The sequence below is a fragment of the Acetobacter tropicalis genome (assembly GCF_001580915.1).
Classification (GTDB): Bacteria; Pseudomonadota; Alphaproteobacteria; order Acetobacterales; family Acetobacteraceae; genus Acetobacter; species Acetobacter tropicalis.
In genome coordinates, this window is record NZ_LHZQ01000220.1 from 1 (window position 1) to 57,048 (window position 57,048).

The window sequence follows — 57,048 nt, forward strand, 5'->3', positions numbered from 1 at the left end:
GCCCGTAACAAGGTAGTCTTGCCCGCACCTGATGGTCCCACCAATGCCACGAATGAGCCGGTTGGCACGTCCAAAGAGACATCATTCAGGAGGCGCTTCCGTGTGCCCGGGGCATTCCGCACCAGATTCTGGATTACAACGCTCATGCCTGTTTCTCCCGCCAACGGGTGATCCATTCGGGCACGGAACGCAGCAGAACCGCGCTCATAGCCATGACCGCCAAGAGCGTTGCCATGGTGAAAGCCGCAACAGTCTGGTACCCATTATAAAGACTTTCAATGTGCAAAGGCATGGTTTCGGTCAGCCCCGGAATATGCCCGGAAACCACAGAAACAGCGCCAAACTCCCCCATGGCACGCGCGGTTGTCAGCAAAACACCTGAAAACAGAGCCACTCGCGCGCCGGGTAATGTGACACGCCACAGAATTTGCCAGAACCCTGCACCTGCAAGCATTGCGGCCTCTTCCGCATCGCGTCCCTGCTGCTCCATCAGCGGCACCAGAGTGCGCACCACATACGGCAGCGTTACAAACAACGTAGCCAGCATGATGCCAGGCACAGCAAACGCAACATGAATCCCTGCCTGCTCCAGAGCCTGCCCCCACCAGCCTTGAGCCCCGAACAGTAACAACCAGACCAAACCGGACACGACGGGTGAAATGCTGAGAGGAAGTTCTACCAACACAAGTAATACTGAACGCCCTGGAAAACGGTATTTCGTCAACAACCACGCTGCCAGAACCCCAAACAGCGTATTGAGAGCAACAGACACGACACTCACTTCTAGCGTCAGCCAGATCGCCGCAATGCCATCCGGATCTTTCAGCGTTTCGAGGGCAGGGCCAATCCCGTTTTTCAGGGCCTCGGTCACCACCACAGCAGGCGGCATGAGCAAAACAATGGCGATAACAGCCCACGAGACTACCCAGAGCAGGTAGGTTTTCATGCGGCATCTCCCCACGCCGAGAACTTCCGCCGCACCAGACCGACAAGAGCAAGAGCGGCCAGAGATGTCAGCAACAATACAAGGGCAATGGCAGTTGCGCCGGGATAGTCAAACTCCTGCAACCTTACCACTACCAGCAGGGGGGCTATTTCACTGCGAAAGGGCTGGTTTCCTGCAATAAAAATAACAGAACCGTATTCTCCCACTCCACGCGCAAACGCCAACCCAAACCCTGTAATCAAGGCGGGGACCAATGGTGCCAGCACCACCCTGATAACAACCTGCCAAGGTCTCGCTCCCAACAGCACGGCGGCTTCTTCAAGATCACGAGGAAGGTTTTTCAGCACGGGCTCCACTGTACGGACGACAAAAGGAAGCCCAACAAACATGAGAGCCAGAACTATACCGGGGCGACTATACGCCACCACGATGCCCAACTTGGCCAAGGGAGCCCCCAACCAGCCTTGAGGCCCGTAAAGCGTAGCCAATGTTATGCCAGATACAGCGGTAGGGAGCGCTAAAGGCAGATCGATCAATGCATCCGCAAATCTGCGGCCCGGCAGCTCTCCTCGCACCAACGCCCAAGCCAGAATCAGCCCCAGCGGAATATTGAAGAGCGCCGCCATAGCTGCACAGGAAAAACTGGTCCAGAGAGCGGCAAACATGCGCGTATCATGCAGCGCGCCGACCACCGCCCCCATGCCATCCTGCCATGGCCTTATGGCAAGCGCACATAACGGCAGGATAATAAAAAAGCCGGTCCACACAAGCGTTGCCGCAAGTGACAGCCGGTAGCCGGGCAGAGCGGACTCACCGCCTCGCAGGAAGGTTAAAAACGTCTGCTTCATTACAGCATAGACATTTCAAGAAAGAGACTTTTGGTGATGCCAGCATCCTCACAATACCGCACATGACCTGCGCCAGACGGTAACGGCATGTGAGGCCAAACATCAGCCATGTCACTTTCCTCACTGCACGCCACACCCGGTTTCTTAACAAATCAGAAACCGGGCCTTAAACGAACATTCTCTTACAAATCAGGAACGAACCTGCGTCACGCTAGATAATGTCGTGGCGTCTTTCACAAACGCAGCAAGCGTTTTGACAACACTTTCTGCTGTGCCCGAGGACGTTTTCAGGTGAAGAGCAGGGGATTGAGGCGCTTCATACGGCGCATCAATCCCGGTGAACCCAGTGATCTTTCCAGACCGTGCGGCTGCATACAGCCCTTTGGGGTCCCGCTGTTCACAGGTGGTCAGATCCGCATCCACAAAAATTTCCGCGAATCCGTCCCCAATAACCTGGCGCGCCAGAGCACGGTCAGACTGCAACGGAGAAATCAGGGCAACCAGCACAATCTCGCCAGCATCCCGCAGAATACGAGCCACTTCTGCCGCACGCCTTACATTTTCTGTCCGATCCGCTTCAGAGAAGCCAAGATCCTTGCACAAGCCTGAACGTAAAGTATCGCCGTCCAGCACCGTTACATCCAGGCCGGAAGCAAACAATGCAGCTTCTGCGCCACGAGCGAGAGTACTTTTTCCTGCACCAGAGAGCCCAGTCAGCCAGAACACGCCCCCACGATGCCCCTTGGCGCGCTCCCGATCCTGAAGGGTAACGGTGCTGGCGCTGGGGTGAATCACTTTTTCACCGGCAGCAATGGTTGCTGCCTCAATAAGCGGGGCACCACCTACAATACGCTGCTGACGGTCCACCAGCACACCACGACCGTCCGCCGTACCGGGCACAAACGGGTCAAACTGCACATTTTCTGCGGCCGAAAGAGTGATTTCAGCAAAACCTTCAGCAGGCACTTCTTCACCAGGCTGTTCGGTCAGGTCTTCCAGATTCAGGACGGAATCAATGGAGGTGACCGTTACTGCATGTTCTGCCGTAGCCAGACGGAGCTTGAAGCTTTCCCCAACCCGCAAGGGTTCCTGACGCAGCCAGAACAGACGTGTGCGAATACGGGAAGCCTCAACAGGAGGGGCTTCCGGCAAATGGAGAAGGTCTCCACGGTCAGGAATAACATCTGGCTCAAGTGTAACTGCAATAGATTGCCCGGCCACAGCAGAAACCTGTGGAGCCGTGTGCCAGCTTTCAATGGAGGCGATGCGAGCAGGGGTTTTCTGTGTGCCGATAATAACCGTGTCACCAACGCGGACACGCCCACGTTCGATACGCCCGGCCACGTACCGCTTATCATTAAAGCGGTAAACATCCTGCACAGGCAGGCGCAGAGGCAGGTTGGCGCGTGAAGCAGGTGAGGGCACCTGCGCCAGAGCTTCCGTCAGCGTCGGGCCTTTATACCACGGCATACGATCGGAACGGGCGGCAATATTGTCTCCGTCACGGGCAGATGCCGGCACGAAGAGGGCTGCTTCAAGGTCGAGCTTGCCGAGAAGTTCAGAGACAGACTGTTCAACCGCTTCAATCTTCTTCTGGTCAAAATCAAGCAGATCCACCTTGTTCAGCAGCACGATGACATGCCGGATTCCAATAAGATGCAGCAACATGGCGTGGCGACGGGTTTGCTCACGCGCACCTTCAGCAGCATCGACCACCAGCACGGCAGCTTCAGCGTCCGCAGCGCCTGTAATCATATTGCGCAGAAACTGGCGATGTCCCGGCGCATCCACAATCACAAATTCCCGTCCGCCGAGCAGGAAAGGAATACGCGTGGAATCAACAGTTACACCCTGATCACGCTCAATCTGCAGAGAGTCGAGCAGGAAGCTCCACTCGATCTTCAGGCCGCGCTTTTTGGATGACTCAATAATCTGGGCAACCTTACCTTCCTGAAGATTGTCCGTATCGTGAAGCAACCGCCCAATAAGGGTGGACTTTCCGTGGTCAACATGCCCGACAATAACGATAGGCGTTGCGGCGTCCTGAGACGAAATAAGACTTTGGCTCATGATGAAATTCCAGTCCGCACTAAAGATCAGAGATAACCGGCAACACGCAGCCGTTCAAACGCATCTTCGGACTCATGGTCCATGGCGCGGCCTGCGCGCTCAGATGTGCGGGTGGTTTCAAGCTCGGCAATCACTTCTGCAACCGTCGCCGCGTTACTCTCTACTGGGTTGGTGATGTCCTGATCACCCAGAGAACGATAACGCTTGCCGTCCTTGGCAAAATACAGATCAACCAGCGGAATGCCTTCACGCTCAATATAACGCCAGATATCGATCTCACGCCATGAAAGCAGCGGATGCACACGGATATGCATCCCTTCTTCATGCGGTGTCGCATACTGGTCCCAGAACTCAGGAGGCTGGTTCCGGATATCCCATTTGTGGCTGGCACCACGTGGGCTGAACACACGTTCTTTGGCGCGCGTACCCTGTTCATCACGCCGGATACCAGCAATAACACCCTGCAGCTGATGCTTTTCAATCATGGCGGCAAGTCCAGCCGTTTTACGAGCGGCGGAACGCGCAGCAGGCGGAAGTGAAGGGTCCATTTCCTCTACGGGTGGGCATGTTCCAAGCAGCAGCTCCAGATCCCACTTCTTGGCGTATTCATCACGGAACGCATACATTTCCGGAAACTTTTTGCCCGTATCCACATGCATAACCGGAAACGGCACACGGCCAAGAAAGGCTTTTTTGGCAAGCCAGACCATAACATTGGAATCCTTGCCCAGCGACCACAACATGGCCAGAGGGCGAAGCTTGCGATAGGCTTCCCGAAGAATAAAGACGCTTTGCGCCTCAAGCTGATCAAGATGGTCCATGTTACGATCAAAACCCGTTTCTAGAAAAATAGATGTGAACCCGTAGAGGCCAGAAAATATCCATCACCCAGCCGTATGGATACCACACTCTGTTTTGGAATGACCTGCCCAACGCCCGGCACGGGCATCTTCACCATCACCAACAGGGTGGGTACAGGGCCCACAACCAATGGAAAGATACCCTTCAGCCACCAGAGGATGTGGGGGCAGGCCTCGCCGCGCCATTTCCTCGGTAATGTCTTTGCCTGTCCATGCAGCCAGTGGATTGAGCCGAACCTGACCATCAGCTTTTTCTTCCACCACCGGGAGTGCCGCCCGGGTTACTGCCTGACCACGCTTGCGGCCCGTCACCAAAACTGCAAAGGGCAGGGAGGCTGCATCAAGCGGCTCAACCTTACGCAATTGGCAGCACGCATCAGGATCAAACGCCCACAACTCTCCTGAAGGATCGCGTTCTTTGAGAGCCGCAGGCGAAGGCTTTACATCCTGCACATTAGTGAGCCCCAGGAAACGGGCCAGTTCTGCCCGATACGCCAATGTTTCTGGAAAATGTTTACCTGTTTCTAGAAACAACACCGGCATATCCGGAGCGGCTTCCGCCACAAACGCCAAAAGCAAGGCAGACTCAGCCCCAAAGGAAGAGAGAACCGCAATTCTATCTTTCAGAAGCAGAGACGCTAACCGCAAAAGTTTTACAGGATCATCTTCTTCTGCACGCAGAGCGGAGAGAACCTGTGGTTCAACAGACATAAAAGCACTTTCCAGAAAAAGCCAATGATTGCCGTGTTTGGCCTCAATTACACACGAAAACAGGCATCTTCAAGGACAATTCACCCCACTGGAACGCGAAATTTGCATTCAAGCTATTCACAACCCTCAAGGCATCTTTCGTCAAGCGCCATGAACCACGCTGAATTTCCGTGATACATACCGCATCCTTGGGATGTATCCCCCAATCACAACCAGCAATAATTTTGCGGCCTTGAGGCGACTTATGTCCAGTTCTGACATCCCACTACACAACCCGTTCAAGTCTGGCGTTGATGGAAGAGACATGGACAGCGCGCCAGACGGTTTCAAGCCACAAGAAGGATGTTAAGCTTACAGAAGGAAGAAACCTGCGCCACATCATTTAGTTGGCATAATATATCTTATGCGATTTTTATGCCGCCGCTATTATGGGCTTGGAACTGCAATATCGGATTGCTCAGGATGATTTCGACCGCACACTTTCTCTCACCATGTCAGTGTGCGGTCACCTCTGCTTTTCTAACGCGACAATCTGAAAGAATCTGACCCCGAGTTACTGTGCTGGTGGTTTAGGATTGTCACGACGGAACAAAGCCCACTCCTCCATTACTGTTCCGTCCGGCAGATGGCAAAAGTTCACTTGCCCTTTCTTGTCGTCATGCTGGGCAGTCAGAGTGCCGCCTTTCTTGGTACAATAGAGTGTTGCCGGGTTCGGCATCCGCAATGGACGCACCCGTTGCGTGGAGCGGTCCTCGTGATGTGTCTGACAACCAGCCAGAGCGCCCAGCGTGCATGCCATCAGAGTTACCCGAGCGGCGTGTTGAAAAATCTGCTTCATGACCTAATTATCCTGTCTAATTCCTGCAGAATGGCTCGGCCAAAAGCAGGTTTCTTCCCCCGCTCCTATTCCGACCTGTATGGCTTGTTGTAGGCATAAGTTTCGGAAATTGTCATGCCTGTTCTCAACGCCATGCATAGACACCCTCCTTCACAACCCACACAGCAAAAACCTGAATGCAGCGGGAGAACTATTTGTGTGGGAACAAACCAAAGCGTTAGACTAAGTTCCCCCCAATAATCGGCTAAAACACCAATTAGATGTGCTCATTAGCGCTATATCTAAGCACCTGAAACGGGAACTTGGAGCCCCAACCATCAGCACAGAGACAGAGATAAAAACTTATCTTAAATCTGGCGCAAAAAATCCTCAGCTTACCGTGACTGATTTTTAGAGGCGCCACCGCGCTCAACGGAAATACCTTTTACAGCCCTCATCTGCCGTGCTGGCATTCATGCTGCAAAGCAGATATGCTACGATCTCCAAATCATAAAAAAATCTGGTTTCTCACATGCCTGATGGTTCTTCCCCTGTTTCCCGTCCCTCCTCCGCCACGGCTGCGCCTGACGCAACCGGCGTTGATATCCGTCATGACTGGACGGTAGCTGACATTCAGGCCCTGCTAGATCTCCCTTTTCCGGAACTGATGTTTCGTGCTCAGACTATTCACCGCGCTTTTTTTGACCCAACCGATATCCAGATCTCTACTCTGCTTTCCATTAAAACAGGCGGTTGCCCTGAAGATTGCGCTTATTGTCCCCAAAGCGCCCGGCATGAAAAAAGTGTAAAAGCGGACCGTCTGATGGCCGTGGAAAATGTGCTGGTAGAAGCCCGCAAGGCACGGGATGCCGGAGCCAGCCGCTTTTGTATGGGGGCGGCCTGGCGCTCACCCAAGGAGCATGATCTGGAAACCGTGTGCGCCATGGTGGAAGGTGTAAAAGAACTTGGGTTGGAAACGTGCGTGACACTAGGCATGCTGGATTCTGGACAAGCCGGAAAACTCAAGGATGCCGGCCTCGATTACTATAACCATAACCTTGATACCTCACCGGAATTCTACGGGGAAATTATCAGCACCCGCACTTACCAAGACCGGCTGGACACGCTTTCTCATGTGCGGGACGCTGGCATCAATGTCTGTTGTGGCGGCATTGTTGGCATGGGTGAAAACGAAACAGACCGTGCTGGCCTGATTGCAGCCCTCGCTACTCTCCCCACGCACCCTGAAAGCGTACCCATCAATTTGCTGGTACGCGTAAAAGGTACACCCCTAGGGGAAGCTGAAGAAATTGATCCGCTGGATTTTGTGCGGATGATTGCTGCTGCGCGTATTAGCATGCCAAAAAGCAGGGTGCGCCTTGCCGCAGGTCGTGAAAATATGAGCGATGAAACCCAGACGTTGTGCTTTCTGGCCGGGGCGAATTCCATTTTTTATGGAGAACGCCTGCTGACCACTCCTAACCCCCAGGCGCAGCGCGACCGTCTTCTGCTTGATCGTCTGGGTATGCACACTACGGGTATTGGTCTGGACTCTGCTCAGGCCTGAGCAGAATCTGAAACCGGAAAATAATGACGTATTCTGTAAAGGAAATGTTCCTCACCCTGCAGGGTGAAGGAGGACAGGCTGGTCGCGCCGCCGTATTTTGTCGTTTTACTGGCTGCAATTTATGGACCGGACGAGAAGAAGACCGCTCCAAAGCAATATGCCAATTCTGTGACACAGACTTTATTGGCACAGATGGCGAAGGTGGCGGAAAGTTCGAGCATGCAGATGCATTAGCGGATGCCATTTCAAGCCTGTGGCCTGATAAGCCTGCCTCCGCTGCCATACCTGGGCTTGTTGTCTTTACAGGAGGAGAGCCCCTCCTCCAGCTTGATTCTGCTTTGATTAATGCCATGCATCAGCGAGGCTTTAACATTGCAGTCGAAAGCAACGGCACTGTGGAGGCGCCGGCAGGGATCGACTGGCTGTGCATCAGTCCGAAAGCTGGAGCCCAGCTTGAGCAGAAGCGAGGAACAGAACTCAAGCTTGTTTTCCCGCAACCGGGCCTTGATCCAGCCCTGTTGGAAAGCCTTGATTTCAAATATTTCTGGCTACAACCCATGGATGGCCCTGACCAAAACGCCAATATACAGGCTGCCATCCGCTATTGTATGGCTCACCCCAAATGGGGCCTTTCTCTCCAGACACACAAATTGACCGGTATTCCCTGATCCATGCCCTTCCCTGCCAACGCTCAAAAAGAATCAGCACTCGTTCTGTTTTCTGGAGGACAGGATTCCGCCACCTGCCTGGCGTGGGCGCTCGCCCACTTTGGTCGCGTGGAAACCATGGGGTTCGATTATGGTCAGCGCCACGCGGTGGAACTGGACTGTCGGGAAGCCCTGCGTGAAGGAATGCGCCATCAAAACCCTCTCTGGGCGGAACGGCTGGGCATGGACCATACATTAGCTCTCGGTGCTCTTGGCGATATCTCGGAAACAGCCCTCACACGGGATGCTGAAATTGCCATGGCGGAAGGCGGCCTTCCCAACACGTTTGTGCCGGGGCGGAACATCATCTTTCTCACCTTTGCTGCTGCCCTCGCGGCGCGGCGCGGCATAAGGCATATTGTTACCGGTGTTTGTGAAACCGATTATTCCGGTTATCCAGACTGCCGTGATGACACCATAAAAGCCGTTCAGGTGGCCCTCAATCTGGGCATGGACGCGCGCTGTGTGTTGCACACCCCACTGATGTGGATCAATAAAGCCGAAACATGGAATCTGGCAGAAGAACTGGGCGGCCATGATCTGGTGACACTGATCAACCGTGAAAGCCATACCTGTTATCTGGGTGAACGGACTGCTCTGCATTCATGGGGCCACGGTTGCGGAAAATGCCCTGCCTGTGATCTCCGCCGTGCGGGATGGGAAGACTATGAAGCGGAGAAGGCTCATGCCTGATCTGGTTTTTACCCGCCGCTTTTCCATGGGCCACCGGCTTATTCATGGTGCCAGCGAGTCCTGTGCTCTGCCTCATGGGCATAATGAATTTGTCACTGTAAAATTGTCTCCCACCCAGCAGGTCCGGCTGGATGGTAAAGGCAATATGCCCGTTTCATTCCAAAAAGCCAAAAGCACCTGGCACCGTTTTGTGGACGAAAAGCTGGATCATGCCCTGCAACTGGCGGAAGATGATCCTCTTCTGGCTTGGTTTCAGACCCATGAACCGGAACGCGCACGCCGGATTGTCGTCACCCCCGGCGACCCCACCACGGAACTGATGGTTTGCCTCATGATGGCAAAGATCTCGGCCTTCCTGCGTGCGGAGGGAGATATGCTGCGTTGCACCGAGCTTTCCTTGCAGGAAACCCCGACCAACACGGTTACCTTTAGCGGCAACCCGGATGAGCTCATTCCCACTGGGCGGGCTGGGGCTGAGTGTTGGTGGCACCGGGCTGATATGAGTATTTCGGACGTGTCCTGAAAGATGACTTCAATACTCTGCCATTGGTATCATTTGTACTGCGTGCTGACCGTACCAGCGGAAAAACAGCGAAAATCACCAGCGCATGCACAGGCGTGAGCATGGTATTCAGCACCATGCTCCCATAGACTTCACGCTCAAGCTTTTCCCATTCCCCTAAACGCCAAAAATTGTCTGGGCCCCGAAAAGCAACCCAGACAATTTTGGCTTTTCTATTCCTTCAGTTTCAGAACGTCCGTCGTTTTGTCACGCAGTTGCGTGCAAAGTGCGGGATTATCGGCCAGTGTCTGTCCGAAAGAAGGAATGATCTCTTTGAGCTTGGAATCCCACTCAGGAAGCTTCTCTGCGAAACATTTTTTCAGCACCGTCAACATGATTGGGGCAGCAGTGGAGGCTCCGGGAGATGCCCCCAGCAATGCAGCCACAGAACCATCCTGACTGGCGATGACTTCTGTACCAAACTGAAGCACGCCGCCTTTCTTGGCATCTTTCTTGATGATCTGCACACGCTGGCCTGCAGTCACCAATTCCCAGTCTTCCGAGCGAGCCTCCGGCACAAAGTCCCTCAAGGCGCTTATCCGCTCGCTGTTTGACTGCAAAACTTGTTGGATCAGATATTTGGTCAGCGGCCAATTGTCCTTTGCCACCGCCAGTATGGCACCTATATTGTTGGATTTTATGGATTTGGGAAGGTCAAGCAGAGAGCCGTTTTTCAAAAAACGGGTAGAGAACCCTGCATACGGCCCGAACAAAAGCGCCCGCTGACCATTAATCATCCGGGTATCCAGATGCGGGACAGACATGGGAGGAGCCCCCACGGAGGCCTTGCCGTAAACCTTTGCATGATGCTGGGCGATGATATCCGGGTTCTTACAGCGCAGGAACTGGCCGCTGACCGGGAAACCACCCACGCCACGGGATTCAGGAATACCCGTTTTCTGGAGTAGAGGGAGCGCCCCACCACCACCCCCGATAAACACAAATTTTGCACTGACCGTACGCTGGGTATTCAGGCGTAAATCCTGCACCTGAACATGCCAGCGTCCATCATTCCCACGCTTGATATCCTGCACTTCATGTCTGGTATGCAACGTACAGGCCGGGGTGCTGGACAGATACCCAAACAGCAGCCGTGTCAAAGCCCCAAAATTCACATCCGTGCCGTTCAGGCTCCGGGTTACAGCCATTTTCTGGCCAGCAGGCCGATTTTTCATGGTCAATGGCATCCACTGTGCCATCTGCACAGGGTCTTCCGAATATTCCATGCCTGCAAACAGGGGATGAGCGCTCAGGGCTTCATACCGCTTCTTCAGAAAGCTGACATTCGCATCGCCCCATACAAAGCTCATATGCGGCACAGGCGTAATGAAATCACGTGGGGTAGCAATAATCCCCTGCTCTACCAGATACGCCCAGAACTGACGGGAAATCTGAAAGGATTCGTTAACGGCAACAGCCTTGCTGATATCCACGCTGCCGTCAGCCTGCTGCGGGGTGTAATTGAGTTCGCACAGCGCGGAATGGCCGGTGCCCGCATTGTTCCAGGCATCCGAGCTTTCTTCCGCCACGTTATCCAGGCGTTCAAAAATACTAATGCTCCAGTCTGGCTGAAGCTGTCTAAGAAAAGCCCCGAGCGTGGCGCTCATTACGCCTCCACCAATCAGGACGACATCAACGGAAGAAGAGGTATCGGTCGTGGTGGAACTCATCATGGTCTCCGAATTGGTCAGCCCTGTCCTGTTTTGTCCGCACAAAAAGAACAGTGCCGGAAAGCATTTCCGAATGCAGCGCTTCCTGCCATGACGCAAGAGCAGAGGCAGACGGAGCCGCACCTATGGGAGAGTCATATGCCACACCTTCGCTGCAAACATCTTCTCATCTCTGCGAGAGCGGAGCAGCATTGCACTGAACCCCCGCGTATTGCGCACGTTCACACCGCGACCCGTCAACGCGTATTGCAAAGGAAGATGATATGGCGATCAAGAAATTCGGCACTGCCCATTGGGAAGGTCCCATCAAGGAAGGCAAAGGCACAGTTTCTACAGAAAGTCAGGCTTTGAACCAGCAGCCTTATGGCTTTAATACACGCTTTGAAGGCAAACCCGGCACCAATCCGGAAGAATTACTGGGCGCGGCCCACGCTGCCTGCTTCTCCATGGCGCTTTCCCTTATTCTGGGTGACGCGGGGCTTACGGCAAAATCCATCGACACAAAGGCCGAGGTCAGCCTGAACAAAGCGGCTGACGGTTTTGAAATTGACGCCGTTGCCCTGACACTCAAGGCTGACGTTCCCGGCGCGTCCAAGGGACAGTTTGAAGAACTGGCTAACAAAGCCAAGACAGGCTGCCCTGTCTCCAAACTGTTCAAGGCAACAATTACGCTGGATGCGACACTGGTCGCCTGATCAGCCGATCTGGCCTCGGTGCCGCAAAAGATGGTCTGCCAACACGCAGGCCATCATCGCTTCTCCCACCGGCACAGCACGAATACCCACACAGGGATCATGCCGCCCTTTGGTGATGACGTCTTTTTCCTGTCCATCACGCGTGATGGAAGGAACAGGGGTCAGCATGGAACTGGTGGGCTTGACTGCAAACCGCGCCACTATCGGCTGCCCGCTGGAAATGCCTCCCAGAATGCCGCCTGCATGATTAGCCCCAAACGCCACTTTCCCGTTTTCCATGAAAAGCGGATCGGCATTTTCCACGCCGGTCAGGGCAGCGGCGGCAAAGCCGTCACCAATTTCCACTCCCTTAACGGCGTTAATACTCATCAGTGCCGCAGCAAGGTCTGAATCCAGTTTCCCGTAAACAGGAGCTCCCAGACCTGCTGGCACGTTTTCAGCGACGACTTCAATCACCGCCCCAATGGAAAGACCAGCTTTACGGATACCGGAAAGATATTCTTCCCATTCCGGAACAACCGCAGCATCGGGGCAGAAAAAGGGGTTACGCTCCACTTCCTCCCAGTCCCACCGGCTCTGGTCAATTTTGTGCGGGCCAAGTTGAACCAGCGCGCCACGCACACGAATATCGTCCCCCAAAAGACGCCGGGCGATTGCTCCGGCGGCCACACGGCAGGCTGTTTCACGCGCGGAGGACCGCCCCCCTCCGCGGTAGTCGCGAATACCGTATTTCAGATCATAGGTCAGATCTGCATGGCCGGGGCGGTAGGTCTGGGCAATATCACCATAATCCCGTGACCGCTGGTCCGTATTTTCAATCAGCAGGGAAATAGGTGTACCTGTGGTCTGCCCTTCAAACACGCCAGACAGAATACGCACCGCGTCCGGCTCACGCCGCTGGGTGGTAAAGGCGGATTGCCCCGGCCGCCGACGGTCCAGAAAAGGCTGGATATCAGCTTCTGTCAGCGCCAGACGCGGCGGGCAGCCATCCACGACACAGCCAATGGCCGGTCCATGGCTTTCCCCCCATGTGGTAACACGAAACATCTGGCCAAAGGTGTTGTAGGACACGGTTTTACTTAGTCCCCAGCAACAGAAATATCAGGTGCGGTCGGATTTTTCATGCCCACCATGTGGTAGCCGCTATCCACATGATGAACTTCACCCGTCACGCCGGAAGAAAGGTCTGAAAGCATGTAGAGCCCGGCCCCCCCCACTTCTTCAAGAGCCACATTGCGTTCCAGCGGTGCGTTATACTGGTTCCATTTGAGGATATAACGGAAATCACCAATGCCACTGGCAGCAAGAGTCTTGATCGGGCCAGCAGAAATGGCGTTTACCCGAATGGCATCCTTACCCAGATCAGCCGCCATATAACGCACGGAGGCCTCAAGAGCCGCCTTTGCGACGCCCATCACGTTGTAATGCGGCATCACGCGCTCGGCCCCCAGATAGCTCAGGGTAAGCAGAGAGCCGCCATTTTTCATCAGACGCGCTGCACGCTGTGCAACGGCCGTGAAGGAATAGCAGGAGATATCCAGCGCCGTCAGAAACGCATCCCGCGGGGTGTCCACATACCGGCCACGCAGATATTTTTTATCAGCCCAGCCAATGGCGTGCACCACAAAATCCAGCTCACCCCATTCCTGTTCAAGCTTTGTGAACACGGCATCAATAGCTGCATCATCAGTCACATCGCATGGCAGCACCAGGGATGCGCCAATGCTTTCGGCCAGAGGTGTCACGCGCTTGCCCAGAGCTTCACCCTGATAGGTAAAGGCCATTTCCCCGCCCTGAGCCGCCACTGCGCTGGCAATTCCCCATGCGATGGAACGATCATTGGCCACCCCCATGACCAACCCTTTTTTACCCTGCATCAGCGTACCCTTTGCGGGCAATGTGGTGTCATGAGACGACATGCTGCAAACCTCGACCTATCTGTTTACGAATGTGCAAGAACTTTAAGTCGGGTGGTCGCATACCCGCACGGACTAAACAAGACCTTGCGTTCGTCCTTGGGCTGAAAACCTGCCCGTCTGCCACATACCTGCTGATTACACCGGGAAAATGAAAACTGTCAGGCACTCTACTCAACCGCATTTCCCTGGTTTCTCAAGAAAAGCAGACCACTGGCAGTAATCGCCTCTCCTCACCCTCCGCCATTAGCAGTATGAAAACAGAGACGGGCTCGCACCCTTTGACCATCCGATGCGAGACAAAGAGGACAGCATGACTGAACAGACACTTATTGATCTGAACGCAGACCCATTTGAGCTCTTTTCCGCATGGATGAAAGAAGCCGAAAAAACCGAGCCCTCTGACCCCAACGCCATGGTGCTGGCCACCAGCACGCCCGATGGCCATCCCTCCGCACGTATCGTTCTCCTGAAGGGCATGGATCGGCGTGGTTTTGTTTTTTACACCAACCAGCACAGCCGCAAGGGCGAGGAACTGGCCGCAGACCCTAATGTTGCCTTGTTGTTCCATTGGAAGAGTCTGCGGCGACAGATCCGGATTGAAGGAACGGTCACACCGGTAACACCCGAGGAAGCCGATGCTTATTTTGCGAGTCGGAGCAGGATATCACGGCTGGGGGCCATTGCCTCTGACCAGTCCCGCCCCTTGGCTGACCGTTCCATTTTTGAAGCACGCCTGAAAGCGGCTGAAGAACAGTATGGAGAGGGCGATATTCCGCGTCCGGCCAACTGGTCCGGGTACCGAGTGGCTCCTGCTGCGTTTGAGTTCTGGCAGGAGCGGCCTTACCGGCTGCATGATCGGGCCAGATGGACACCCGATGGAAATGAATGGAATGTAACCCGGCTGTATCCTTAACAGCCATTTTATGACAGCGTTGAATGAGAGATGGGGACATAAAAAGAATGAAAGACGTTAGAAAAATACTGCTTCCCTTGCCCAGCATCTCAAATGGTGAAGCGGCTCTGATACGCGGTTATAATTTTGCCCGCCGGTTTGGGGCGCACCTTGCCGTGCTGCATGTCCGTCCAGATGGACGAGACATTGCGCCTATGGCAGGCGAAGGACTTTCGGGTGCCATGGTGGAAGACCTGATGCGCTCCGCAGAGCATGAAAGCGCCCGCCACGCGCACGAAGTGCACCAGCTTTTTGAGCAGTTTGCCGCCACCCATCCGGATATTCAGGTTGTGCCCCCACGCTCTCCCTTCCCATGGGATGAGCCAAGCATGAGCTTCAATATTCTCTCCGGCGCGGAAAGCGAGATCGTACCTGCTCACGCACGGCTTTCTGACTTTACGCTGGTCCCTCACCCGGATTCAGGAGAAGAAGTTTCTTCCTCCGAAACCCTGCATGCCGTCCTGTTTGACAGCGGGCGTCCCGTTGTCATCGCACCGCGCACTCCACCGCAGGGCCTTATCAAACGGGTCTGTATCGGCTGGAATGGTACAGCGGAATCCTCCTCGGCACTGCGCGGAGCATTGGCCTGGGCTCTGACCGCGGACGCTGTACGTGTGCTGCATTGTGAGGATTATCAGCGCCGCGGTCCCAAAGCGCGGGATGTGCTGGATTACCTGTCTTTCCATGGCATCAAGGCAGATGCGGTTGCCTTCAACCCGGTAGATCGGGATGTTGGCAAAGGGCTTCTGGCGGCCTGTAAGGATTTCGATGCGGACATGCTGGCCATGGGCGCGTATTCCCATTCCCGCCTGCGCCAGCTTATTCTGGGCGGCGTAACCCGTCATGTTCTGGAACATGCGGACCTCACCGTTCTGATGAGCCGCTAACCCGGCAAGCATAATACTGCGTCTCGTTCCCTCCCTTTTACGGGATGGGCGAGAGGCAGGAAAAAGAGAGAAAAGCGGTCATAGTTCAGGAGCAGGAAACAGACGCTCGCGCAGAAATGGGAGCAGGCTCATCCACGCTCAGGGTCATACCATCCCATGCTGGCTCCATGGTGTCTGGCAGATTATTTTTCATCCAACGCCAGTCCATATCCGTTCCCATATGGGTCAGAATGGTTCGCCGCGGTTGAAGGATATCCTGCCATTCCACAACCCGTTCCAGCCATGCATGAGCGCTGTGGGGTTTTTGCTGAAAGCAATCGACAATCCACGTCTCAACCCCGGTCAAGGCATCCAGGGATTCAGGGCCTAGCTCAACCACATCCGTGCTGTAGGCAAAATTTCCACACCGCAATCCGCTGGAATGGATACGGCCATGAACCTGCTGAAATACGGTAAAAAGATAGCCTGCCATTTCAAACTGTCCCTGCTCTGGCACAGGACAGGCCTCAACAACCGCACGAAAAAATTCAGGTGATGTCCATGGTTTGAAGACGTAATCAAACCGCGTCTGGATTTCATCAAGCACTGAAGCCGCGCCATAAGCCTTAATTGGCTGCCGGATAATACGATTGATCCCACGTACTTCGTCCAGCCCCGCGATATGGTCTGCGTGAGCGTGGGTATAAAAAATGGAACGAAACGCCTTGATTCCGTTTGTCAGAAGCTGAGCCCGGATATCCGGGCTGGTGTCCACCAGAATATTTTCGCCATTCCCCATCTCCAGGAAAATAGAGGCACGGGAGCGACGGTTTTTCGGCTCCGCTGGGTCACAGCGCCCCCAGATGCCGTGCCCATCTTCTCCTCCCAGCATCGGCACACCAGCCGAGCCGCCACACCCCAGAATGGTGACCTTCATTTCTCCCGGCCTCTCCCCACTCATGCCGCCTTCCGGAACAGCCGATAAAAATTTTCAGTGGTCATGCGCGTGAAGTCGGCCATCTCCTGACCCCGAACCTCTGCAATACAGGCTGCGGTATAGGCCACATACGCGGGCTCATTCCTTTTACCCCGCCGCGGCACAGGAGCCAGATAAGGAGAATCTGTTTCCACCAGAATCCTGTCAGCCGGCAGGGTACGGGCTACCTCACGGAACTCACCGCATTTCGGAAACGTCGAAATACCGGAGAAACTGACATACCCTCCCAGATCGACAACACACTGGGCCAGTGCGGCGCTGGAAGCAAAACAATGCAGCAGAATAGGGAATGCCCCAACCTCTGTTTCTTCCCGGAGGATCTGCGCAATATCCTCATCCGCCTGTCGCGCGTGGATGATGATCGGCACGTTCAACTCGCGGGCCGCCCCGATATGCTGCCGAAAGCTCTCCTGCTGAAGGGGGCGCACGCTTTCTTCCCCATGGAAATAATCCAGACCACTCTCGCCGATCCCAATTACTTCCGGGGCATCTGCACATGCCGCAATCGCCTGCACGGAGGGCACGGGCTCTTCCTCAACATGGTCTGGATGCGTGCCCACACTGCACCACACGCGCACGTCAGGCGTGCTGAACTGTGTCAGTGCTTTTTGCTGGTCAGCACGTGCCAGACGCGTACCGATGGTGACCATACCACTCACGTTCGCTTCTTTGGCTGCTGCCAGAAGCACGGGAATTTCTTCCGCCGTGAAGTGATCCAGATGGCAATGAGAATCGATCAGTCCTGCCATGGTAGAACTCATGAAGGCTCTGCCGTGGGTTCTACATAACGCGGGAAGATACCCTGTGGCGCTGGCAGCTTGCGCCCAGCCGGAAGCAGGTTTTCCAGTGCAGCGAATGTCCGCTCACCATCTTCAACCCCAAGCTGGGTCAACATGCGATCCATGCTCTGCGGCATGAACGGCTGAAGCACTGTAGCAATACCGCGCAATGCATCCAGCAGAACCCGCAGAACGTCTTTCATCCTTTCGACATCGGTCTTACGCAGCGCCCACGGAGCCTGATGATCAATGTAGGCATTGCCTGCCCGGATTACTTTCCAGACGTCTTCCAGTGCATCCGTCAATGCACAGCGTTCCAGTTGGGCGGCCATCAACTCCGGCAGAACACTCACCTGCCCCAGGAGATGGGTATCAGCTTCCGTCAGCGCCCGACGCTCTGGAATGATACCGTCGCAGTTTCGGGCAACCAAAGAGAGTGTGCGCTGACAGAGATTGCCAAGATCGTTCGCAAGTTCCACGTTGTTGCGCGTGATCAGGGACTTGCGGGAAAGATCACTGTCTCCGCCAAACGGTACTTCCCTCAGCAGGAAGAACCTGACGGCATCCACACCAAATTCTTTTGCCAGATCACGCGGGTCGACCACATTGCCCAAAGATTTGCTCATCTTCTGGCCTTCAATGGTCCACCAGCCATTGGCAAAAATCTTCTTTGGCACCTCAATACCGGCAGCCATCAGGAAGGCTGGCCAGTAAATGGCATGGAAACGAGCAATATCCTTGCCCACCAGATGCAGATTTGCAGGCCAGAACGCAGCACGGGGCGCGTCAGGATTAGGGTAGTCCAGCGCACTCAGGTAATTGGCCAGAGCATCAAACCAGACATACATCACATGGGCTTCATCCCCCGGCACGGGAATGCCCCATTTAAAGCTGGTGCGGCTGATGGAAAGATCGCGCAGCCCCTGCTTCACGAAGCTGACAATCTCGCGCTTGGTGCTGTTGGGGCCTAGAAAGTCAGGATGACTTTCATACAGTTCCAGCAATTTGTCCTGAAATGCTGACAGCTTGAAAAAATAGGAGGGCTCCTTCACCCAATCGACAGGTGCGCCGGTAGGAGCAACTTTCTTGCCCTCCGGCCCGTCAAGCAGTTCATCTTCACCGTAGAAACACTCATCCCGAAGAGCGTACCATCCCTCATACGCCCCCAGATAGATGGCACCACTTTCCGCCACTTTCTGCCAAAGAGCCTGCGCACCGGTAATATGACGCGGTTCCGTCGTGCGAATGAAGTCATCATAGGAGATGGCCATGGCATCCGCCATGTTCCGGAAATCCGCAGAAACGCGGTCCACAAAAACTTTGGGGTCAATACCTGCTGCCTGTGCAGCCTGTTCCACCTTCTGGCCGTGCTCGTCCGTTCCGGTCAGAAAAAAGACCTCGTCCCCCGCCAGCCGGTGAAAACGCGCCATGACGTCCGCAGCAACGGAGGTATAGGCGTGCCCGATGTGGGGAGCGCCATTCACGTAATAGATTGGGGTCGTGACATAAAAACGGCCGGTCATGCTTTACTCGCAATGGTCATGGCTTGGAGAAGAGATTCCTGTTTATCCAGATTGAAGCGTTCCGTCTCGCCCTGAAGACGCATAATGGCCTCCCAAGCCTGAGCAAGAGCATTGGACTGATTAAGCCCCTGCCGTGCGGACTGACGCGCCCTATTCTGAAGAAAATCAGATAACAGACTGAAAAATAAATTAAAACCGTCGTCTTTGCGCAAAACAGCTTCCGCAATCTGATAGGATCGGCTGACAGAAACACCCGCCACAGCTTCCTGCGCCAGATCAGCCATCTTACCGCCTTGATCCGCCAGAAGGGCAAGCGCTCTTCCGGGTGCTCCCTGCGCGCTTTCAAGCATACGCGTCATGTCAGCCGGAGAAACGTCCGGCACCTGCCGAACAATCACACTTTGCAGGCTATGCGTATCAAGGGGAGCCAGATCAAGCTTACGGCACCGGCTGCGAATGGTGGGTAACAACCGGCCCGGAGCAGAACTAGTCAATAAAAGCACAGCCTGCGGAGGCGGTTCCTCCAAAATCTTCAAAAGGGCATTGGCGGCACTTCTGTTGAGCCACTCCGCACCATCCACAATCACAACGCGCCAACCTCCCTCCGCCGCTGTGCGGCGCAGGAACGCGTTAATAGGCCGGACCTCATCCGCAACAATTTCACCACGAAACCGCTGCCGTTTCTCATCAAAACTTCGGCTAACGACCAGCAGATCCGCATGTGTTGCTGCGGAGATGCGCCGCCCTGCCGGACTATCTGCATCTTCTCCGCCCAATATAAGGCGCGCCACGCGAAATGCGAACGTCGCTTTGCCTATGCCCGGTGGCCCGGTAATAAGCCACGCATGAGGCATTCGTCCGGAAGCAAGAGCCGTGCGAAAGGCCTGCAAAGCGGCCTCATGCCCTTGCAGATACAGCGATGCAAGGCGCGGGTCCTCCTGCATGATAGTCCTTTACTGAAGACGTGCGCGAATATCTTTGACAATCATGGCATTGACCGCCTCTGGTGAGAGGCCATCCGTACTGATACGGCGGACGCGGCCGGTATCCTGCCGGGCGATCTCCTGAAAACCCGCCAGAACCCGGGCGTGAAACCCTTCATCTGACAGTTCATAACGATCAACTGGAGCCCCCCGCGCTGCCAGCCGTAGCCGAGCGACATCCCGCGGAGCTTCCAGCAGAAACGTCATATCCGGATCACGCCCCAACTGCTCCTGCAGACGAGAAATCAGACGCAAGACATCCGGGTTTCCCTCTGCGCGACCATAACCCTGATAAGCCAGCGTGGAATCCGTAAAACGATCACACACCACCACTTTCCCGGCTTCCAGCGCAGGCGTGATCACCTGATCAACATGATCATATCGTGCCGCAAAATGCGTTAGTATCTCTGCCCGGAGAGAGAGCGGATGTTTACCAAACAGAAGAACCTGCCGTAATTCTTCGGCTCCCGGAGAACCACCAGGTTCCCGCGTGGTCACAACATCCACACCAGCGGAGAGAAGTGCTGCCTGCAGCAGTTTAAGCTGCGTGGACTTCCCTACGCCTTCTCCACCCTCCAGCGTAATAAACAGACCTTTACTCATGTCTTAAAGATGCAATCTGCGGGCCGCACGCCCCAGAACACCCAGCGCTGGCACATCCTGCCCGACCACAACGGGTACCAGCGCCTGTCGACCACCCGGCAACAATACCGTCAGTTGCCCAGCAGGCTGCCCCTGCTTGAGGGGAGCAGCCAACGGTCCCTGATAATCCAAAGACACATGCGTTGAGTTGCGCCAGCCATGGGGCAACAGCATGGTGAAGTCCTGGGCCACAACCAAGGGGACTGTCTGAACCTGCCCCATCCATACGGGAGCCTGTTCTACCACATCCCCTTTGCTGAGAATTTTTGCGGATTCAAAGTTGGCGAACGCCCACCCCATCAACCGCTCGCTCTCACGGGCACGAACATTGGACGTTGGCATGCCATTCAGAGCCAGAATGACGCGACGCCCTTCCCGTTCAGACGATGCACATAGACCAAAACCACCTGCATCCGTGTGGCCAGTCTTCAGGCCGTCTGCCAGTCCCTTGACCACCAGAGCATTCCGGTTTTCCTGCCGGATCTTGTTGAAGAAAAACTCTTTTTCCGAGAAATAATGATAATATTCTGGAAAATCATGGATGAGGCGCAAGGCAAGATACGCAACATCGCGTGCGGACATATAGTGGCCATCAGCAGGCCAGCCCGTTGCGTTCAAGAAATGTGAGTTAGTGAGCCCCAACTTCCCTGCCATCTCATTCATCAGGGCGACGAATTGCTCTTCCGACCCGGAGATACCTTCAGCCAACACCACGCAGGCATCATTACCAGACTGGATCACCATACCCTGGATAAGGTCTTCAACAGAAACGCTCTGCCCCAATGGCACGAACATCCGTGATCCCTGCATGCGCCACGCTTTTTCGCTCACAGGCAGGGTCTGGTCCAGCTTCAGGCGGCCAGATTTCAGCATGGTGAAGGTAACGTACGCCGTCATCATCTTGGTGAGAGATGAAGGCGGCATCCGTTCATCCGCTGCCTTTTCAAGCAACGTTGCGCCGCTGTTGTAATCCAGAATGCAGGCCCAGCGCGCTACGGTATCCACCGGCCCTACCGGCGTAATGGCGGGCGTTTCCGGTACGGGAGCAGGCTGCGTGGCCGCTGCTGCGGCAGGTACATGCGCATGGGCCGCGCCACCCCTTACCTTACGGGCAAACGCATTGAATGAATAACCAGTGGAGGCAAGGGCCGCACCCCCTGCGAGAAGAAACCGGCGAGTATGCACGTTCTTTCCTATTCGACGACAATATGAGATCCGGTTAAACCATCAGCAAGGGCATGCCTCAGGGCCACATCCGCCTCGCTTATAGTCGCAAACGGTCCGTGACGGACAGCCCACATTTTTCCCTGCTGGGTAAATGAAGGGACAACAGACGCTCCCTGACGGGCCGCCTCTCGGGCGGCAGCGTAACGGGATGTAAAATCGGCCGTCTCGACCCAGAACTGACCAGCAACAGGCATCCCCTGCCGCCATGTCGCGGGGAGATCAGACAGAACGATGGGACCACCTGCCACTGTAGCTTCCTGCGGCGCAGACTGCTGAACAGCCGGAACGGCGCGCCCGACTCTGGCCCCTGCCTTCGCTTCTTTCAACTGGGTCTGGGTTACCGTTTCCAGTGGAGCCGCATTGATCTGCAACATGGGGCCACCGGGCAGGATTTCAGCAAGATGACGGCTGGCTGCTTCATCTTCCACAATTCTTACACGCGCTGGCGCGGTTCCCATTCCCAGCAGATCCGCTGCCTTACGTGACAAGCCAAGCAGGCGACCAATTTCCTTCGGGCCCCGATCATTCAACCGGACCGTTACTTCCCGCCCATTATCCAGGTTCATCACCGTAACCACCGCAGGTAACTGCAAGGTGGGATGGCTTCCTGTCATGGTCGCGTCATCACGCACTTCACCATCCGTAGTTAGCGCTGATGCGGTCTTTTCCTGTTTCTGACGAACAGCCAAGCCTGTTGCCTGATAGGAAAAATCCTCTCTGGGATAGAACCAAGCATTTTCCACCTGCCAGCCCGACCCCACCACATAATGTACGGAAGGCTGAACCTTGGGCACCGGCCTGGAACAGGCCACAACCCCTACACAGCACAGCAGAACGGCTTTTTTCACACTATGGCACTACCTAGAAGACCGACTCCCAGAGCATAGAAGTCTGAAGGATTGTAACGGCGGATCACGTTGAAATTGTGGTAAACCATATAGGCTTCCCCACCTGCACCATCCGGGCGGATAACCGCCCCTTCCAGACCCGGCCGAGAAAAGCCTCCGCCTAACAGAGGCCTTACGCCCAAGCCCGCCCAGTAGGAAACGGGATGCACGGCAGCACGACCAATCTGGGACTGATCCAGCGTATCAGGCACTTGCACCTGTTCGCCCCAAGGTTCTCCTGCCTGCCAATGACATTTGGCAAGATAGTTTGCGATAGAGGCAAAAACGTCTGCTTCATTATTCCAGATATCGCGCCGCCCCCCTGCCGGGAAACTGGCTGCGTAACGTTCATAAGCGCTGGGCATGAACTGTGGTTGTCCCATAGCACCCGCATAGCTTCCCAACATGCCGGAGGGCGTGATGTCACCGTTGTTCAGAATGTGAAGTGCCTTGAAGAGTTCGGCACGGAAAAAGCTGGATCGTCTGCCATCAAAAGCCAGAGTCGCAAGGGAATCGACCACATGGTAGGTTCCCATTCTGGTGCCGTAAGCAGATTCCAGCCCCCAGATTCCCGCAATGGCACCACGGTCCACGCCATAGGCCTGACTGATCTGGCTAAGCAGGGCCGTGCGTTGCGCAACAGCATTTTGACCATCTGAAATTTTCTTGTCCGTGATCACCCGGTCTTTATACTGAGCCCACGTAAGGGTGAATTCCGGCTGATGCCGGTCAGCTTTCAAAACCTTGGCATTTGGTTGCGTTGTCAAAGCCAGGGCTTCATCCAGCATTGAAGCGGAAAGCCCTTGCTGGATGGCTTCCCGTCGAACACCTGCCAGAAAGGCAGCATAGCTCCCCGTTGCAGCCGGGCTGCTCGCCTTCTTGACATGCTTTGCCGAAGCAGCGCTGCGGGCGAATGCAGGTAAGAGCAGCGAGGACATAGTCCCACAAACGAGGGTTCTTCTTCTCAGCATCATTCACCAGTCACGCTATGATCTATCGTTAACTGGAGCGGATATAAGCGTATTTATCCGCCTGCGCGCCATCTCTTTTTTCTGCAGGCTCTATCGCTTTTCCGTCTCGGCAACCTTGCCCTCCTCCCCGTTGCCTGTCAGAGCAGGTGCCTCTCTTACGTGGAATATTTTGACTGAATGCCAGACTCTCTGGAGCATTTTCTCGCAGCAACCACTGCCTATCCGGCGGTACAGGTGCTTATTGTCATCCTGGCCACCTTCATTCTGGAGGACGCGGCAACAGTACTCACCGCCATTCAGGTTAAACTGCATGCGCTCGGGCCGTTTGAAGCACTGATCGCACTTTATGTTGGCATTGTGCTGGGTGATGTCGGGCTTTACGGAATGGGGTATCTGGCCGCCCGCTGGGCTCCTGCCCGCCGCTGGATCAACACTCCCGAGCGCGATATGCAGCGCCAATGGCTGACAGAAAAACTGTTTAAGGTGGTTTTCATCAGCCGCTTTATTCCAGGCACCCGTCTGCCGCTTTATACAGCCTGCGGGTTCTTCAACGCTGGATTGCGCACCTTCACATTGGCTACACTCGCCGCCACGTTAATCTGGACATCTGCGCTATTTGCGCTATCGCTCCGCATTGGTGGCTTTCTTCTGGCTCACCTTGGGGCTTGGCGCTGGGCTGGCATTCTCGGCTTTGTGCTGGTTATCATTATTATGGGTCGCATTGCCGCCCGCATGCAGAAACAGGGAAAATGACCAAGCTGCCCTCTTCAGTCCGAGATTATTCTGCTGTGCCATCTGAAAATGGCTCTCCACTTTCCAGTTTTGAATTCTGGCCGGGCTGGATTTTTTATACGCCCATCGTGATCTACTGGATCCTGCTGGGGCTCCGTTACCGGGACTTCAGCACACCAACCGCAGCGAACCCCCGTATTGAAACGGGCGGTCTGTGCGGAGAAAGCAAAAGCGGCATCCTGGATATGGCTGGAACCACAGCCTCCCGCTGGATTGCCCCTTACACCACCCTGTTCACCAGCTCTGACGATATGCGCCGTGCACAGGAAGCCATGACCCAGAAAGGCCTAAGCCTGCCCATCGTTGTAAAGCCTGATATCGGCTGCAATGGTACTGGTGTAAAACTGGCACGGACAAATCAAGAACTGGATGCGGCTTTGGCAGCTTTCCCGCGGGGCATAAAACTGGTCATACAGCGCCTTATTCCTTATCGGCATGAAGCTGGCCTGTTCTATATCCGCCACCCTGATAGCGCTCATGGCACGCTCTCATCCCTGACGTATAAGGATATTCCTGCGCTGGCAGGAAACGGGCATGATACCGTGCGGGAACTGTTAAAGCAGGACCCGCGCACCCGCCTTCTGCTTCATATCTACACCCCACGCCTGCAAAACCGTCTGAACGATGTTCTGGAGGAAGGGGAAACTATTGATCTCGTTTTCACGGGTAATCACTGCAAAGGGGCCATTTTCCGTAACGGAGCCGAGGATATTACTCCTGCCCTTACAGCACGCCTGGATGAAATCATGCAGGACGTCCCTGATTTTCATTTCGGTCGAGTGGATGTGAAATTCGAGTCTGTCGAGGCTCTTCGAGCCGGTGAAAAATTTGAGATCATTGAAATCAATGGCGTAGGGTCTGAGGCTATCCATATATGGGACTCACGCACCACCCTGCGCGAAGCCTATGCAGCCCAGTTCCACCATTATGGGGAAACATTCCGGATAGGGGCCAAAAAGAAAAAGGCAGGCTGGAAATCCAGCGGCCTTTGGCACGGCGTACGCCTGTGGCGCAGACAAAAGCGCCTGTTAGCCTCTTACCCCATGAATGACTAAAACCTTCAGGGCGGGGATAGCCAGGACCTTCTCGCCCACAACGCTTACCACAAGTAATAAGAAACAGCTCAAAAACTCAGTAAGGCCGCCACGCGGTATTTTTACACCAGTGCGAGTGGCTTTTTTAATTATTCTCTTCAAAAGCCAACAGATCAAATTCTGATTGTACGCTCTTCACACTCGGATGCATCATCTTTTTACGCGAATGACACTTTTAGCTGTTGGAAATGTCTTCTTGTATCATCGCAGTGAACCGCTCTCTCAGCGCTAAAATGCTTGGCAGATCCCATCCTTCAGACTACCGACATTTTTTCTGCTTTTGTTGCTTTACGGTTCTATTCCGAAACAGAGACATCCTTGCCCAACCGTGAGTGGCTTCGACCATAAAAATGGTAGCTGGCCCACCCGCACAGAATATAAACCACCAGCAGGACAGCCGGCACTGGGTCGCCGGAAAACACGGCCATAATGATATCAATGAAGAGCGGGGCGGCCATAATCAGGCAGAACAGAATACCCAACAAGGGCACATAGCCAAGCCAGATTCCCTTTATTCGAAAACCACCACCGGGCACGCTGAAAGACCGTGGAAAATCTGGGGCAGTATTCCGTATCCAGATCACGGTAAAGCACACAATGCCGAATGCCGTAGCCGTGCCAAGACTGACAAGATCACCAATAATATCAATCGGCAATGTCGCCGTGGCCACAGCCACCAAAAGACCAAGCACGATGGTGCCGATCCAAGGTGTTTTATAACGTGGATGCAATGTGCTGAAGACAGGCATCAGCAGGCCATCTTCCGCCATGGCGAAAAAGATACGGCTTTGGGCATAAAGTAGCCCGAACAGAACCGAGCACAGGCCAACCACCGCCCCTATTTTCACAAAAACGGCCAGCCAGGGCTGATGCATGGCATTCACCGCTATTGCCAATGGATCAGCTACATCCAGCGTCTTCCATGGCACCACCCCAATCAGGACGGCCGCCACAACAATATAAACCGCCGTGCAGATCAACAGGGACAGGATAATCCCTACCGGGATATCCCTGCGCGGATTACGGGCCTCCGATGAGGCCGTAGAAACAGCTTCAAAACCAACATACGCAAAGAAAATAATGGATGCCGCCCGGAAAATTCCCGGCAATCCGTAGCGGAAGCCCCCTTCATGCGGCGGGATAAAGGGCGTCCAGTAAGAGGGATGGATCTGCCATACGCCAAGCCCCACAAAAACGGCCAGAACGCCGACTTTCAGGAAAACAATGGCCGTGTTGATCCGCAGAGATTCCTTTACTCCCAGAATCAGCAAGCCTGTCACAACCAGAATGGAGGCAGCGCCGACCGCATCCAGTCGACCTGCCACGGAAACATGACGTTGTGTTCCATCCAGCGCGACCTGCATGGTTGTGGTGCTTAAGGCCGAGGGAACATGAATCCCGAAATCCTGTAGGAAACTTACCGCGTAGCCGGAAAATCCGGCAGCCACGCCCGCGCAGGAAATGCCGTATTCCAGCAGAAGTAACCATCCCACACCCCATGCCCACGCTTCCCCCATGGAAACATAGGCATAAGTGTAGGCAGAACCAGAAACCGGCATAGCTGAGGCCAGTTCGCCATATGCCAGCGCCGTAAACAGGCAGGCCAATCCGGCGACAACAAAAGAAAGAAGAATAGAGGGGCCAGCGTAATTGGCAGCGGCGGTGCCGGTCATGACATAAATGCCAGCACCAATAGTGGAGCCTACACCCAACATGGTGAGTTGAAGCGGGCCTAATGTGCGGGTTAACCGCTGAGCGCCATTTTCCTGCTCGATTCTCTCAAGTGATTTACGGCGAGACCGCCCCGTATCCGGGCAGGATGAAAACCCCATGAGAGCCTGTATAACCTCCACCACGCGCCGGCACATTTCGTTACGAATCCGGCTCTAATACATCAATAGAAGGCGGCGTGCCTCCTCGGCAAGCCACTCTTTGTTTCAGGCACTGAAATGGAAAATCAGCGTCGCAATAAGTCCTGCTCCCATACAGTAATAAGCGAAGGGAGAGAGCGCCCATCTATCATGGTCACGGAAATAACGCATCAGGAAAGCCGTGCTGGCCAAAGCAGTTACTCCGGAAATCACGGCAGCTATCAGTGCTACGTGCATCTGCCCAGGCTCCAGAACCATATGCCGCATTTTAAAGGCTTCTCGCGCCGTAGCCGCAATAATCACGGGCTCAGCCATCAGAAAAGAAAAGCGAGCCGCCGTGTCATGCCGCAACCCCCGGATCAAACCGCCACAAATGGTCGCGCCAGACCGGGAAAAACCCGGCAAAAAGGCTATGCACTGAAACACACCTATCACCAGAGCATCACGCATGGTCATGTCCGCTACAGTGCGCACACCGTATCGACCACCCAAGCCCCGCAGCTTTTCTGCTAAAAGCAACATAACGCCATTCAGAAACAGAAAAATGGCGGCTGAAGGAGCAGAGCCGAATAAACTCCGCAGCAAATGCTCGAACAATCCACCGATGATAACCGCAGGGATAGTCGCCACAACCAGCAGGAAGAGGATATGCATGCTCTCCATCTGGATCCTGCTTCCCAGCAGACCTGCGGACCCTTTGAACAAAGCGGACCAGTCTTTCCAGAAAAAAATCAGCAACGCCACAGACGTGCCGAGATGCAGCATCACCAGAAAAGGTAAAAATGCTTCGTCATGCAGATTGTAAGACCAGTGCAGGAGCGCGGGCAAAATGACCGCATGCCCCAGACTGCTGACCGGAAAAAGTTCCGTCGCCCCTTGCAGGACGGCTATGATAATAGCCTGAATGAAAGACATTGATACACAACCCAGTTCTGGCCACACAAGCTTGTCCTTGCACCAAGTCCCCGCCTGCTGCAAGCATTCATAACCAATGGGCTCTGGCCTTGCCTCATGATGGAGAAAACAGATCAATGATTGGGAGAGGCCGTACCGGCGCCACACTTTTCAGCAGCGCCGTTCTGGCTGGCACGCTGGCATTTGCTCTGTATGCTCGTGCCACCCAGACCGCTCCCGGACAGGAGCGGTATGACCTCTCAGCCCGTTTTGTGTCCGCCAATGGCCTTGCACGCGGCGCGGACGTAGCGTTGGCGGGAGTACCCGTTGGCCGGGTTTCCTCCGTTACACTCGACCCTACCTCCCAAATGGCCATTGTGAAATTCAGGATGAACACCGAACTCAAGATCCCTGACGACAGCACGCTGACAATTGGCAGCAGCACGCTTTCTTCCGATAATGCCCTGATCATTGAGCCAGGCCATTCCCGCGCCATGGCAGCCCCCGGCACGTTGCTGACCCATACACTTGAGCCTTCCAGCCTTGAGCAACAGGTGAGCAATTACATTTTTGGCGGTGGCAATCTGGATCAATGAAGGCCGTTGCCTACGCGCACATTGGCGGCTGAGATTTTTTGTAACAAAAACAGCAAGAACGCCTTGACGACCCCACCCCACCAAGGGTAGATCACCTCCACCGAACGATGGCGGCGTAGCTCAGTGGTAGAGCAGGGGAATCATAATCCCTTGGTCGGCGGTTCAAATCCGTCCGCCGCTACCATCTTTCCTAAAAAGCCATAACTATTAAATAGCTAATAGCTGTTTTTAGTTTTTGGGAAATCAGGCTTCCTTTAAAAATTCCAGCTGATTTAACAGCTTGCTGTGTCTTATCCGCAGAGACGCTCAAGCCTCATACGGCTTCATCCATCATCACATAAAGAAACGCCGTACGCGTGCACCCTTCACATAGGCACACGCCACACAGCGCTTACTTAAAATATTGAATCAGCCTTCAGATAATTCGGGCTGAGGCTGAATGTCCGGCTGAGGTTCTTCCCCCCGCACCGGAGCATCGCCTTCTTCTCCACGAGAAACATCCCCACCATCTTCGGAACCGCTTGAGGTATTACGCTGGCGAGACGCCTGACGCTCTGCTCGCTCCTGCTGGCTCTGCTGGGCAGCCTGAGCCATGGCGTTCATAATGCGGAAATAATGTTCGGCGTGCTGAAAATACGCTTCAGCCGCAACACGATCGCCCGCACCTGTCGCATCCCGACCATGCTGAAGATATTTTTCAAAAAGCTGCTGTGCCGTCCCACGTACACGAACATCTGGGCCATGACTATCGAACACGTGGTTCCGGTTCATCGGAATCTGACCATTCAGATGCCGGGAAGAACCACCACTCCCGCTACCACTAGAGCGATGATTTCTGGTTCGCATCCGTTTTACATTCATGAGCTATCGCAGCACTTTCACGTTCATGGCATTCTGCATGAAGAAACAGTCGAACTTTTCAAGACGTGCTTCCTGACTGAAGGCCGAATTGTGTGTCGGAACGGGCTTCTTTTCAGCAGAGGAAAACCATTGCTGAGATAAAGGCCCTCATTGCTTTATTCATATGGCGGAAAAAATAAATGATAATCGCCACATTTCTGAATAAGCAGTTATGATCTTAGCAATCCACCAAGCTAAAGCCAACCTATTTTTTATGTGATTGCATCAGTCCTGACCCGTAAAACTGCGGCCCTTGGCACCCCACCCAGATCCGGCCTGATTTCAACAATCTCCAGCCCGTGTTCCGCAGCAACATGCCGTAGATCCCGCGACTGATGAATCCCGATCTCGAAAATGGCCACCCCTTGTGGGGAGAGGAGATCAGGTAGCCGCCCACAAAGGAAACGATACGCCTCCATACCATCTTCCCCTCCGTCCAGCGCGGTGAGCGGTTCATGCAGTCGGACTTCGGGCATCAGCTCAGCAAGATCAGATGTTGGAATGTAGGGCGGATTGCTCAGTAGCACATCAAAACGCTGGCCTTTCAACGCATCATCCCATCTACCAGCAAGAAAAAAGGCGCGCTGTGCCATCCCGCATCGTTTGGCGTTGTGTGCAGCCAGAATCGCGGCCTCGGGGTTGATATCCACGCCAATGCCCCACGCCTTCTGATATTCCGCCAAAGCCGCAAGTAAAAGGCAACCTGTTCCCGTTCCCATATCCAGCACAGACAAGGCTGCCTGCACGTCAGGACAGTAATCAAGGAGACAGGCGAGAACGGTCTCACTATCACCACGCGGGATCAATGTTGCCGGAGAAACAGCGAGATCAAGCGTCCAAAACCCTTTGCTGCGGGTTATGAACGCCATGGGTTCATGCGCAGCCCTACGGGCCAGATAAGACAGAAAGGGTTCTGCAGGCACATCATCTCTGGGGGATGCAGCCAACATTTGCTCCGGGCTTTTGCCCAGCGCATACGCCAGAAGAAGCCGGGCCTCCCGCCGAGGATTTTCAATGGCAGACGCTGCCAGCACCTGCGCACCATGAGCAAGCAACTGACCCAGCGGCTGGCTGGCTGCATGTTTTTCTGCTCTACTCATAAGGAACCCTTTATCAGAGCGGTACTGTTTGAAATGACATTTTCATCCTGCACCGGACGCGTCCTGCGGGTGCTCTTACCCTTCTGCGCTGCCATTGTCTCCCTTACGGCCGGTGCATCAATGGCACATGCAGGCGAATTTACGGTGACTGACGAGAAAGCGGATGCAGAAATCTCCGAGATTTCCCGTCTTTATCTTGATGGAAAGCTGGCTGCCATTTTCAAACTGGATGACAAAAATCGCGGGAAGACCGTGCGCATCCCGACCCCGATTGGCCGGATTGACCACACTTATACCCTCTGCGGCGAAATCACCATTCGCACACCAGAAGGACGGGTGGAAACGCACGAAGTCAGCAATGATGGCACGCTTCACAATCCGGATGGCCATCACCTTTATGCGCTGGGCTCCAACAACTTTACCGAATTCTTCCTGATGGACCCCGATGATGACTCCATTGCGGAGCATCACCCTACCCATTCCAATGTTTGCTCCATGCCGGTCAGTTAGCCGTTCGGGTCAACATCTCGGCAGAACTTGGAACACTCGGCCAAGGCCGAACTCAGAACCCTTCTGCTGCCAGAAGTTCGGCCTGCTCTTCCTGTGTCAGGGCATCCACAAAATCATCAATTTCGCCGAGCATGATGCGATCAATCTTGTAGAGCGTCAGATTGACCCGATGATCTGTCACGCGGCCCTGCGGAAAATTATACGTCCGGATACGCTCTGAACGGTCGCCCGTCCCCACCTGAGATTTCCGGTTCGCTGCGCGGGATGCGTGGGCTTCTGCCCGTTCCCGCTCATACAGCCGCGCCCGCAAAATCTTCATGGCTTTTGCGCGGTTCTTATGCTGGCTTTTTTCTTCCTGCATGGCCACCACTATGCCGGTGGGCAGATGGGTAATGCGCACAGCACTTTCGGTCTTGTTCACATGCTGGCCACCAGCGCCAGACGCCCGATAGACGTCAATCCGCAAATCACCTTCATCAACCGTAACATCAACCTCTTCTGCCTCAGGCAGCACCGCCACGGTTACGGTGGAGGTATGAATCCGGCCCTGACTTTCCGTTGCAGGCACACGCTGCACACGATGAACACCAGATTCATATTTCAATCGTGCGAAAACGCCCTTCCCGCTGATTTCCGCAATCCCTTCGCGCAGACCACCAAGCTCGCTCTCATCATAATCCATGATGGAAAAACGCCAGCCCCGCAGATCCGCGTATCGACGATACAGATCAAACAGTTCTGCTGCAAAAAGAGCTGCTTCGTCTCCACCGGCGGCAGGCCGCACTTCCAGGATGGCACTTCTCTCGTCAGCAGCATCTCGCGGAAGCATGGCCAGACGCACATCCTGCCGTAGTTGCGGCAATGTTTCCTGAAGTTCGGCCAGTTCCAGCTCGGCCAGTTCTTTCATTTCCGGGTCTGCCAGCAACGCTTCCGCCTGCTGGGCAGCCTGCTCAGCCGAGCGCAGCGCGGTGATGCGCGCTACCAGTGGCTCAATTTCTCCATATTCACGGGATGCCTGCGTGAAAGCCTCGCCGCTTATGCCACTGGCCAGCTGGGCTTCCAGTTCAAGCGCCCGGCTGACAATCCTGTCCAGCCGTTCATCCAAAGTCATTGCGCCGTTGATCCACCCACGCCTGCAAACACTGCCTTTGCGTCAGAAAGAAGTCGATCACGAGAGACCTCTTCCTCCTGCCCGGTCTCCATGGCTTTGACCCTGAAGGCCCCTTTGGCCAACTCATCCTCGCCCAGGAAAATCACGTGGCTGGCATTCTGCTTACCTGCCCGCTCCATACGTTTACGCAAGGAGCCACGATACCCGATTTCCACCCGCACTCCCTGCCGACGCAGCCCCTGCAATATCTGGAAGAGTGCTTTTTCATCGGGCGAACCAACCGGCACGATCACAACCGAGCGCGGCGCAGCCGGAGACGCATCCAGCAACATGGAAAGACGCTCCACACCAGCAGCCCAACCAATGGAAGGCACTTCCGGCCCACCCATCTGCTGAACCAGGCCGTCATAACGGCCGCCTGCCATCACCGTGCCCTGAGAGCCCAGCTTGCTGGTCACAAACTCGAAGGTGGTGTGATTATAATAATCCAGCCCACGCACAATGCTTGTGTTGACCTTGTACTCAATTCCGAAGCCATCAAGCGTGCGGCGCAGATCATCCCAGAATGTGCGGGCTTCCGGCGTCAGAAACTCTTCCATCATGGGGGCATCTGCCACCAGAGACCGATCACCCGCGTCCTTGCTGTCCAGAATCCGCAGCGGATTTTTCTCCAGCCTGATGCGGCTTTCTTCCGAAAGGCGATCCTTATAGCCGGCGAAGTAAGACACCAGCGCAGCACGCCACGCATCCCGGCTGGCCGTATCGCCCAGCGTATTCAGCTCCAAGGTCACGTGTTCCGCCACACCCAGCGCCGTAAGCACCTGATACCCCAACGCTATTGCCTCAGCATCAGCAAGAGGTTCTGCCGCACCCATCAGTTCCGCACCAATCTGATGGAACTGACGATAACGCCCTTTCTGTGGCCGCTCATGCCGGAACATGGGGCCTGCATAGAAAACCTTCTGCGGCAGGGATTGCGTAAGCCCATTTGTCACCAAAGCGCGGCAGATGGCAGCCGTGCCTTCCGGGCGCAGGGTCAGGCTTTCGCCATCACGGTCACTAAAAGAATACATTTCCTTGGAGACAACATCTGACGTATCACCCAGCGAGCGCGAAAATACTTTCGTGTCCTCGAAAATCGGGGTGGACCATTCATCAAACCCGTATAGCCCCGCAATATGGCGCGCTGTTGAGACAACATGCGTGTAACGCCGCTGCTCCTCGCCAATAAGGTCGTGCGTTCCTCTTACGGGTTGAATGGTGCTCACAGATCTTTTCCCGATCACAGCGCCCGCCACCGGCTATTACGCAGCGGGCTGTCTCTTCAAATTTTACGATAAAAAACCAAGGCGCATGGTCTGATTGCCCGGAATCAGACCATGCTGGGCCTCAGCTTTTATTTAGCGGAAGACATTTCCGGCAGTTCTTCCGTCTTGCCTTCAGCCTTTTCCTTGGCTTCTTCGGCCTGAATGGCTGCCACACGGGCTTCCACCAGTTCCACCACATGCTCAATCATGTCGCCAGCCGGAATGGTATGGTCCTGCTTGCCAGCAGAATAAACCATATGACGGCCTGAACCACCGCCCGTTACACCCAGATCCGTCATCAGGGCTTCACCCGGTCCGTTCACGACGCACCCGATAATGGAAAGCGTCAGCGGAGTTTTGATATGGGCCAGACGGTCTTCGAGCGTCTGAACCGTTTCCACCACATTGAATCCCTGACGGGCACAGGACGGGCAGGAAATAATCTTTACGCCACGGTGACGCAGGCCAAGGGATTTAAGAATATCCCACCCGACCAACACTTCTTCTTCCGGCGCGGCAGAGAGCGAAACGCGCATGGTATCACCCACACCGGCCCACAGCAGATTGCCCAGACCAATGGAAGATTTGACAGTGCCGGCACGTTTGCTGCCAGCTTCCGTGATACCGATATGCAGCGGGTAGTCACATGCATCAGCCAACTGCTGGTAGGCAGCCACCGCCATGAAGACATCAGATGCCTTCACGCTGATCTTGAATTCACGGAAATCGTGATCTTCCAGAATCTTGGCATGTTCCAGAGCGCTTTCTACCAGTGCTTCCGGGTTAGGCTCGCCGTATTTTTCCAGCAGATGCTTTTCCAGAGACCCGGCATTCACACCAATACGGATGGAACAGCCGTAATCCTTGGCGGCATTGACAACTTCTTTCACACGTTCGGCGTTGCCAATATTACCGGGGTTGATACGCAGGCAGGCTGCGCCAGCCTTGGCGGCTTCAATGGCGCGCTTGTAGTGAAAGTGAATGTCCGCCACGATGGGCACGTTCACTTCCCGCACAATTTCTTCAAGCGCCTTGGTGCTTTCTTCGTCCGGGCAGGACACGCGGACAATATCCACACCAGCCAGTTCTGCACGGCGGATCTGTTCGATCGTGGCCTGTGCATCACTGGTCAGGGTGTTGGTCATGGTCTGGACAGAAATCGGCGCATCCCCACCGACGGCTACCTTGCCGACATGGATCTTCCGTGATTTCCGACGCTCGATATACTGGTAAGGCCGGTAGCCACTCATCTTACATCCTTTTGTCGAGACGACAGTTGATCAGGCAAACCGTGTTGTGGTGCACGATCACCCATTACGTTTGATGCCTTCCTGCCAAAATCAATGCGCGTTGGCTACATGAAAGCGCGTAAAAGAGGCATTCAATGTCCGCCCAATCCCTGTAACTGACGGGCATTCAGGTCATCCGCGCTGGTTTCAGGAGGGGGGCTGCTCTTACGCCGCGGCATGGAATGCACTGGCATGGCTGGCGCATTCTCCTGCACGACACCGTCCTGATCCGGCTGGGCGGATGAAGAAGCGGCCTTTCCGCCTACCTGCAATGTGGAGGATGGCACATCTTCCGACTGCGAGCCATTATTCTGTTGTTGCGGCTTTGAAGAACTCTGCGGTGAAGCAAGCCCGACAGCAGGAAGCGACGGAGCGGCTGGTACGGATGATGATGCCGAGGGGGATGTAACCACACTCGATACCGGCGCCCCCGCAAGGCTCCCGTCCCGCACAGCGTCAACCGTCAACGGCAGCTTCCGCCGCACCGCGCCATTACGACCAAGATGAGGCGTTGTCACACTTCCGGCAGCAACCATAACGCCGCCAGCATTACCAACTGTCAGACTATAGGGGCCGTTTTCTGGTGGTACATCCCACTGGTCACCTGGCTGCATGATGTGGTCATACACCACTTTTCCGGCACCATCCTTCACTTGCACCCAACTCGCGGCATCCGCCTTCAAGACAAGTTGGTTTGCGTCTGCTCCAGTAGACTCGCTCCCTTCGGCACTGTCCGAAGACGGTGCCGGTGTATTCGCCGCAGGAGAAGAAACACCTTCTGTCCCGCCAGCCAAACCGGAAGCCTGTTCTGTCGCTCCCTGCGCTGATGGGGCCAACGGATCATTCAAAGCTATGGCAGGAGCTGAATGCTCTGCGCCCCCTAAAGGCGCGCCCGATACCGGGACTGACGCAGGCTGCGGTGGAGGAGAAGCGCCCGGATCAGGCAAGATGGACGCCACCTGCGGGGAAGGAGCATTGGCCGTTTTCTCGCCCGGAATAATCTCCGCCACGGGCGGCACATGCTCAGGCACCGGAGGGGCATGGCCTACGAATTGGTACCAGCCCACATAGGCCCCCACCAGCACCAGCAACCCGAGAGAAACTGTAACCCCCGGCGGAATCCGCCGATCAGGCGGTGGTGCCGGAAAAGTCAGTTCGGGCTTGCGGTTTCGAACCTTCCCTTCCCGCTTGTAGCGCTGCACCACATCTTCAGCGTCAAACCCCAAGGCCTGCGCGTACGTGCGCAAGAAGCCCAAGGCGTAGGCCTCTGCCGGAAAAACCCCGGCACGCCCACTTTCCAAGGCCTCAAGATAAGCTTCCCGAATACGCAACCAGTCGGCTATCTGCGGTAATGTCCAGCCAAGCTGCTCCCGCCGCATACGCAACGCGCTTCCCACACCAACACTCGCCACATCTGGCAGGACGGGGGAAGCGGCAGGTTTTTCCTGCTCGGGAACAGAACGGGTATCAGCCATCAGCATCCATACGTCGCTGCTGGCGCACCAGTGCCAGCACAGCTTGATCAACAAGGTCCGCAATAATGTCAGCCACAGGCTGAACGGCCTTCACCATTCCGACAGACTGCCCGGCCATGACAGATCCGTTTTCAACATCTCCCTCTATTACAGCCCGACGCAGGGCGCCAGCCCAGAAATGTTCGATCTCAAGCTGGGCTTCCTCACGCGAGATCGCGCCACTCTGAAAGCGACTGATCACATCCGCCTGATGCGCCACGAAACGGCTGCTTCCTTCATTGGCCAGTCCCCGCACCGGAATAACGGGAAAACGTTCGTCAAGCTGAACGGAAGTTATGGCATCCCGCGCATTAGCCCGCACAAACGCTTTTTTGAACTTTTCATGGGCAATACTTTCCGCCGCAGCGGCAAAACGGGTGCCTAACTGGCCGCCGGAAGCCCCCAGTTCCAGATAGGAAACCAGCGCGTCCCCACGCCCCAGCCCGCCAGCCACAAATACCGGCACCTGATCGATGTGGGGCAGAATTTCCTGAGCGAGCACCGTCAGAGAAACGGGGCCGACATGACCGCCAGCTTCCGCCCCTTCAATCACCAGCGCATCTACACCCATTTTGATCAGCCGTTTAGCCAGCACCAGAGCAGGCGCAAAGGCCACCACCTTAGCACCGCCATCCTTGGCGGCCTTGATGGCCGCCCCCGGTGGAATGCCACCAGCCAGCACAATATGGCCAACGCCTGCCTGCAAACACACATCCACCAACTCGGAAAGCTGGGGGTGCATGGTGATCAGGTTCACGCCGAATGGCTTGTCCGTCAGCGCACGGGTAGCCGCTATTTCTTCCGCCAGACGGTCCGGTTCCATGGCGCCACAGGCAATCACCCCAAACCCACCAGCGTTGGAAATGGCGGAAACCAGATGACGCTCACTAACCCAGGACATCGCCCCGCCAAGAATGGCATACTGGGTCCCCAGAAAATCTGCACCACGTTGGCATAGGTGCTGAAGGCGCTTGCGCGCCCGTTCTTTCTCGGACTCGGTCGGCAATGCCGTCAGATCGCGTTCCATCAGGTCAGACATTATCCAGCCCATACGCTGTATGCAGGGCACGCACTGCCAGTTCCGCGTATTCAGCAGCTACCAGAACAGAAACCTTGATTTCGCTGGTCGAGATCACCTGAATATTGATCGAGCGTTCAGAAAGTGTGCGGAACATGGTGCTGGCCACGCCGGCGTGCGAGCGCATGCCTGTGCCCACCACGCTGATTTTCACCACATCATCATCCGTTACCAGTTCTTCGTACTGAACAGCGTCCCGCACGGATTCCAGTGTGCTGATAGCGCGCGGCAGGTCTGTCTTGCTGGTTGTGAACGTCATGTTCGTTGTGCCGTCAGCACCCGTGCTCTGCACGATCATATCCACATTGACGTTGGCTTCACTCAACGGGCCGAAAATTGCAGCGGCAATCCCCGGACGATCAGGAATCCGCCTTACAGACAGCTTGGCCTCATCACGGGAATACGCGATGCCAGTCACCAGTTTCTTTTCCACTATTTCGTCCTCATCCACCACCAGGGAGCCGGGAAGCTTACCTTCAACCAGGGCTGGCCCATCTACAAAGCTTGAAAGAACCTGCACGCGCACGCCCTGCCGCATGGCCAGACCGACGCTCCGTGTCTGAAGAACCTTCGCACCGACAGATGCCAGTTCGAGCATTTCCTCATAGGTAATTTTTTCAAGCTTGCGTGCTTTTGACACAATGCGCGGATCTGTCGTGTAGATCCCGTCCACATCGGTATAGATATCACACCTGTCTGCCTTGATGGCTGCGGCCAACGCAACGGCCGAGGTATCAGACCCCCCACGGCCCAGCGTGGTCACACGCCCGTCCGGCCCCACGCCCTGAAAGCCAGCCACCACAGGCACAACACCTTCCGCCATGCATCCCAGCAGATGGGCGCCGTCAATTGTGTCCAGGCTGGCCTTGCCATGTGCCGAATCGGTCCGGATAGGAACCTGCCATCCGGCCCAGGAACGTGCGGGCACACCAAGTTTCTGCAGGGCAATGGCCAGAAGGCCACTGGTCACCTGCTCACCGGTCGCCACAATGGAATCATATTCCCGCGCGTCATGCAGGTCAGAAAGCGCATCGCAATAACCGACCAGCTTGTTGGTTTCCCCCGCCATGGCGGAGACAACAACCAGCACATCACAACCGGCGTCTTTCTGTTTCTTGACACGCTCGGCCACGGCCTTAATGCGCTCAATATCCCCCACGGACGTTCCGCCAAACTTCATGACGATCCGAGGCACGGAACCGGGCATAATTTTTTCTCCACCAGACAGGCCGTAAACAGACCGTTCTTTTCACCTTCCACGCGCACTGCTGGCATGAAAGACGCAAAAGGACGGTTGCGAAGCTTCACAAGGCGCGTCACATACCCTTCCCGGCCCCCTCTCGTCCAGCGGGGGAGATCAGCAGGAAAGGAATTTTGTTCCATGCATCCCTCCAGCCGCGACGCTGCATCCTCCGTTTCCCCCGAAGAAATTGCCCGCTTTGGCGCTCTGGCGGATAAATGGTGGGACCCCTCCGGCCCCATGCGCCCCCTGCATGCCATGAATGAACTGCGCATAAGCTGGGCCTGCCGCCACTTTCCCCTGCGTGGGCGCTCCAGCCGCCGCGTACGCGTGCTTGATATCGGCTGCGGCGCGGGTTTGGCGAGTGAGGCTCTGGCTAGGGCGGGGCATGATGTTCTGGGCCTTGACGCCTCTCCAAACGGTATTGCCGCCGCACGGACGCATCTTGAAAATCACCCGCTTCCCGATGGCTCCGGCCCGCTGACTTATCGTGTTGGCAGCGCAGAAGAACTGGTGGCGGAAAACGCCAGATTTGATGCCGTAGTCGCCTTAGAAATTATAGAGCATGTAACTGATCCTGAAAGATTTATGCACATGCTGGCTGATCTGGCGGAACCGGGTGGCATTGTGATTGTATCCACCATGAACCGCACCCTGAAATCTCTGGCCATTGGCAAAATTGGGGCGGAATATCTGCTCCGCCTCCTGCCGGTTGGTACGCATGAATGGCGGAAATTTATTACCCCTGCCGAACTGGGCCGGTATGGCCGCTCAGCAGGTCTGAGCATTCAGGCTATTGCGGGCATGGTGCCCAGCCTGACCGGCTGGAAGGAAAGCCGCAACCTTGATGTAAATTACATTGCGGCTTTCAGAAAAAGCTGATTCCGGCGCGCTCAGGAAGCCGGAACGCGCAAAAATTCAAAACATGTGGGGCTGCCAATTGGCGTAAAGTCCCATGTGAAACTGATCTTTCCCGTCGTTTTATCAACCCGGAAAGATGTGATAGAATCACTCCTCTGGTTTGCAACGTACAAATAGCTGCCTGACGGATCAAACATGAGCGACCGCCCATAATCCGCATGGGTCCAGATCTCATCCACCAATGTCAGGCCCCCATCCTTGGCAACCTGAAACACAGCCAGCGAATCCCCCAGCCTGTTGGATACGTAGAGAAAATGTTCATCAGGAGAGAGCAGAATGCCTGCGGCCAACGTGCTGCCACGGAAATGCGCTGTCACGCTACTGACAGTCTGCTGCGGCGCTATCTTGCCTGTCTGCGGGTCAAAATCCGCGACCACAACCTTGGAGTCCTGCTCACATAGCAGATAGAGCTTATGTCCATCCGACCCAAACTCAAAATGTCTGGGTGCAGAACCCGGCGTCATGGTTGTAAAGGGCACAGCGGCAGGAGTGAGCTTGCCGGTATCCAGATTGATGGTCCACACGTAAACACGGTCCAGCCCGGCATCCATCACCAGAACATATTTGCCTGTGGGATCAGCCTTCACCATGTGCGGATGGGCTGATGAATGATCGCTGATGGCAAAATTGCCCGGCGGGTTATCCGCCGCCCGATCTGGCATGCGGGGCCCGGTATTGTGCAGCAGTTCGGTCATACGGCCCAGAGAGCCATCGGCCAGAACATGCAGAACCCCGACCGTTCCCCCGGTATAATTAGCGACCATGACATACCTGCCAGACGGGTGGACGCTCAGATGCGCCGGGTCCGCGCCGCCGGAGGCAACAGTATTCAGCTTTGTCAGGGCACCTGTTGCATGATCAATTGAGAACGCCGTTACAGAGCCACTATGCGCCGTATCAAAATCATTGATCTCACTGACGGCATACAGAAAACGTTTATCGGGTGAGAGCGCAATATAGGACGGACTGGCAATGTCCGTAAATGTCATCAGGTTTGTCAGAACGCCCGTCTTCGGATCCATTTCAAAGACGGTAATCCCTTCCCCATTTCCTCCCGGCGGCCCGTGCTGGGTATATCCCCCCACATAACAATATGTGCGCTCCCGTGATTCCGGATCAGCCGGATCTGGAGCCTTGGCCGTATCGTCCTGAGCGTAGGCTGGAAGCGCTACCGTCACGGCTCCGGCCATGCCAGCAAGCCCGAACAGACGACGGGAAAGAGAATGAGTCATAAACAAGAGCCTTGTTGTTCTTTTCAATTTTTAATGCGGCATTTTACACACCGGGCCGATGGTTCCCTGATAACGGGTCCATGTCTGGGTTTCGCCAAAAAGCGGCAACCCGATATATCCCCGCAGTTTTAGAACATCTTTTCTGGGAGACCATATCTGCGCCTGATAAACGCTTCCGGTGTCAGGGTCTAGAATCTTGCCGTTCCAACGCCCGCCTTCATCAGAAGATGCCCGGAAATCGGTAAGCATCAGAAGATTGCACTCCGAATTCCCCTTTTTGTCACGCGGAACATCCGTGCCCTCATATTGCAGCCCAACAAGGTGACCACATACCGTATCCCCGCACGTTCCTATCTTGAACACGCCATCATGGCCCTGGCTAAGCCAATACCCCTCAAATGGGTTAGCTGGAGAGCTTTCCGCTTTGGCGGCGTCTGGCGCGATCAGGAACGCACACATCAGAACTGGGTAAAGGAATGCTGCAAGCCATCTGTTCTTTCTGCTCACCTTGTCCCTCTCCATATTCCTGCAACCAACCTGTCTGGCTGCGTCTTTGCCTTGGCACCTTAAGCTTCAACAATCAGGTAGGCAGGTGTAGTCACCCCGCCGTTTTAGCACTTTTCAACAGTCAGCTATCTGTGCGCCGAACCCACGGAATAGCCACAACATCTACGCCTTCTTCACGCAGCATTTCATGGTCACGTTCTGTCGCGTTTCCATAAATGCCCCGTTCAGGGGCCTCACCGTGGTGAATCCTTACAGCTTCTTCCGCAAAGCGGTCACCCATGTTCTCGCAGTTCTGCTCTACCGCCTGCCGTATTTTCTGAAAGGCGATCAGAACCTTATCGGGCATTCCTCTGCCTGCAGGGCCCTGCACCGCAGGCTCAGATACAGGCTTCTCTGGCTTATCGGAACGCCTGTTCAGCCCACCTTTAGCTATAGCTGGCGCCATCAAGGCCTGCTGAACATCTGATGTTCCGCATTCAGGGCAGCTTAAAAAGCCTTCCTTCTGCAAGTGTGCAAAGGTCGCGCTATCGCGGTACCAGCCCTCAAACGCATGGCTGTTGACGCACTGCAAGCGGTAACAGATCATTGTCCTTCTCTTTCAGGCGGCAGCAGAACCTCCTTGCTTTTAGGCAAGTCCGAGTGCTGCATCCAGTTTTCTCTGCCGTTCCAGCGCCATCAGGTCATCACATCCACCCAGCGCTTTCTCTCCTACAAACACCTGAGGCACTGTGGTGCTGCCGCCTGAGCGGTCATAAGCCTGCTGGCGTTCCGGCGTTCCGCGCGGAGCATTGATTTCCTGAAACGCAACATTCTTGCTGCGCAGCAACTGCACAGCCCTTACGCAATAAGGACATCCGGGCTGGGTATAAATTTCAATGGCTGGCATAGGGGTGTCCCACTCTATTTTGTGTTTCATTCATTAAAGACGCTTTTGCGCCATGTGATGCCCGCCATATACGGCACCACACCTGTTTCATGTCGTTTCCAATATCGGAAAGTCCAGATCAATCTCTTTTTGCGATGGCACTTCAGCCGCCACCAGTACCGAGACCGAACGGGCACCTGCCTGCAGCAAGGCGTTGGTACAGGCCGTTGCCGTTGCGCCAGATGTCAGCACATCATCCACCAACACAACCTCCTTACCTGAAATCAGTTCCGCATACGGTGCCCTGACCACAATAGCGCGTGCCATTTCCTCCTGCCGTTCCCGGCGGGAAAAACGCGCAAGACGTGAGGTGGCGCGTGTACGGGCCAAACCATCTGGCCGACAGGGGACACCGGCAAGCCTCGCCACTTCCCATGCCAGAAGAGCAGCCTGATTATAACGCCGCTTCAAAAGACGCATCCTGTGAACAGGCACAGGCACCACAAGGCAATCTGGCGTAAAAAGAGCCTGCCCTGCCTGCCACATCCGTTTCCCCAGAAAACGGGCATTTTCCTGCCTATCCGCATATTTCAACTGTAAAATCAGATCTCTGGCACCCTTGTCATACAAAAAGGCTGCACGTGCATGATCCCACACCGGAGGGTGGCGCTCACATTTGGCGCACCATCTTTCTGCATTCAAATACGCTTCTGATGCCTGAGGTGCGCCGCATTTGACGCAGAAAGGCTGCGTAATCGGTGTGAGACGCCCAAAACAGACAGAACAGACGCCGCCCGCCACGTCTGTTTCCACGCCACATAACTGGCAGGATGGCGGAAAGAGCATATCAAGTGTTCCATGGCCCAGCCAATGCGCCGCCATCCTGAACATCAGCCGCGTTCTTCCGCCTCCCTCAGATGTCATGCGTCCCCTCTTGGCAAACGCCAAAGACTAGCGCAGACCATAAAGCCATGGAGGCTCCTATCATTTTTGACCGCCCAGCCGTGCGTCTGCACAAGACACGTGCTGCACGTTTACAACAGGCCGTCACACCCATTCTCACCGCTGCTGCGGATATTCTGCTGGAACGTCTGGATGATGTCACGCGCCCCCTTCATTCGGCTCTGGATTTAGGAGGACGCGGGATTATCGCGCCACGCCTCTTGAAACGCGGAATGGACGTTGTCTGTTGTGAGTCCACACCTCCTCCCACCTTATCCGAAAGCGCACCAACTGTGTGCGTTGATGAAGAGTGGCTGCCTTTCGCGCCTCACAGTTTTGATCTGGTTGTTGCCAACCTGTCCCTTCATTGGATCAATGATCTTCCGGGCACGCTGACCCAGCTCCGCCTGACCCTCAAGCCAGACGGACTGTTTCTGGCCAGTGTTCCCATTCTGCCAACGTTACGGCCGCTCAAACAGGCGCTGGAAATGGCGGAACTCGCTTTGAGTGATGGTGTTTCCCCCCGCGTTTCTCCTCTTCCCACACAGCAGAGTTGCGCCCACTTGCTTCAACGGACAGGTTTTGCCCTCCCTGTAGTGGATACGGAAAAACTGGATCTTCGATACCGCTCATTGACCGGCCTCATACGGGATTTGCGCGCTGCCGGAGAAACCAATGCATTAAAACTGCGCAGCCACATCATTCCACCGCGCATGCTGTTTCCTGCCGCAGCAGCAGAACTCGCCGCACTGGAGGATCAGGAGGGGACTTTTGCCATGCCGTTGCACATGGCCATTCTTACGGCATGGAGCCCTTCCCCCTCACAACCCAAACCTCTCCAGCCGGGACAATTCACGCACTCTCTTGAAGAAGCGCTGAAAAACCCAGTTCCGCCGAATACACCTTCCTGAGGCTTTATCCGCCAGTCACACTCATATGGCGGGCTGGTCCCTGAACATCTCCGGGCTTAACCCCCAGCATGAAATTATGACCTCGTGGCTTGAGGGCAATGGCTGTTTGAATACCAGCCAACAGCGCTGCATCATCCCCACCGGAACGCATGATTTCGCGCAGGTCAATCCCGTCTTCCTGCCCCAGGCACGTGTAAAGCCGCCCGGTACAGGACACTCTTACCCGGTTACAACTATCACAGAAATTATGGCTCATAGGGGTAATGAACCCAATGCGTCTTCCGGTTTCAGCAACCCGCATATATCGGGCAGGCCCGCCCGTTCTGTCTCCCAAAGGTTCCAGCGTCCAACGGCGTGCCAACTGTTTTTTTACCGTGGAGAGCGGAAGGTATGTGGCCGTACGGTCTTCCCCTGTCTCGCCCATCGGCATGGTTTCAATCAGACAGAAATCCGCCCCGATGTCTCCACACCATGCCAGCATGTCATCAAATTCATCATCATTCACACCTGCCATGGCAACGGTGTTAATTCGCACAGCCAAGCCTGCCGCCCGTGCTGCACGGATGCCCTCCAGTGTGGCAGCAAGCTTTCCTCGTCGCGTTATCTGCGTAAAACGTGCCTCATCCAACGTATCCAGACTAACGTTCACGCGACGCACACCGGCTTTGAACAATGTTTCCGCATAAAGGGCCAACCTGCTGCCGTTAGTCGTCAACGTCAGTTCCTCAAGCCCCCCGTCCTGTTCAGGATGATGAAGCCAGTGACCAAGATGCTCGAGAAAGACGCCGATATCCTTGCGAACAAGCGGCTCCCCGCCAGTAAGACGCAATCTTTTAACGCCATGCTCCACAAACACGCGGCACAGACGAAAAAGTTCTTCGAAATCAAGAACATCAGCGCGCGGCAAAAACGTCATGCTTTCGGCCATGCAGTAAACACACCGCATGTCACACCGATCTGTCACCGACATTCGAAGATAGGAAATACGGCGGCCAGCAGGATCAATTAAAGAGGACAACATAGGTCCACTATATAGCAAAACACCATCACGTTGTCGAAATCCAAATGCGGGCCGCGCCTATCGGGCACGAGAGCTTCTTCAGCCAAAGAAACAATGTGTAGAAAAGAAAAAAGAGCATAACCTACGCCACAAACCAACCCTGGCTCGTCTTCGCTCATTATCAGAAACGAAGAGCCAAACAGAAACAGTGACTAATGGCTTGTAGGATGGTCTGGAAAATCAGGCTCTATAGCGCAAGTTGCGCGTGTCAGATTTTTTCGGCGACTCTTCTAAAGTAAGAGCCGTCTTCAATGTATGAAGAAAAATAAAGAATTCGGGGACGGAAGGCAACCTATACGCCCCCTTCCCAACTCTGAGGCCCCTTATCCTGCATTGTTTCAAACGCAGATGAAGGAAGACACTCATTATATCCTATTGCTACCGTATTCCCCCGCCTGACTGGAGACATTGCAAAAGTTAGCCCTTTCGCAAAAAACATCCTCAGCCGTCAGCGTTGACCTACACCCAGCACGAATATCGTACTCGTGCTGGATGCCGGGTTCAACACCATGCGAAAAAAGCGCTCACAGGGTTTGGGTATAATTTTTCAGGAAGTCTTTTACATCATCAGCCAAATCAGGGCGTTCGAGGGAGAATGCAATCTGCGCTTCCAAGAAGCCGATCTTATTGCCGCAATCAAAACGACGGCCTTCATACCGCAGACCATGGAACGGAACTTCGCCAATGGTTTTTGCCATGGCGTCTGTCAATTGCACTTCACCGCCTGCACCTTTTTCCAGCTTGGAAAGATAAGGCATGATTTCAGGGGTAAGAATATAGCGTCCAATAATGGACAGGTTGGACGGTGCCTCTTCAGGTTTCGGCTTTTCAACCAGACCTTTCACCTCGACCAGACGCCCATCATCCTTACCGGTGTCCAGAATACCATAGCGGTTGGTGTGTTCACGCGGCACTTCGGTAACGGCAACAACGCTACCACCCGTCTGGTAATAGGCATCAGCAAGCTGCTTCAGGCAGGACGTTTTTGCCTGCACAATGTCATCGGGTAGCAGAATGGCGAACGGATCATCCCCAATAAAGCTGCGTGCACACCAGATGGCATGCCCCAAACCCAGCGGTTCCTGCTGACGCACCGCCACCAGAGATCCTGCTTCAATGGAACTCGGCTTCAGGGCTTCCAGCGCCTCTACCTTGTTACGCTCACGCAGTGTTGCTTCCAGTTCGTAAGCAATATCGAAATAATCGATCAGGGAATCCTTTCCACGGCCTGTAATCAGGCAGAATTCCTCAATCCCTGCTTCACGCGCTTCATCAATCGCATATTGAATGAGAGGCCGGTCAACAACTGTCAGCATTTCCTTGGGCATGGCTTTGGTTGCCGGCAGGAAGCGTGTACCCAGTCCTGCAACAGGCAGAACTGCTTTACGTAAAGGCTTGGGCTTGGACACGAATACGACACCTTGAATTAAAGTTCAGTTGCAACAAATGCGCCACGGTATCGCTACTATCGGGGGCCTGCTTCGTCAAATCAGCCCAGATAGCGCCACACCTGCTCTTGTAGAGAGCGAACTCTCCGATAAGGTAACGCATTTGCGATAACAAAGATTACCGGGATTTTAAACAAACAAAGAAAGGCCTGACTATGGCATTTGGGCCATTTTCAGACTGAAATAATATTTTTATGCTAAAAATTCATGATTCCGAGAAAAATCAGCTTTTATGTTTTGCTGAATTTTTCCGGAAATCAGAGAATTGGTGCGGCCGAGAAGACTCGAACTTCCACGGGGTATTCCCCCACAAGCACCTCAAGCTTGCGCGTCTACCATTCCGCCACGGCCGCCCCGTGACAACCAGTACCGAAAGAGCGATACCGTTTGGTGAGAAGCCCTATAACCGAACCAACATCAGGCGGCAATGACCAACAAACACTTTTTATGGGAAATCAGCAAAAACCCGGTCCCTTACCCTTATGCTCTCTCCCGCATGCAGGATATTGCCCAGAAAATCCGCTCCCAGCAGGCAGAGGAACGCGTCTGGCTGCTTGAGCATCCCCCTCTTTATACAGCCGGCACCTCCGCCAAACCGGCAGATCTCTTCAACCCCCACCATTACCCTACCTATGATGCCGGACGCGGCGGCCAATGGACCTATCACGGCCCCGGTCAACGAATCGCCTATGTCATGATGGATCTGCAAAAATCCCACGGGCAGGTCCCGGCGCGCGATTTACGGGCCTATGTGCATGCTTTGGAAAATTGGATCATCCGCACATTGGCAGAATTCGGCTTGAAAGGAGAATGTCGGGATGGACGTGTCGGTGTGTGGGTCATTGATCCGCAAAGCGGTCAGGAAGAAAAAATTGCCGCAATTGGGGTGCGCGTTTCACGCTGGGTCAGTTGGCATGGCATAGCCATCAATCTTCACCCCGACATGGCGGATTTTGACGGCATCGTGCCCTGCGGCATTCGGGAATTTGGGGTCACCAGTTTTCAGAAACTTGGCCTGCCGGTGACCTTTGCCCAACTAGACGCCGCCTTAGCCAAAAACTGGACGGCGGTGTTTGGTGAGTCCCCTTCAGCGCTTACGCCTCTTCAAGACGAATAAACAAAGTACGGCGCCGCTCATCAACAAGCCGGATCTCATACAAAGCGAGCCTTGCGCCATCATCCCGGAAAATCAGGGTAACGAGGCCCTGAGACGGGTTTTCCGTGCGCGCAAGTGACACCTGAAGAATTCCGGCAGGCTTCTGAATGTTTGTCACCGTCACAGCCCCTGTGAGCGACAAAGGATTGCCCATCAGAAGCCCCAGCGGGTTGTGGGCCAGCCCCATACGGGTTTCTGAGCCTGTCTGACTGTCTTTAAATACGGCGTGAGAGCCAGATGCCTCCAGATCCATGGGATGAGGCGCTGTGTAAATCAGGTGGAGATACCCTGCATGATATGTCAGCACGCCTCCGCCTGTCGTACCATTGGGCCATGTCTGGCTAAAGGGCACATTCTGCAATTTCACAGCGCGAAGATAGGATTCAACCCTGTGAACATCATCCTGCCCGGCGGGAGCACCCACGCGGCCTGTGGCACACGCTGCCAGCGCCAGCGGCCCGAACAGAGCGATGCGGCGGGAAACGCCATAGCGCATGGGGCGACTGGCAGAACCGTCAAACAGAATGGTCATGAAAGAGCTGCATCCTCTTCTGGTGTCCGTAATGTCAGGGCCAGAGCGTGCAGACCGCTGCCAAATTCATAACCAAGCGCGTCATGCACCATGCGTGACCGATTCACGCGGCTCACCCCTTCAAACAGCTGACTGACCAGCAGAACGCGAAAATGCGTTTCCGTCGCACCGGCTTCTGGTCCTCTTGTCATGGCCACATGATGAGCATGACGGCTGCTTTCATCCAGAATTTCGAGCTTTTGTGGCGCAAATGCGGCGGTCAGTGCCTCTCGCACACGGCAGGCCCGTGCGCCACTCGCCTCAGATGTCGATGCAGAATTGCGACGCGAAGCCATATGTTCCCCCTTGCACAGAACAGTTCATGACGCACATAACCCTGATGATGAAGCGAAGGAATACCCGTCATCGGGCGTTCGATCCGGATCCGGACGCCCCGCAGCGCTGCTGTGACATGCCCGATTGTGACAAACCCGCCGGTTATCGCGCCCCTCGTTCGCGTGAGACGCTCAACCAGTATTACTGGTTCTGCCTCGAGCATGTGAGGGAGTATAACGCCCGGTGGGACTATTACAAAGGCATGTCACCCGGCCAGATCGAAGCGCATCTGCGTGCCGATATCGCATGGGATCGGCCATCGTGGGCGTTTGGGCAGAGTTCAGCCCGCCCCCGCAGCCAGAATTTCAATGAAGAAGAGATCCTCGATCCGCTGGATATTCTTGGTCAGAATCGTCGCGCCCGCGCAGAACGTCGCCGTCAGGCGGCCAGACCGCATATCCCCGACGCCCTGCGTGAACCACTGGCAACGTTGGGTCTGGACTGGCCTGTCACGATGGATGAAGCCAAGGCCCGTTACCGCTCGCTGGCCCGCAAGCACCATCCAGACACAAACAATGGAGATCGTGAGGCGGAAGAACGCCTCAAGGTTATCAACGTTGCCTTTACGATCGTGAGATCACATCTTGCAGGAGAGGGTCTCGAAAAAGCTGGCTGATCGTGCAATCCTGCATCCCCTTCTCTGCCCACCGGGCTCTGTGCATCTGGCCGCATGACCGGAAAGCCCACTTAAAAATCAGACGGATAAAGAATGACTGCTTCTGCAAGCCCGGCTTCCACGGGTGACCTCCCCCCGATTTCCGCCCTTTCAGCGCCGGATCGCGAAGTCTCGGTCCGCGAAGTGTTCGGCCTTGATTCTGACTTCACGGTCCCTGCCTTCTCCCTCCGCACCGAGCATGTGCCAGAAATTGATCCGGCCTATCTGTTCGATCACGATACCACCCTGTCCATTCTGGCCGGGTTTGCCTTCAATCGGCGCGTTATGGTGCAGGGCTTTCACGGAACAGGTAAATCCTCCCACATTGAACAGATTGCGGCCCGGCTGAACTGGCCGTGCATCCGCATCAATCTGGACAGCCATGTCTCCCGTATTGATCTGGTGGGGAAAGACGCCATTGTGGTGCGTGATGGCCAGCAGGTGACCGAATTTCAGGAAGGTCTGCTGCCATGGTGCCTGCAACACCCCTGCGCACTGGTGTTTGATGAATATGATGCCGGACGCCCGGATGTGATGTTCGTGATCCAGCGCGTGCTGGAAGTGGAAGGGCAACTCACCCTCCTTGATCAGAACCGTGTCATCAAGCCGCATCCATGGTTCCGTCTGTTCGCCACAGCCAACACCATCGGTTTGGGCGATACCACGGGCCTGTATCATGGCACCCAGCAGATCAATCAGGGCCAGATGGACCGCTGGAACATTGTCACATCACTGAATTACCTGCCGCATACGCAGGAAGTCGGTATTGTGCTGTCCCGCCTGGGCATTGACCCGAATGACAAAGCAGCCCGCGGTACCATTGAAAACATGGTGGCCCTTGCCAACCTGACACGTGCAGGATTCATGGCGGGCGATCTTTCCACGGTCATGTCTCCCCGTTCGGTCATTGCGTGGGCTGAAAACGAACGGATTTTCAAGGACACAGCTTTTGCGTTCCGCGTCACGTTCCTCAACAAATGTGACGAAGCCGAGCGCAACATGGTGGCGGAATATTACCAACGCTGCTTCAACACGAGTCCTCTGCCTAAAAAGGGCTTCTGAAGTTTGAAGGGAGAGCGGTTTTTCAATGGCTGACAGCAGGAGAGGAGCACAGGCTCCACCGCCGGGCCATAACCGGAATCAGGGAGCGTCAGACTCGGAAAACCGGATTGACGCCTTCAAGCAGGCCACAGCCGCTACCCTGCGTGCACTGGGCGGCCAACGCGATACGGATGTCTCGTTTCATACGGGCAATATGCCGGTCGCGCCCCTCAGTGTGGGGGGGAGTGTGCGCCTTCAGCAGCCCTCCCGCCATCTGCGGGAAGATGAAATTTCGCGTATTCGCGGTGCTGCTGATGCACAGGCGCTAAGGCTGAAACATCACGATGCCGATCTGCACAAATCGCGCACGCCTGACGATAGCATGGCGCGGGATGTGTACGATGCGCTGGAACAGGCGCGTATTGAAACCGTAGGCGCACGGCACATGAAAGGGGTCGCCGCCAATCTGCGGGAGCGGCTGGAACAGGACTGCCGTGAAGGCGGCCTTGAACGTATGACTGACCCCAGTCAGCTTTCTCCCGCTGTAGCGCTGGAGCTTCTGGCGCGCGAATATCTGACGGGCGAACCTGCCCCGGTGGCAGCGCAGGGTATCCTGCATAAATGGCGGGAAACCCTTCCCCCAAAGGCTTTGCAGGCCCTTTCCAAGCTCAGTGAAAATCAGGATGATCAGGCTGCTTACGCCCGCACATCCCGCCAGCTTCTGGCTGCCTGCGCCCTGACGGAGGAAGACACATCTTCTGACGAACTGGAAGAAGATCCCGACGGTTCGGACTCTGCCGATAGTCAGGATGAGAATGACGCATCTCCGCCTGAATCAGAAGAAAACGCACCGCCAGCCGAACCAGAATCGACCGAGGCCGCTCCACAGCCTCAACTGATGGCCGGAAGTGGTGAAGCCTCACCAGACATGCTGGAAGAGGAAACCGAGGGCAGCGGAGCAGAAGGAACGGGCGATGCCGCAGGGCCGGGCAACCGCCCGGAAACCCCGCCAGGCGAAACCGCCAAGACCTACCACGCTTACACCACAGCATTTGACGAAGAAATTCGCGCCGAAGATCTGTGTGATCCAGAAGAACTCAACCGTCTCCGCCACCAACTGGACCTGCAACTGGCCACCTTGCATGGCGTAGTCTCGCGTCTGGCCAACAAACTGCAACGCCGTCTGATGGCGCAGCAAACACGGTCCTGGGAATTTGATATGGAAGAGGGTCTGCTTGATGCTGGCCGCCTCTCCCGTGTGGTGGTTAACCCCCTGCTCTCTCTCTCCTACAAGCAGGAACGCGACACGGAATTCCGGGATACCGTTGTCACGCTGCTGGTGGACAACTCCGGTTCCATGCGGGGCCGCCCTATTTCCGTGGCAGCTTCCTGCGGGGATATTCTTGCCCGTACGCTGGAACGCTGCGGGGTAAAGGTGGAAATTCTCGGCTTCACCACGCGCGCGTGGAAAGGGGGCCAGAGCCGTGAAAAATGGCTACAGGATGGAAAGCCGCCAGAGCCCGGCCGCCTGAATGATCTGCGTCACATCATTTACAAAGCGGCCGATATGCCGTGGCGCCGCGCCCGCACTAATCTTGGGCTCATGCTGCGCGAAGGCCTGCTGAAAGAAAATATTGATGGCGAAGCCCTACTGTGGGCATGGAAGCGCCTGAAAAACCGGCCGGAATCCCGCAAGATTCTGATGGTAATTTCAGATGGCGCTCCGGTAGATGACAGCACGCTTTCCGTTAATCCGGGCTCCTATCTTGAAGATCACCTGCGTGAGGTGATCCATATGATTGAAGACCGCAGCCCCGTGGAACTGACAGCAATCGGCATCGGGCATGATGTGGGGCGCTATTATCAGCGCGCCGTCACCATTACCGATGCGGAAGAACTCGGGGGCACCATGTTGCAGGCACTCTCCGGTCTGTTTGATGAAAAAAGTGCCCAGCGTGGCCGCCGGAAGGCGCGGTCACGCAGGTAAGGTTTCGGCGCTCGCCCGGTGCAGGGTTTTCCCTGTCCGGGTTTCGGCCAGATCAAGCAGGGCATTCAGCAGAATATCGGCGTCCTGCTCCGTGGTGCGGTGATTGACAATAGCCGCACGAATGGCCCGCTTCCCATGCAGCGTGGTGGTGGAAGGTGCTGCAATTCCACTTTCATGCAGATCCTTCACCAGTTCGCCATTCAGCGTATCCAGATCCTCGTTCTCCACCACCACACGGAAACAAACGATATTCAGGGTAACTGGAGCCAGCAGTTCCAGAGATGGCGTGTCGTCAATCCGGGCTGCCAGATAACGTGCGACAGCACAGGACCGGGTCACCACCTCCCCCAGCCCATCGGTGCCAAATCCGGCCAGAGTGAACCAGACCTTGAGCGCCCTGAAGCCACGAGACAGATCCGGCCCCAGATCACAGAACCACGGCGCACCGGCCGCCAGTCCTCGGTCTTCCCTCGCCAGATAAGCTAAGGACTGGGCAAAAGCTGCGGCCTGCTTCCCTTCTTCACGCACAATAATGCATCCGGCATCGTATGGCGTCTGCGCCCATTTATGGAAATCCAGCGCTATGCTGTTGGCCTGCTCCATCCCGGCAAGTGCTGGAGCATATTCAGCCGAAAGCCGCGCTAAAGCGCCAAAAGCGCCATCCACGTGGAACCAGAGCCCCTCATCCCGCGCAAAAGCCGCCAGATCAGCCAATGGATCAATGGAACCCGTATCGACTGTTCCCGCAGTTCCCACCACCAGAAAGGGCTCAAACCCGGCTGCCCTGTCCTCCGCGATCATGGAGCGCAATGCGTCCATATCCATACGAAATGCCGCATCCATCGGCACACGCCGCAATGCATCGGTTCCCAGCCCTGCCAGATCAAAAGCGCGGGCAATACATCCATGGGCTGTTTGCCCGGCATATCCCACCAGCCTGCGGCTTTGTATCCCCTCAGCCCGCATTTTCACGCCCGCGGGCACCGCGCGGCTGGCCGTAATCACACCAATGAAATTCGCCATTGAAGATCCGGTAACCAGTACGCCGGTCGCTGTTTCCGGAAAACCGAGCATGCTGGCTGTCCAGCGAATGACCATCCGTTCCACTTCAACCGGAGCATGATCACGTCCGCCAAGATTGGCGTTAAGCCCAGCGGCTAGGATCTCAGCCAACATGCCCTGAGGGGTGCCACCGCCATGCACCCACCCCATAAAACGCGGATGCCGGTTACCAACCGCATAGGGCAGAACCTGCTGGGCAAACTGATGGTAAAGCTGCTCAACCGGAGCGCCTGACTGTGGCAAAGGCGCATCATGAAATCCCTGCCTGACACTTTCGGGCATAGGTTGCCACACTGGCCCTGCAGCCACGGTCTTCACGTTATCCAGCATGTCATCCAGCATGCGGTGGCCCAGAGCACGCAGGTCTTCCCAGTTTTCCGGATCAAGCCCAGCCATGGTTCATTCTCCTACTTCGGCTGGTGTCAGGAGCGCTTTTTCTGCCTCGTGCTTCTTCATCATGACCGCAAATTTACGTGCCAGCACAGCACAGACAAACAACTGGATCTGATGATAGATCATGAGCGGCAACACAACGAGCCCGACCGAAGCTGGCGGAAAGAGCACATTGGCCATAGGCACCCCTGAGGCCAACGTTTTCTTGGACCCGCAGAACACCACGGCAATCTCGTCCCGCAAAGGCATACCCACCATCCGGCTGCCAAAAGCCGTGATGACCAGCACACACACCAACAACAGAAAGTCCACCACGGCAATCAGACCGAGTTCGCTCAGCGGCAGACGGTGCCACAGCCCTTGAATCACGGCATCACTGAACGCTGTGTAAACCACGATCAGGATTGATCCGCGATCCGTCATGGATAGCAACTTCTTGTTGCGGTGCGCCCATGCGCCAATCCACGGCTGAAGAATCTGCCCCAGCACAAACGGAAGCAGAAGCTGGAAGACAATATCCATCACGCCACCGGACTGCCCACCATGGCGCGCCAGCACCAACCCGACCAGAAACGGCGTAATGAAAATGCCAAAAACATTGGATGCCGTCGCCGCACACACAGCAGCGGGCACGTTCCCCCCGCCGATGGATGTGAACGCAATGGAAGATTGAACGGTGGACGGCAGACAGCACAGGAACAGAACGCCCAGCCATACCTCATTCTGCAACAGGCCGGGAAAAACGGCATGCAACGCCAAACCCAGCAGCGGAAACAGCACAAACGTGCAGCACAGGATCATCAGATGCAGACGCCACGCGGTCAGCCCTTCCACCACGGCCTTACGAGAGAGGCGCGCGCCTTGCAGGAAAAACATCATGGCAATGACAATAATGGCCAGCCACCGAAAAACCGGTACGGCCGCGCCATGGCAGGGAACAAACGTGGCCAGCAGCACAGTGCCGATCAGGCTGAGAAGAAACGGATCTAATCCAAACATGCCGCGTACCGTCTTTCCTGTTTTTTCCGGGACGTATGGTCCGTAACCCAAGGCACAGCCAACCCGCACTATTTTTTCACATCAAGATTGCGTCTGCCGTCTGCTTACGCCACCTTTACGCACAAATGAAAGCACACACCATTCCCCCTCTGGCCTCTCTCATGCTCGTGAGTGCGGGTCTGACCTACCTTGCAACCTCACCCGTGCGGGCGCTGGCGGCACCACCCGGAAGCTGCGCTGTTATAAACCATGGTGCGGTTCAGGCGTCCGCCCACGGCGTGACGTATCAAAACACCACCGTACGCACGCCGGATGGCAGCACCACGCTTACCGTCAAGCAGATGCATTACACCGCCCCGGAGGGGGATGACGATTCCATACAAAATCAGGCGGATGCGGCATCGCTCCTGCTGGTTTCCGCCATGACGGGCCACCACAACGCTGCCTGCTCTGACTGGCTGCAACAGCAGGGCCAGAGCGTGGCCAAAGGGCTGAAAGCTGGAGGCACCTATGATCTGGCATGGAGTAGTGCTGCAATCAGCCGCGGCACCGCGCATGTCGGTATCGGGTCGGCTCACCTTAAACTGGAAGGCAGCACCACAGCCCACACAAGTGCGGCCACCCTGGGCCTAACCGGACTGTCCTTCCGGAATGTCGCTAATCAGGACCTTCTCCCCACCACCGCCCATGCTGCGTTCTCTCTTCCTGCATCGGAACTCCCCGCGCTTATGGCGGCTATCGGCGGCAAGGCAGAGCAAGCCCCGGCGGTGCATGTCACCATCTCCAGTTTTGACGCGCAACGCGACACCGTGCAGTTGAAGGGAAATGGCACGGCAACCCTTACCGGTAACGTCAACGCGACCTCAGCATCCGGTCATCTGGAAATAACGGAACTGGAATCCCTGATCGAAAAGGCGCGTGCAGCCCAGCAGATGAAACTCGCAGCCGGTCTCGTTCTGGCCCGTCTGGTCAGCCATACGCAAAACGGCGCGAATGTCTGGAATACCAGTTGGGAAGGCGGCGTTCTGACTGTGAACGGCTTCCCTCTTCCATTAAAATAACGAGAAGCGTCGCACTCTCCTGAGCACGCTCCACCATCGTCTGAAGCGAGAGCGTATCGAAGAAGCCGGGTAAAAAATCAGCAGATGTTGGCTGGCGAGGGATTTGTGGGGCCAAACAGGCAACTGTGGCGGCCCGATGATGGGCCTTCACGACGGCGTTCAACCGCAATCGTCGTTGCCCACGGCAAGACCAACGTACCATTCTTTTTCAAAACAGCGTCTTAAGCTGCTTTTACAAGAATACGGTGGCAGCCACCTTATGCTCCCCTACCACCCAATCGGCCCCATGCCTGGGTCCCAGTTCCCCCATGCGGGGTTCCAGGCTCCCCATGCGCCCCAGTTCCATTGGGCATCATCATACATCTGAGCCGTCATTTCCTGCTCATCTGCTAACGCCTGTGCCTGCACATATTGCTGGTAACGGCTATAGGCCGCCTCATCCCCCACATACAGGCAATCACACACCAGCGGGTCTGAATACACGTAGAACACGTGATCATTCTTCACGCGCCTTACAAAATGATGCGCGGGCAAACGGTTCAGCATGGCCTGCCGTTCGGGCGTATCTGCCGGTTTCTGAAAGAAACCCGCCGCGGCCAGATGGTCTTCCTTCCCTTCAATCTGTTGGGACGCCGTTTCACAAGATGGAAGCATCATCAGCAGCCCAAAAGACAGAACAGCCAGAAATCCGATAGGCGGGCGATGCATCATCC

58 protein-coding genes and 2 tRNA genes are annotated in these 57,048 nt (G+C 55.4%); 19 read left to right on the forward strand and 41 right to left on the reverse strand.

Annotated elements, in window-relative coordinates; all coding sequences use genetic code 11:
- From AD944_RS17615 to AD944_RS13530, 7 genes are all read right to left on the reverse strand, one after another.
- On the reverse strand, positions 1-176 hold a 176-nt coding region (locus tag AD944_RS17615; RefSeq protein WP_346190219.1), incomplete at its 3' end, for an ATP-binding cassette domain-containing protein.
- A complete protein-coding gene (locus AD944_RS13505; protein WP_035381827.1) occupies positions 143-946 on the reverse strand; it encodes a sulfate ABC transporter permease in 804 nt (267 codons plus the stop codon). The genes AD944_RS17615 and AD944_RS13505, both read right to left, overlap by 34 nt.
- Complete coding sequence (gene cysT, locus AD944_RS13510; RefSeq protein ID WP_045541927.1) at positions 943-1,794, reverse strand: sulfate ABC transporter permease subunit CysT; 852 nt, start codon at positions 1,792-1,794, stop codon at positions 943-945. The genes AD944_RS13505 and cysT overlap by 4 nt, the downstream gene beginning before the upstream one ends.
- 189 nt (positions 1,795-1,983) lie before the next feature.
- Positions 1,984-3,864, reverse strand: a complete 1,881-nt coding sequence (gene cysC / locus AD944_RS13515) for an adenylyl-sulfate kinase (RefSeq protein ID WP_045541926.1) — start codon at positions 3,862-3,864, stop codon at positions 1,984-1,986.
- 26 nt (positions 3,865-3,890) lie between these two features.
- A complete protein-coding gene (gene cysD / locus AD944_RS13520) occupies positions 3,891-4,685 on the reverse strand; it encodes a sulfate adenylyltransferase subunit CysD (RefSeq protein WP_035381821.1) in 795 nt (264 codons plus the stop codon).
- Between the two features lie 63 nt (positions 4,686-4,748).
- Positions 4,749-5,435: a phosphoadenylyl-sulfate reductase gene (locus AD944_RS13525; protein WP_045541925.1), complete on the reverse strand. Its 687-nt coding sequence runs from the start codon at positions 5,433-5,435 to the stop codon at positions 4,749-4,751.
- Between the two features lie 553 nt (positions 5,436-5,988).
- Positions 5,989-6,273, reverse strand: a complete 285-nt coding sequence (locus tag AD944_RS13530; protein WP_081939119.1) for a putative hemolysin — start codon at positions 6,271-6,273, stop codon at positions 5,989-5,991.
- A 511-nt stretch (positions 6,274-6,784) separates the two neighbouring features.
- On the opposite strand from AD944_RS13530, the gene bioB reads away from it, so the two are divergent.
- From bioB to AD944_RS13550, 4 genes are read left to right on the forward strand one after another with little or no spacing between them, the layout of a single operon-like run.
- Positions 6,785-7,819 carry a biotin synthase BioB gene (gene bioB / locus AD944_RS13535; protein WP_035381818.1) on the forward strand — a complete coding sequence of 345 codons (1,035 nt, stop codon included), beginning with the start codon at positions 6,785-6,787 and terminating at the stop codon, positions 7,817-7,819.
- Positions 7,820-7,842: 23 nt separating this feature from the next.
- On the forward strand, positions 7,843-8,487 hold the full coding sequence (queE, locus tag AD944_RS13540; protein WP_045541924.1) for a 7-carboxy-7-deazaguanine synthase: 645 nt from the start codon (positions 7,843-7,845) through the stop codon (positions 8,485-8,487).
- 3 nt (positions 8,488-8,490) lie between these two features.
- Entirely contained in the window at positions 8,491-9,219 is a 729-nt protein-coding gene (gene queC / locus AD944_RS13545; RefSeq protein ID WP_045541923.1) for a 7-cyano-7-deazaguanine synthase QueC, read from the forward strand.
- Positions 9,212-9,742, forward strand: a complete 531-nt coding sequence (locus AD944_RS13550; protein ID WP_045541922.1) for a 6-pyruvoyl trahydropterin synthase family protein — start codon at positions 9,212-9,214, stop codon at positions 9,740-9,742. The genes queC and AD944_RS13550 overlap by 8 nt, the downstream gene beginning before the upstream one ends.
- 212 nt (positions 9,743-9,954) lie before the next feature.
- Here AD944_RS13550 and AD944_RS13555 read toward each other — a convergent pair whose 3' ends face one another.
- Positions 9,955-11,454 (reverse strand): malate:quinone oxidoreductase, encoded by a 1,500-nt coding sequence (locus AD944_RS13555; protein WP_254906927.1) that lies wholly within the window; start codon positions 11,452-11,454, stop codon positions 9,955-9,957.
- Between the two features lie 260 nt (positions 11,455-11,714).
- Between AD944_RS13555 and AD944_RS13560 the strand changes: the two genes are divergently transcribed.
- On the forward strand, positions 11,715-12,146 hold the full coding sequence (locus AD944_RS13560) for an OsmC family protein (protein ID WP_045541920.1): 432 nt from the start codon (positions 11,715-11,717) through the stop codon (positions 12,144-12,146).
- Here AD944_RS13560 and aroC read toward each other — a convergent pair whose 3' ends face one another.
- Together aroC and fabI are read right to left on the reverse strand one after the other, a co-directional pair.
- Positions 12,147-13,217, reverse strand: coding sequence for a chorismate synthase (gene aroC, locus AD944_RS13565; RefSeq protein WP_045541919.1), 1,071 nt, complete (start codon positions 13,215-13,217; stop codon positions 12,147-12,149).
- A gap of 8 nt (positions 13,218-13,225) precedes the next feature.
- Entirely contained in the window at positions 13,226-14,065 is an 840-nt protein-coding gene (gene fabI, locus AD944_RS13570) for an enoyl-ACP reductase FabI (RefSeq protein ID WP_006557604.1), read from the reverse strand.
- Positions 14,066-14,375: 310 nt separating this feature from the next.
- On the opposite strand from fabI, the gene pdxH reads away from it, so the two are divergent.
- Both pdxH and AD944_RS13580 read left to right on the forward strand, forming a co-directional pair.
- Positions 14,376-14,978 carry a pyridoxamine 5'-phosphate oxidase gene (gene pdxH / locus AD944_RS13575; protein WP_081473518.1) on the forward strand — a complete coding sequence of 201 codons (603 nt, stop codon included), beginning with the start codon at positions 14,376-14,378 and terminating at the stop codon, positions 14,976-14,978.
- 47 nt (positions 14,979-15,025) lie between these two features.
- Positions 15,026-15,904, forward strand: a complete 879-nt coding sequence (locus tag AD944_RS13580; protein WP_006557606.1) for a universal stress protein — start codon at positions 15,026-15,028, stop codon at positions 15,902-15,904.
- An 85-nt stretch (positions 15,905-15,989) separates the two neighbouring features.
- Here the strand turns inward: AD944_RS13580 and AD944_RS13585 are convergent, their stop codons facing one another.
- From AD944_RS13585 to AD944_RS13620, 8 genes are read right to left on the reverse strand one after another with little or no spacing between them, the layout of a single operon-like run.
- Complete coding sequence (locus AD944_RS13585; RefSeq protein WP_045541918.1) at positions 15,990-16,820, reverse strand: MBL fold metallo-hydrolase; 831 nt, start codon at positions 16,818-16,820, stop codon at positions 15,990-15,992.
- 20 nt (positions 16,821-16,840) lie between these two features.
- Positions 16,841-17,629, reverse strand: a complete 789-nt coding sequence (locus tag AD944_RS13590) for a TatD family hydrolase (protein WP_035382030.1) — start codon at positions 17,627-17,629, stop codon at positions 16,841-16,843.
- Between the two features lie 8 nt (positions 17,630-17,637).
- A complete protein-coding gene (gene metG / locus AD944_RS13595) occupies positions 17,638-19,182 on the reverse strand; it encodes a methionine--tRNA ligase (protein WP_045541917.1) in 1,545 nt (514 codons plus the stop codon).
- Entirely contained in the window at positions 19,179-20,126 is a 948-nt protein-coding gene (locus AD944_RS13600) for a DNA polymerase III subunit delta' (protein WP_006557610.1), read from the reverse strand. The genes metG and AD944_RS13600 overlap by 4 nt, the downstream gene beginning before the upstream one ends.
- Before the next feature lie 9 nt (positions 20,127-20,135).
- On the reverse strand, positions 20,136-20,768 hold the full coding sequence (gene tmk, locus AD944_RS13605) for a dTMP kinase (protein WP_035381801.1): 633 nt from the start codon (positions 20,766-20,768) through the stop codon (positions 20,136-20,138).
- 3 nt (positions 20,769-20,771) lie between these two features.
- Positions 20,772-21,992, reverse strand: coding sequence for a D-alanyl-D-alanine carboxypeptidase family protein (locus AD944_RS13610; protein WP_052427127.1), 1,221 nt, complete (start codon positions 21,990-21,992; stop codon positions 20,772-20,774).
- An 8-nt stretch (positions 21,993-22,000) separates the two neighbouring features.
- Positions 22,001-22,882: a septal ring lytic transglycosylase RlpA family protein gene (locus tag AD944_RS13615; RefSeq protein ID WP_045541915.1), complete on the reverse strand. Its 882-nt coding sequence runs from the start codon at positions 22,880-22,882 to the stop codon at positions 22,001-22,003.
- Positions 22,879-23,892, reverse strand: a complete 1,014-nt coding sequence (locus AD944_RS13620) for a lytic murein transglycosylase (RefSeq protein ID WP_045541993.1) — start codon at positions 23,890-23,892, stop codon at positions 22,879-22,881. The genes AD944_RS13615 and AD944_RS13620 overlap by 4 nt, the downstream gene beginning before the upstream one ends.
- A gap of 177 nt (positions 23,893-24,069) precedes the next feature.
- Between AD944_RS13620 and AD944_RS13625 the strand changes: the two genes are divergently transcribed.
- Together AD944_RS13625 and AD944_RS13630 are read left to right on the forward strand one after the other, a co-directional pair.
- Positions 24,070-24,645, forward strand: coding sequence for a DedA family protein (locus AD944_RS13625; RefSeq protein ID WP_045541914.1), 576 nt, complete (start codon positions 24,070-24,072; stop codon positions 24,643-24,645).
- The gene (locus AD944_RS13630; RefSeq protein WP_045541913.1) at positions 24,642-25,739 is read left to right on the forward strand and encodes an ATP-grasp domain-containing protein; all 1,098 of its coding nucleotides are present in this window, start codon (positions 24,642-24,644) and stop codon (positions 25,737-25,739) included. Before AD944_RS13625 ends, AD944_RS13630 begins: the two co-directional genes overlap by 4 nt.
- 335 nt (positions 25,740-26,074) lie before the next feature.
- Here AD944_RS13630 and AD944_RS13635 read toward each other — a convergent pair whose 3' ends face one another.
- Together AD944_RS13635 and AD944_RS13640 are read right to left on the reverse strand one after the other, a co-directional pair.
- Positions 26,075-27,610: an amino acid permease gene (locus tag AD944_RS13635; protein ID WP_045541992.1), complete on the reverse strand. Its 1,536-nt coding sequence runs from the start codon at positions 27,608-27,610 to the stop codon at positions 26,075-26,077.
- Positions 27,611-27,715: 105 nt separating this feature from the next.
- Complete coding sequence (locus AD944_RS13640) at positions 27,716-28,564, reverse strand: undecaprenyl-diphosphate phosphatase (RefSeq protein ID WP_035381791.1); 849 nt, start codon at positions 28,562-28,564, stop codon at positions 27,716-27,718.
- A 116-nt stretch (positions 28,565-28,680) separates the two neighbouring features.
- On the opposite strand from AD944_RS13640, the gene AD944_RS13645 reads away from it, so the two are divergent.
- Together AD944_RS13645 and AD944_RS13650 are read left to right on the forward strand one after the other, a co-directional pair.
- Positions 28,681-29,139, forward strand: a complete 459-nt coding sequence (locus tag AD944_RS13645; protein ID WP_045541912.1) for an MlaD family protein — start codon at positions 28,681-28,683, stop codon at positions 29,137-29,139.
- A gap of 109 nt (positions 29,140-29,248) precedes the next feature.
- A tRNA-Met gene (locus AD944_RS13650) sits at positions 29,249-29,323 on the forward strand.
- A 224-nt stretch (positions 29,324-29,547) separates the two neighbouring features.
- On the opposite strand, the gene AD944_RS13655 is transcribed toward AD944_RS13650, so the two are convergent.
- Complete coding sequence (locus AD944_RS13655) at positions 29,548-30,000, reverse strand: DUF4167 domain-containing protein (RefSeq protein WP_035381787.1); 453 nt, start codon at positions 29,998-30,000, stop codon at positions 29,548-29,550.
- A gap of 251 nt (positions 30,001-30,251) precedes the next feature.
- Complete coding sequence (gene prmC / locus AD944_RS13660) at positions 30,252-31,139, reverse strand: peptide chain release factor N(5)-glutamine methyltransferase (RefSeq protein WP_045541911.1); 888 nt, start codon at positions 31,137-31,139, stop codon at positions 30,252-30,254.
- A 120-nt stretch (positions 31,140-31,259) separates the two neighbouring features.
- Between prmC and AD944_RS13665 the strand changes: the two genes are divergently transcribed.
- Positions 31,260-31,649 carry a hypothetical protein gene (locus AD944_RS13665; protein WP_231873756.1) on the forward strand — a complete coding sequence of 130 codons (390 nt, stop codon included), beginning with the start codon at positions 31,260-31,262 and terminating at the stop codon, positions 31,647-31,649.
- Between the two features lie 52 nt (positions 31,650-31,701).
- Here the strand turns inward: AD944_RS13665 and prfA are convergent, their stop codons facing one another.
- The 6 genes from prfA to AD944_RS13695 form a co-directional block, all read right to left on the reverse strand.
- A complete protein-coding gene (prfA, locus tag AD944_RS13670; protein ID WP_045541909.1) occupies positions 31,702-32,760 on the reverse strand; it encodes a peptide chain release factor 1 in 1,059 nt (352 codons plus the stop codon).
- Positions 32,757-34,028, reverse strand: a complete 1,272-nt coding sequence (gene hisS / locus AD944_RS13675; protein WP_045541991.1) for a histidine--tRNA ligase — start codon at positions 34,026-34,028, stop codon at positions 32,757-32,759. Before hisS ends, prfA begins: the two co-directional genes overlap by 4 nt.
- Before the next feature lie 128 nt (positions 34,029-34,156).
- On the reverse strand, positions 34,157-35,317 hold the full coding sequence (gene ispG / locus AD944_RS13680) for a flavodoxin-dependent (E)-4-hydroxy-3-methylbut-2-enyl-diphosphate synthase (RefSeq protein ID WP_006557628.1): 1,161 nt from the start codon (positions 35,315-35,317) through the stop codon (positions 34,157-34,159).
- A gap of 131 nt (positions 35,318-35,448) precedes the next feature.
- On the reverse strand, positions 35,449-36,831 hold the full coding sequence (locus AD944_RS13685; RefSeq protein ID WP_045541990.1) for a helix-turn-helix domain-containing protein: 1,383 nt from the start codon (positions 36,829-36,831) through the stop codon (positions 35,449-35,451).
- Positions 36,824-37,909, reverse strand: a complete 1,086-nt coding sequence (locus AD944_RS13690) for an NAD(P)H-dependent flavin oxidoreductase (RefSeq protein ID WP_061474871.1) — start codon at positions 37,907-37,909, stop codon at positions 36,824-36,826. Before AD944_RS13690 ends, AD944_RS13685 begins: the two co-directional genes overlap by 8 nt.
- The gene (locus tag AD944_RS13695) at positions 37,902-39,155 is read right to left on the reverse strand and encodes an aspartate kinase (protein WP_006557631.1); all 1,254 of its coding nucleotides are present in this window, start codon (positions 39,153-39,155) and stop codon (positions 37,902-37,904) included. Before AD944_RS13695 ends, AD944_RS13690 begins: the two co-directional genes overlap by 8 nt.
- Before the next feature lie 174 nt (positions 39,156-39,329).
- On the opposite strand from AD944_RS13695, the gene ubiG reads away from it, so the two are divergent.
- A complete protein-coding gene (gene ubiG / locus AD944_RS13705) occupies positions 39,330-40,070 on the forward strand; it encodes a bifunctional 2-polyprenyl-6-hydroxyphenol methylase/3-demethylubiquinol 3-O-methyltransferase UbiG (protein ID WP_045541908.1) in 741 nt (246 codons plus the stop codon).
- An 11-nt stretch (positions 40,071-40,081) separates the two neighbouring features.
- Here ubiG and AD944_RS13710 read toward each other — a convergent pair whose 3' ends face one another.
- The 5 genes from AD944_RS13710 to AD944_RS13730 all read right to left on the reverse strand — a co-directional run bounded on the left by AD944_RS13710 (position 40,082) and on the right by AD944_RS13730 (position 43,637).
- Positions 40,082-41,341 (reverse strand): lactonase family protein, encoded by a 1,260-nt coding sequence (locus AD944_RS13710; RefSeq protein ID WP_006557635.1) that lies wholly within the window; start codon positions 41,339-41,341, stop codon positions 40,082-40,084.
- Positions 41,342-41,371: 30 nt separating this feature from the next.
- Entirely contained in the window at positions 41,372-41,863 is a 492-nt protein-coding gene (locus AD944_RS13715) for a DUF2147 domain-containing protein (protein ID WP_035381775.1), read from the reverse strand.
- A 106-nt stretch (positions 41,864-41,969) separates the two neighbouring features.
- Positions 41,970-42,434, reverse strand: a complete 465-nt coding sequence (locus tag AD944_RS13720; RefSeq protein ID WP_045541907.1) for a DUF1178 family protein — start codon at positions 42,432-42,434, stop codon at positions 41,970-41,972.
- A gap of 39 nt (positions 42,435-42,473) precedes the next feature.
- The gene (gene grxC, locus AD944_RS13725; RefSeq protein WP_045541906.1) at positions 42,474-42,734 is read right to left on the reverse strand and encodes a glutaredoxin 3; all 261 of its coding nucleotides are present in this window, start codon (positions 42,732-42,734) and stop codon (positions 42,474-42,476) included.
- An 87-nt stretch (positions 42,735-42,821) separates the two neighbouring features.
- Positions 42,822-43,637, reverse strand: a complete 816-nt coding sequence (locus AD944_RS13730) for a double zinc ribbon domain-containing protein (protein ID WP_236709171.1) — start codon at positions 43,635-43,637, stop codon at positions 42,822-42,824.
- 47 nt (positions 43,638-43,684) lie between these two features.
- On the opposite strand from AD944_RS13730, the gene AD944_RS13735 reads away from it, so the two are divergent.
- Positions 43,685-44,566, forward strand: coding sequence for a methyltransferase domain-containing protein (locus AD944_RS13735; protein WP_045541904.1), 882 nt, complete (start codon positions 43,685-43,687; stop codon positions 44,564-44,566).
- A 4-nt stretch (positions 44,567-44,570) separates the two neighbouring features.
- Here AD944_RS13735 and moaA read toward each other — a convergent pair whose 3' ends face one another.
- The 3 genes from moaA to AD944_RS13750 form a co-directional block, all read right to left on the reverse strand.
- Positions 44,571-45,587, reverse strand: a complete 1,017-nt coding sequence (gene moaA, locus AD944_RS13740; protein ID WP_045541903.1) for a GTP 3',8-cyclase MoaA — start codon at positions 45,585-45,587, stop codon at positions 44,571-44,573.
- Positions 45,588-46,150: 563 nt separating this feature from the next.
- Positions 46,151-47,035: a UTP--glucose-1-phosphate uridylyltransferase GalU gene (galU, locus tag AD944_RS13745; RefSeq protein ID WP_035381766.1), complete on the reverse strand. Its 885-nt coding sequence runs from the start codon at positions 47,033-47,035 to the stop codon at positions 46,151-46,153.
- Positions 47,036-47,340: 305 nt separating this feature from the next.
- Positions 47,341-47,427 (reverse strand) — tRNA-Leu (locus AD944_RS13750).
- Positions 47,428-47,501: 74 nt separating this feature from the next.
- Between AD944_RS13750 and lipB the strand changes: the two genes are divergently transcribed.
- Positions 47,502-48,191: a lipoyl(octanoyl) transferase LipB gene (lipB, locus tag AD944_RS13755; protein WP_045541902.1), complete on the forward strand. Its 690-nt coding sequence runs from the start codon at positions 47,502-47,504 to the stop codon at positions 48,189-48,191.
- Here the strand turns inward: lipB and AD944_RS13760 are convergent.
- Positions 48,169-48,762 carry a LolA family protein gene (locus tag AD944_RS13760; protein ID WP_236709170.1) on the reverse strand — a complete coding sequence of 198 codons (594 nt, stop codon included), beginning with the start codon at positions 48,760-48,762 and terminating at the stop codon, positions 48,169-48,171. The genes lipB and AD944_RS13760 overlap by 23 nt on opposite strands.
- Positions 48,759-49,097: a BolA family protein gene (locus AD944_RS13765; RefSeq protein WP_045541901.1), complete on the reverse strand. Its 339-nt coding sequence runs from the start codon at positions 49,095-49,097 to the stop codon at positions 48,759-48,761. Before AD944_RS13765 ends, AD944_RS13760 begins: the two co-directional genes overlap by 4 nt.
- 44 nt (positions 49,098-49,141) lie before the next feature.
- Between AD944_RS13765 and AD944_RS13770 the strand changes: the two genes are divergently transcribed.
- From AD944_RS13770 to cobT, 3 genes are all read left to right on the forward strand, one after another.
- Positions 49,142-49,753: a J domain-containing protein gene (locus AD944_RS13770; protein ID WP_081473519.1), complete on the forward strand. Its 612-nt coding sequence runs from the start codon at positions 49,142-49,144 to the stop codon at positions 49,751-49,753.
- Positions 49,754-49,846: 93 nt separating this feature from the next.
- Entirely contained in the window at positions 49,847-50,854 is a 1,008-nt protein-coding gene (locus AD944_RS13775; RefSeq protein WP_006557648.1) for an AAA family ATPase, read from the forward strand.
- A 25-nt stretch (positions 50,855-50,879) separates the two neighbouring features.
- Positions 50,880-52,820 (forward strand): cobaltochelatase subunit CobT, encoded by a 1,941-nt coding sequence (cobT, locus tag AD944_RS13780; RefSeq protein ID WP_006557649.1) that lies wholly within the window; start codon positions 50,880-50,882, stop codon positions 52,818-52,820.
- Here the strand turns inward: cobT and AD944_RS13785 are convergent.
- Positions 52,809-54,278 (reverse strand): pyridoxal phosphate-dependent decarboxylase family protein, encoded by a 1,470-nt coding sequence (locus AD944_RS13785; RefSeq protein ID WP_045541900.1) that lies wholly within the window; start codon positions 54,276-54,278, stop codon positions 52,809-52,811. The genes cobT and AD944_RS13785 overlap by 12 nt on opposite strands.
- 3 nt (positions 54,279-54,281) lie before the next feature.
- Entirely contained in the window at positions 54,282-55,274 is a 993-nt protein-coding gene (locus AD944_RS13790; RefSeq protein WP_045541899.1) for a bile acid:sodium symporter family protein, read from the reverse strand.
- A 125-nt stretch (positions 55,275-55,399) separates the two neighbouring features.
- Here AD944_RS13790 and AD944_RS13795 point away from each other — a divergent pair, with 125 nt between their 5' ends.
- Positions 55,400-56,335, forward strand: a complete 936-nt coding sequence (locus AD944_RS13795; RefSeq protein WP_082741180.1) for a hypothetical protein — start codon at positions 55,400-55,402, stop codon at positions 56,333-56,335.
- A gap of 267 nt (positions 56,336-56,602) precedes the next feature.
- On the opposite strand, the gene AD944_RS13800 is transcribed toward AD944_RS13795, so the two are convergent.
- Positions 56,603-57,046 (reverse strand): hypothetical protein, encoded by a 444-nt coding sequence (locus AD944_RS13800; RefSeq protein ID WP_236709169.1) that lies wholly within the window; start codon positions 57,044-57,046, stop codon positions 56,603-56,605.
- Positions 57,047-57,048: the final 2 nt, after the last annotated feature.

Coding starts and splice junctions, on each gene's coding strand:
- AD944_RS13505 (WP_035381827.1), bottom strand. CDS start 946: ATGAAAACCTACCTGCTCTGGGTAGTCTCGTGGGCTGTTATCGCCATT.
- cysT (WP_045541927.1), bottom strand. CDS start 1,794: ATGAAGCAGACGTTTTTAACCTTCCTGCGAGGCGGTGAGTCCGCTCTG.
- cysC (WP_045541926.1), bottom strand. CDS start 3,864: ATGAGCCAAAGTCTTATTTCGTCTCAGGACGCCGCAACGCCTATCGTT.
- cysD (WP_035381821.1), bottom strand. CDS start 4,685: ATGGACCATCTTGATCAGCTTGAGGCGCAAAGCGTCTTTATTCTTCGG.
- AD944_RS13525 (WP_045541925.1), bottom strand. CDS start 5,435: ATGTCTGTTGAACCACAGGTTCTCTCCGCTCTGCGTGCAGAAGAAGAT.
- AD944_RS13530 (WP_081939119.1), bottom strand. CDS start 6,273: ATGAAGCAGATTTTTCAACACGCCGCTCGGGTAACTCTGATGGCATGC.
- bioB (WP_035381818.1), top strand. CDS start 6,785: ATGCCTGATGGTTCTTCCCCTGTTTCCCGTCCCTCCTCCGCCACGGCT.
- queE (WP_045541924.1), top strand. CDS start 7,843: ATGACGTATTCTGTAAAGGAAATGTTCCTCACCCTGCAGGGTGAAGGA.
- queC (WP_045541923.1), top strand. CDS start 8,491: ATGCCCTTCCCTGCCAACGCTCAAAAAGAATCAGCACTCGTTCTGTTT.
- AD944_RS13550 (WP_045541922.1), top strand. CDS start 9,212: ATGCCTGATCTGGTTTTTACCCGCCGCTTTTCCATGGGCCACCGGCTT.
- AD944_RS13555 (WP_254906927.1), bottom strand. CDS start 11,454: ATGATGAGTTCCACCACGACCGATACCTCTTCTTCCGTTGATGTCGTC.
- AD944_RS13560 (WP_045541920.1), top strand. CDS start 11,715: ATGGCGATCAAGAAATTCGGCACTGCCCATTGGGAAGGTCCCATCAAG.
- fabI (WP_006557604.1), bottom strand. CDS start 14,065: ATGTCGTCTCATGACACCACATTGCCCGCAAAGGGTACGCTGATGCAG.
- pdxH (WP_081473518.1), top strand. CDS start 14,376: ATGACTGAACAGACACTTATTGATCTGAACGCAGACCCATTTGAGCTC.
- AD944_RS13580 (WP_006557606.1), top strand. CDS start 15,026: ATGAAAGACGTTAGAAAAATACTGCTTCCCTTGCCCAGCATCTCAAAT.
- AD944_RS13585 (WP_045541918.1), bottom strand. CDS start 16,820: ATGAAGGTCACCATTCTGGGGTGTGGCGGCTCGGCTGGTGTGCCGATG.
- AD944_RS13590 (WP_035382030.1), bottom strand. CDS start 17,629: ATGGCAGGACTGATCGATTCTCATTGCCATCTGGATCACTTCACGGCG.
- metG (WP_045541917.1), bottom strand. CDS start 19,182: ATGACCGGCCGTTTTTATGTCACGACCCCAATCTATTACGTGAATGGC.
- AD944_RS13600 (WP_006557610.1), bottom strand. CDS start 20,126: ATGCAGGAGGACCCGCGCCTTGCATCGCTGTATCTGCAAGGGCATGAG.
- tmk (WP_035381801.1), bottom strand. CDS start 20,768: ATGAGTAAAGGTCTGTTTATTACGCTGGAGGGTGGAGAAGGCGTAGGG.
- AD944_RS13620 (WP_045541993.1), bottom strand. CDS start 23,892: ATGCTGAGAAGAAGAACCCTCGTTTGTGGGACTATGTCCTCGCTGCTC.
- AD944_RS13625 (WP_045541914.1), top strand. CDS start 24,070: ATGCCAGACTCTCTGGAGCATTTTCTCGCAGCAACCACTGCCTATCCG.
- AD944_RS13630 (WP_045541913.1), top strand. CDS start 24,642: ATGACCAAGCTGCCCTCTTCAGTCCGAGATTATTCTGCTGTGCCATCT.
- AD944_RS13635 (WP_045541992.1), bottom strand. CDS start 27,610: ATGGGGTTTTCATCCTGCCCGGATACGGGGCGGTCTCGCCGTAAATCA.
- AD944_RS13640 (WP_035381791.1), bottom strand. CDS start 28,564: ATGTCTTTCATTCAGGCTATTATCATAGCCGTCCTGCAAGGGGCGACG.
- AD944_RS13645 (WP_045541912.1), top strand. CDS start 28,681: ATGATTGGGAGAGGCCGTACCGGCGCCACACTTTTCAGCAGCGCCGTT.
- AD944_RS13655 (WP_035381787.1), bottom strand. CDS start 30,000: ATGAATGTAAAACGGATGCGAACCAGAAATCATCGCTCTAGTGGTAGC.
- prmC (WP_045541911.1), bottom strand. CDS start 31,139: ATGAGTAGAGCAGAAAAACATGCAGCCAGCCAGCCGCTGGGTCAGTTG.
- AD944_RS13665 (WP_231873756.1), top strand. CDS start 31,260: ATGGCACATGCAGGCGAATTTACGGTGACTGACGAGAAAGCGGATGCA.
- prfA (WP_045541909.1), bottom strand. CDS start 32,760: ATGACTTTGGATGAACGGCTGGACAGGATTGTCAGCCGGGCGCTTGAA.
- ispG (WP_006557628.1), bottom strand. CDS start 35,317: ATGAGTGGCTACCGGCCTTACCAGTATATCGAGCGTCGGAAATCACGG.
- AD944_RS13685 (WP_045541990.1), bottom strand. CDS start 36,831: ATGGCTGATACCCGTTCTGTTCCCGAGCAGGAAAAACCTGCCGCTTCC.
- AD944_RS13690 (WP_061474871.1), bottom strand. CDS start 37,909: ATGTCTGACCTGATGGAACGCGATCTGACGGCATTGCCGACCGAGTCC.
- AD944_RS13695 (WP_006557631.1), bottom strand. CDS start 39,155: ATGCCCGGTTCCGTGCCTCGGATCGTCATGAAGTTTGGCGGAACGTCC.
- ubiG (WP_045541908.1), top strand. CDS start 39,330: ATGCATCCCTCCAGCCGCGACGCTGCATCCTCCGTTTCCCCCGAAGAA.
- AD944_RS13710 (WP_006557635.1), bottom strand. CDS start 41,341: ATGACTCATTCTCTTTCCCGTCGTCTGTTCGGGCTTGCTGGCATGGCC.
- AD944_RS13715 (WP_035381775.1), bottom strand. CDS start 41,863: ATGGAGAGGGACAAGGTGAGCAGAAAGAACAGATGGCTTGCAGCATTC.
- AD944_RS13720 (WP_045541907.1), bottom strand. CDS start 42,434: ATGATCTGTTACCGCTTGCAGTGCGTCAACAGCCATGCGTTTGAGGGC.
- grxC (WP_045541906.1), bottom strand. CDS start 42,734: ATGCCAGCCATTGAAATTTATACCCAGCCCGGATGTCCTTATTGCGTA.
- AD944_RS13730 (WP_236709171.1), bottom strand. CDS start 43,637: ATGACATCTGAGGGAGGCGGAAGAACGCGGCTGATGTTCAGGATGGCG.
- AD944_RS13735 (WP_045541904.1), top strand. CDS start 43,685: ATGGAGGCTCCTATCATTTTTGACCGCCCAGCCGTGCGTCTGCACAAG.
- moaA (WP_045541903.1), bottom strand. CDS start 45,587: ATGTTGTCCTCTTTAATTGATCCTGCTGGCCGCCGTATTTCCTATCTT.
- lipB (WP_045541902.1), top strand. CDS start 47,502: ATGACCAACAAACACTTTTTATGGGAAATCAGCAAAAACCCGGTCCCT.
- AD944_RS13760 (WP_236709170.1), bottom strand. CDS start 48,762: ATGACCATTCTGTTTGACGGTTCTGCCAGTCGCCCCATGCGCTATGGC.
- AD944_RS13765 (WP_045541901.1), bottom strand. CDS start 49,097: ATGGCTTCGCGTCGCAATTCTGCATCGACATCTGAGGCGAGTGGCGCA.
- AD944_RS13770 (WP_081473519.1), top strand. CDS start 49,142: ATGATGAAGCGAAGGAATACCCGTCATCGGGCGTTCGATCCGGATCCG.
- AD944_RS13775 (WP_006557648.1), top strand. CDS start 49,847: ATGACTGCTTCTGCAAGCCCGGCTTCCACGGGTGACCTCCCCCCGATT.
- cobT (WP_006557649.1), top strand. CDS start 50,880: ATGGCTGACAGCAGGAGAGGAGCACAGGCTCCACCGCCGGGCCATAAC.
- AD944_RS13785 (WP_045541900.1), bottom strand. CDS start 54,278: ATGGCTGGGCTTGATCCGGAAAACTGGGAAGACCTGCGTGCTCTGGGC.
- AD944_RS13790 (WP_045541899.1), bottom strand. CDS start 55,274: ATGTTTGGATTAGATCCGTTTCTTCTCAGCCTGATCGGCACTGTGCTG.
- AD944_RS13795 (WP_082741180.1), top strand. CDS start 55,400: ATGAAAGCACACACCATTCCCCCTCTGGCCTCTCTCATGCTCGTGAGT.
- AD944_RS13800 (WP_236709169.1), bottom strand. CDS start 57,046: ATGATGCATCGCCCGCCTATCGGATTTCTGGCTGTTCTGTCTTTTGGG.